The following is a 55,716-nucleotide window of genomic DNA, read 5'->3' as shown; positions in this document are numbered from 1 at the left end:
TCCGCATCGAACTCGGCGCCGGCGGTCACGAGCCCTCTCCCCGGCGAACGGGTTCAGCCGTCGGCTCGGAACCGGCCGCGGTCAACGCGGTCTCGAGCTGCAACACACGGGCGCGAAGTTCCTCCAGTTCCCTTGCCGGCCGAGCTTCGGCAGTCAGGACGTCGGCGCGCCTCGCACCAGGCGAGAAGAAGGGATCGTTCGTCCACCAGTCCATCCCCATCTCACGTGCTGTCTGCGCGGAGGCGATGAAGAGCCTGAGCCGCAGCGTGAGCAGTTCGATGTCGACGACGTTCACGGCGATGTCGCCGACGATCACCACACCCTTGTCCAGCACGCGTTCCAGCACATCGGCAAGCGAACTCGACTGACTGTCCACCTGAAACAACTCCTGCTCTTCGCTACAGATCGGTGGTGCCGCGGGTAAATCGGCGAATTCGCTCGTAGGAGACGAGTTCGCCGGCGCTGTCGACATCGACCCGGTAGGTGCCGATGACGCTCGTGGTAGCAGGTATTCGTTCCAGCTCGACGACGTCTATGAGCACGGACCAGCCTCGCTCGGCGGTCTGGCGCGCTCCTGTCACGCCGTCCGGCTGCCGGCCGGTGATCGCCGTGAAAACCTCTGTGGCAGCACGGATAGCACGAGCAGCGGTCAACGCGGACGTCGTCGGGGGAACAGCGGGCGTGGGTTCCGGAGGCGGGTTCTGCGGGAAATCCGAGGTTCCCGATGATGGCACAGTCATCGCTGGTAGGCATCCGAGGCGAGCGCGGCGGCGTTACAGCGGATCCGGCGACCGCCGGACTCCCGCGGAGTCGCGATGACAGCTGTTCACGGATCCCTGGGGAGTTCGGATCATCGCAGAGCGCCACCCGGCGCAGCTGGCGATGGGCCAACAAGATGGTTGCACTGTCAAATCGCTCAAAGTAACGAGACGATAACGCTTGCCTCCGCGGACCGGAAACCACCGTGGAGACCCACCCGGGAGTCGAACCCGGACCGTCCGGCTTTGCAAGCCGGCGCACGACCGTCGTGAAGTGGGCCGATGAACCAGTGGAAGACGAGGGGGTCGAACCCTCCCCGGCGATCGTGCAAGGATCACCTGCGCTCCGGCGCGTCTCCCGAACCGACCGAGTACCCCCACCAGGATTCGAACCTGGACTGAACGCGTTCTGAGCGCGTTGCCTCTTCCGTTGGGCTACAGGGGCAAAACAAAAAGCACCGGCGGGCGGAATCGAACCTCCGGCACGCCGATAAAAGAAACAACGAAAAAGCCGCCCGGTTCGGTTTCCCGAGGGGCGGCTCCCTGACCTGACTTTCCCGTCACGGCGGGGAGCTTGCGCCACCCAGCAGGCAGGCGAGCCACGCGCACGGCAAACATGCGAGGGTTCCCGCCGCCCGCGCCTGCGTGCTCGTCATGACTTGCTCCCGCCGAAGTTCCGAGGTGATGTCCATTCATCATGCACCCGCCCGGCACCGCCGTCAATCATTTATCTCCGGCGCATTCACCGCCGGAAACGAATCGATCGGCGGCTTTCGCGATGACCACCGCTCAGCCGGCGGCGTTCTGCATCCCCGAGGACAACAGCTCCCGCAGCGCGTCCGACAGCGACGCGAACATCGGGAGCACCGCCGCCAGTCCCGTGATCCGGAACAGCCGCGCCAGGGTGCGGCTGTTCGCCACCACGACCAGCCGCCCGCCCTCCTGGTCCGCGAGCTCCGCGGCCGCCGCCAGGGCGCGGGCGCCGGCCAGGCCGACGAACGCCACCTTCGACAGGTTCACCACCGTCGTCCCCGGTGGGGGCTCCGCCAGCTCGCGCTGCAGGATCGGCAGGGTCAGGGTGTCGATCTCGCCGGCGAAGGTCAGCACCAGCAGACCGGGGCGGTACTCCGTCCGGCGCGCCACGAGGGGCGCGGACCGGGTGGGGACCGGGAACGTGGGGGACACGGTTTCGGCAGGCCTTCCGCGCCGGCGCGGGGCCGGCGTCGCAGCGGGGTGATCAACGTCGGGATCTTGGTACCCAAACCTCCGGAACGGAAACGCCCTCTTTCACCGTGGACACCTGCCGATCGTGTCCGCACACGACCCGAACGGGCGGTTTGCCGCCCGCCCGGGCCGGGGTAGCCGGTATTCGCCAACCGAGGAGGCGCCATGGACCGGCGGTACCCGTGATGTTCAGCGAAGTCGTGGTGGTCGGGCAGATCGCCCGTGACCTGGTGCTCGAGGCCCCGGACGAGCCGGCGGAGCTGCTCGGCGGGCAGGGCGCCAACCAGGCCCTGGCGCTGAGCCAACTCGGCGTGACGGTCTCGCTGGTCGGCGTCGTCGGGCAGGACGCCGCCGGTGACGCGCTGCGTGCCCGCGCCCGGGCCGATCGGATCGGCACCACGCACGTGGTCCGCCGGCCGGGCACCGAGACGGCGGTGATCGTCGACGTCGTCGACGACGAGGGCCGCCGCCGGTACCTCGAGCACATCCCGGACGCGACCCTGGTGACCGAGACCGACGTGGTCGCCGCGGCCGCCCCGATCTCGGCCGCCGCATCCCTCATCGTCCAGCTGCGCCAGCCCGCCCCGACGGCCCTGCTGGCGGCCCGGCTCGCGCGCACGGCGGGCACGCGGGTCGTCCTGGACGGCGCTCCGGGCCGCGACGCCGCCGGCCTGCTCGCGCTCGCCGACGTCGTGCGGGCCGACGGCCACGAGGCTGAGCTGCTGACCGGGCAGCCGGTGGACGACGTCGCCAGTGCGGCCCGCGCCGCGGCGGACCTGCGGCGGCGCGGGCCCTCGGTGGTCGTGCTCGAGGTGGCCGGGCAGGGGCACCTGTTCGCCGGGCCCGGCCAGGCGTGGTTCGTGCCGCACGTCGAGACCGAGGTGGTCGACCCGGCCGGAGCCGGGGACGCACTGGTCGCGACCCTGACCGCGGCGCTGACCCGCCGCCGCCCGCTGGAGACGGCGGCCTGCCTGGCGGTCGCGGCCGCCGCGGCGACGACCGAGCACACGGGCGGGCGGCCGCACCTGTCGCGTCCCGTCCTGGACCGGCTGCAGCCGCGGCGGCTCGAGACCGTCGACGCCTGAGCGGGTCCGCCGGGGTTTACTCGTTCCGGTTCGCCGTCGCGAGCCACAGGACGCCGGCGGCGGTCAGCGCGATGCCCACGACCGTCCACCACGACCACCAGCCGAAGAACGCGACCACCAGCCCGACGGCGAGCAGCACGCCCCCGCCGGTGTCGGCGTTCCCGGCCCGTGAGAATCCCCCGGCGAGGGCCATCAGCCCATCCTCCCGTCGACGGCGGCCACGATCAGCGCGGCGCAGTTGCGCACCGCCAGGCCGCGCTCCTGCGCCATCGAGATCAGCGCCGCCTGCGCGGCCGCGCCCGTCATGCCTTGGGCCACCAGGACTTTCAGCGCCGTGGCCACGACGTCGGTGGCGGGCGGGCGCGGGGTGCGGACGGGCATCGGACGACCTCCGGCTCGGGCAGAGCGGCAACGAACGCGACCGGATACCCCGCCGCTCCCGGTTTCACACCGCTTCACTCAACCCGGCCGGGTGATATCCGTTCAACTCCCGTCGAGCCCTACCGCGGCCCCTCAGTCCCGGACGAGCCACACCGCCGCGTCCACCGGCAGCCGGCCGCCCTCGATCGGCACGCTCGCCAGCAGCACCCGCGAGCCCTCCGGCAGCTCGCACGGCTCCGCCGACAGGTTCACCACGCAGCCGAACCCCGGCTCCCGCGCGAAGGACAGCACCCCGGGAGCCGACGGCGACCACGTCAACGTCCCGTCCCCCAGTGCCGGGTGCGCCCGGCGGGCGGCGAGAGCCGCCCGGTACAGCCGGAGCATCGAACCCGGGTCGGCCGCCTGGGCCTCGGCCGTCGCCGTGCGCCAGTGGGCCGGCTGCGGCAGCCACGGGCGAGTCCCCTCGGCCGTGAACCCGAACGGCGGTGCCGTCCCCGACCACGGCAGCGGTACCCGGCAGCCGTCGCGGCCGCGGCGGGTGTGGCCGGACCGCTCCCACGTCGGGTCGGCGAGCACGGCTTCGGGCAGGTCCTCGACCTCCTCCAGGCCCAGCTCCTCGCCCTGGTAGAGGTACGCCCCGCCGGGCAGGGCGAGCATCAGCAGCAGCGCCGCCCGGGCCCGGCGCCGACCCAGCGCGAGATCGCCGCCGGGCGCGAACCGCGTCACGTGCCGGACGACGTCGTGGTTGGACAGCACCCACGTCGCGGGCGCGCCGACCGCCTCCAGCGCGGCGAGCGTCCGGTCGATCACCTCGCGCAGCGCGTCCGCGTCCCAGGCGCAGCGGAGGAAGTCGAAGTTGAACGCCGTGTGCAGCTCGTCCGGGCGCACGTACCGCGCGAGGCGGTCCGGCCGGTCGACCCACGCCTCCGCGACGAACACCCGGTCCGGGCCGAACTCCCCCGCGATCTTGCGCCACGAGCGGTAGATCTCGTGCACGCCGTCGAGGTCCCAGTGCGGGTGTGAGCTGCGGTCGGGCGGCTGCGCGATCTCCTCGTCCTCGGCGCCGAGGTCGGGGAACGCCGGGTCCTTGAGCAGGCCGTGGGCGACGTCGATGCGCACGCCGTCGACGCCGCGGGCGAACCAGAACCGCAGCAGGTCCTCGAACTCCGCGCGGACCGCCGCGTCGTCCCAGTTGAGGTCGGGCTGTTCGGGGGCGAACAGGTGCAGGTACCACTCGCCGTCGGCCACCCGCGTCCACGCCGGCCCGCCGAAGACGCTGCGCCAGTCGGTGGGCGGCAGCTCGCCGTCCGCGCCACGGCCCGGCCGGAAGTGGTACCGCGCGCGTTCGGGCCCGCCGGCGAGCGCGGCGCGGAACCACGGGTGGCGGTCGGAGGTGTGGTTCGGCACGACGTCGATGAGCAGCCGCAGGCCGGCCCGGTGCGCCTCGGCGACCAGGTCGAGCACGTCGGCGTCGGTGCCGAACAGCGGATCGGGGGTCCGGTGGTCCTCGACGTCGTAGCCGCCGTCGACCATCGGCGAGCGGTACCACGGCGTGGTCCACACCGCGTCGACGCCGAGGTCGGCCAGGTGGCCCAGGCGCGAGCGCAGGCCCGCGAGATCCCCGGTGCCGTCCCCGTCCGCGTCGGCGAAGCTGCGTACGTAAACCTCGTAGACCACGGCGTCGCGCCACCAGTTCGCGGAGTCCATGACACCCGAGTATCTACGCTGGAGCCGTGAGCGACGCGTGGAAGTGGGATCCGTCCCTCTATTCGGGCAGTGCCGGGTACTACGCGCGGGGCCGCGCCGGCTATCCCCCGCAGCTCGCCGCGGCCTTCGCGGCCGAGCTGGAGCTGGACGGATCGGGACGCCTGCTCGACGTCGGCTGCGGGCCCGGCTCGCTCACGCTGCTGCTGGCCGGCTCGTTCGACGAAGCGGTCGGGCTCGACGCCGACGCGGACATGCTCGGCGAAGCGGACCGGCTGGCCACCGAGGCGGGGATCGGGAACTGCCGCTGGGTGCACCGGCGCGCGGAGGAGCTGCCCGCCGGGCTCGGCCGGTTCCGGCTGGTCACCTTCGCGCAGTCGTTCCACTGGCTCGACCGGGAGCGGGTGGCCGCCGCGGTGCGCGGCATGCTGGCGCCCGGCGGCGCCTGCGCCCACGTCCACGCGACGACGCACGAAGGCATCGAGAGCTCAGTGCCGCACCCGGAGATCACGGAGCTGGTCCGGTCGTACCTCGGGTCGGTGCGACGCGCCGGGCAAGGCACCCTCCCGGACGGCACGGCCGGCGGCGAGACGGAGATCTACCGCGCCGCGGGGCTCCGCGGGCCGCGACGGTTCGAGGTCGCGGGCCGGGACGTCACCCGCACCGCCGACGACGTCGTCGCCGCGGTCTTCTCCCTGTCCAGCGCGGCACCGCACCTGTTCGGCGACCGCCGCGCGGAGTTCGAGGCCGACCTGCGCGCGGTGCTGCACCGGGCGAGCCCGGCCGGCACGTTCACCGAGCGGCTGCGCGAGATCGCCGTCGACCTCTGGCGGCCGTGACGTCCACTGTGGACGGCTACCAGGGGTTGTTGTCGTAACCGTCGTCGTCGGCCTCCGCCGCGCGCGACCGGCGGGCGCGGCGAGGGGCATCGTCGCGGGCCGCGTGCCGCGGTTCCGCCGCCGGCGCGAACGGCGACCCCGCCCCCGGCTCGCCGCCGAAAGCGTCCGCGTCGAAGGCCGAGGGCGGTTCCGTGGTGCCCCGGTCGGTGCTCCAGCCCGACTTCGTCTTGCGCTGCGCCATTTCGCGCACGTGCTGGACGTAGCGTTCGGCCGCCTGCACCTGCTTGGTCATGTACTCCTGGGACTGGGCCTTGATCTCCTCGCCCCGCTGCTCGCGCAGGACGCGCCGCTCGGACTGTTCGCGGACGAGGCCGTCCAGCTCGGCCTTCATCGCGTCGATCTCGCTCATGCGTGCTCCTACCAGGTCCGCGCGGACGGCGGGTCATCGTCGTCGTTGAGGGAGCCGATGATCCGGCGGCCGGGCTCACCGAGGTTGTCGAAGACGGCGCCTTCGATCCGGTAGGCCGACGACCGGCGTTCGGTGTCCCCGCCCCCGCCGCCGTGGGCACCGCCGCCCATGGCACCCATGCCGCCCATCCCGGACATCGGCTGGCCGCCGCCGGGTCCGGCGGACGCACCGGCCGGGGCGAACGCGGCCGCGGGCTGGGCCTGCGTGGCACCGACGCCGCTGTGGACGCCACCGGACATCGGCGTCTCGCCGAGACCGGACGCGCTGCCCGCACCGCCCGGGTCGAGACCGGCCGCCGAGAGGCCGGACCCGCCGTGCGAACCGCCGCCGATGCCGGCCGGCGAACCACCGCCGTGGCCGCTGCCCCCGCCGCCGTCGTGCGCCCCGGGGCCGTCACTGCCGTGCGAGGCGAGGTCGTCGAGGGTGCCGCGGTGGTTCGGCAGGTCGTCGAGCTTCTTGTCGGGGGTGTCGCCGAGGACGTCGGAGGGCTTGTCGTCCTCGCCGAGGGTGTAGGTCGTCGGGGTGCCGCTGCCGTCGTCGACGGTGACGACGGTCGGGCCGTCCGGGCCGTCGGGCCGCTCGGCGGTGATCTTGAGGTCGCCGTCCTCGATGTGGATCTTGCCGTCGGGGCCCGGGCAGTACGTGTCGTCGGTCCCTTGTGGACCGTCGGCGTCCTTGGACCAGTCGAGCTTGAAGTCCTTGGCGGCGTCGGACCCGTCGCCGACCTTGATGTCCATCTTCCCGTCGGAGTCGGGTTCGGTCATCTCGAAGGTCTTGTCACCCTGCTTGACCTTGAGGGTGTCGGGGGTGTCGTCGCCGTCCGGCTTGCCGTCGCCGTCCTTGTCGTCGCCGAGCAGGCCGTCGGGCTTGCCGTCACCATCCTTGTCCTCGCCCAGCGGGTTGTCGGGCTTGCCGTCGCCGTCCTTGTCCTCGCCGAGCAGGCTGTCCGGTTTACCGTCGCCGTCCTTGTCGGCGCCCAGCGGGTTGTCCGGCTTGCCGTCGCCGTCCTTGTCCGCACCGGGCTCGCCGGAGCCGGTGTCACCGAGACCCGCGCCGTCGCCGGAGTCCGTCTTGATTCCTTCGCCGCTGAACTCCTTCAGCGCGTCGGCCGCCTTCTGTTTCGCTTCTTCCGCGGCCTGCTCGGCGGCGGCCTTGCCGTCGTCGCCGGAACCACCCGAACCGGAGCCGCCGCCCGAACCGGAGCCCGAACCCGAGCCGCCGCCCAGACCTGACCCGGAGCCGGAGCCGGAACCAGAACCGCTGCCTTCGTCACCGCCGAGCCCACTGCCGGCGCCCGATCCGGCACCGTCACCGGACTCGGTCTGGATTCCAGGGCCGCTGAACTGGCTCAGCGCGTCCGCGGCCTTCTTCTTGGCCGCTTCGGCGGCCGCGGCCGCCTCCGCCTGGCCACTCTCGGACGGCGACGGCACCGAGGACGGCGAGGTGCCGTCAGAACCGGAACCAGAACCAGAACCGCCACCCGAGCCGAGGCCGGAACCCCCGCCCTCGCCGGAGGGCGTGGACAGATCGGGGATCGACGGCATCGAGCCGCCACCGCCTGCTCCCGACCCGGAACCCGAACCCGAGCCGCCGCCCGACCCGGACCCGCCGCCGGAGACGTCCGGGATCGACGGCACCGGACCACCGCCGCCGCCCCCGGAACCACTGCCCGAACCACTGCCGGAGCCGCCGCCGGCGCCGCTGGGCAGGTCAGTACCGGAGCCCCCGGATCCCGCCCCACCGCCGGGCACGCCGGAGCCGGAGCTGCCGTCGGGAATCGACGGCACCGGGCCGCCACCCCCGCCGGCCCCCGAGCCGCCGGAACCGGATCCCGAACCCGAGCCACCCGAACCGGAACCGGAACCCGAGCCCGAACCGGATCCGCCGGCACCCGACCCGCTGCCCGAACCCGAGCCGCCGGGGCCACCGCCCGCGCCCCCGGTGGTGCCGGGGCCACCGGGCGCACCCGTGCCGGATCCGCCCGGCATGCTCACGCCCTCGAACTCGTTCTTGACCTTGCCCATGACCTTGTCGAGCGCGTCGTACGCCTGGTCGACGAGGTCCTTGGTGTCCTTGCAGGTCTTCGCGAAGCCCTGGTAGAGCCGATCCCACATGTCGGGGTTGAACTGGTTCTGGATCCACTGCTTGGCCAGGTCCTGGCCGTGCTTCTTGATCTCGTCGCCGTCGCAGCAGCCCTGGTCGTTGAGCGTCTTGACCAGGTTGGTGCCGAAGTTGAGGTCCATCCAGCCCGCGATCTGGGCGAGGTCCTGCTCGTTGCCGTGCTCGCCGCTGGCGACCGCGATGACCTTCTGCGCCATCGTGTAGTCGGCCTTGCCGACCAGGTCGGTGTACATGCCGATGACGGCGTCGGCCTTGCCCTTGCACAGCTGGAACACCGTGGTCGCGGTGGTCAGCGTCGCTTCGCCCACGTCGCCGAGCGTCTGCGACAGCTTCGCCGCTTTCGGCTGGATCTTGTCGTTGTAGGTGTCGGACGCGGCGTCCGCGCCCGCACCGCTCCACGATTTGTACAGGCTCCCGAGCTGGGAACCGGTGTCCTCCAGCGTGCGGTCGACCGTCTCGGAGCCGGTCTTGAAGTGCGCGGCGTCCTGGACGAAGTTCGCGAAGCTGATCCCGCGCTGCTCGTCGAACGGCGCGCGGATGTCCTTGTCGAGGTCGATGGCGCGCGTGTTGCCACGGCAGTCGGCCGGGATCTTGGCCAGCAGCGACCCGAAGGTCTCGAACAGCTTCAGCGCGGGCGCGGCGGCGTCGAAGATCTCGTCGGACGTCTTCGTGCCGCTGGCGTCACCGCCGTTCTCGCCGGCCGCGGGCGGCTTCGTGTCGTTGAGCTTGGTCTTGCCGTCGTCGACGGCCTTCTTCTCCTGGTCTTCGTTGTAGGAGTTCTGGTCGCCGCTCGACTTGGCCTTGTCGTAGGCCTCGTCCACCGACTGCCCGGCGAACAGCGGGTTCGCGTTGTAAGCGCCGGCGTACTTCTCGGCTTCCTGCCGCTTCTGCTTGATGTCGTCCGGTTCCTGGTCGGCCAGGAACGGCGGCGGAGGCGGGTTCTCCCGCAGCCAGCTGCTGATCAGCGCGCTCTTCTGCCCGGCGGGGACGCTCGGGTCGTCCAGGATCGCCTTGACGTCGGACCACTTCTTCTTGTCGGCCATCAGAGCGAGCCCCCGGCGTTGGTGATGGCGCCGGACTGGTTGTCCTCGTTGGCGCTGTAGCTCGACCCGGCGGTGCCGAGGTTGGTGCCGAACGAGCCGAGCGTGGTGCTGTAGCCGGAGACCGCGGCCCACAGGGCCTGCGCGCCGGCGGTGTACTTCGCCGCGTGGGCGTTGTGCGCCCGACCGAAGCCCTCCGCGGTCACCTGCGGGGTCTCCAGGTCCGGATTGTCGTCCAGCAGGTGCTCCGCCAGGTCCCCGATGGTCTTGGACGCCGTCGACAACGCTTCCGTCGTCGCGGTGTACCCCCCGCCGCTCATTTCAGCGCCTCTCCTCAGATCCTGCAGTTCCCAGAGCTTCCGCGAGCACGTCCGCCACGGACGCCACGTCGGTGAACCGGTCGAGCTGGTCCAGATCGATCGTCACGCCGTAATAGACCTCCAGCGCCGCCAGGAGCTTGATCCGGCCCTTCGAGTCGATGCCCAGCTCTTCCAGGGGAGCGTCGGGCTCGACGAGGGCCGGGTCGAGCCGGAAGGTGTCGGAGACGACCTTCGTGACCTCGGCGCGGTGATCACCCACGGACGTCACCATAACGTGCCTTGGCCGCCGACCGGGCGACCTTGCCACTCGATGTGCGCGGAAGTCCGCCGGAAGGGACCAGATGTACCGCACGGAGGGTGAGATCGTGCTCGCGTGACACCGCGCGCAGCACCGCGCGGGTCACCTCTTTGAGATCCGCGTCAGCGTCGCGCACCCACTCCGCCACCACCATCGCACCCTCGCCGTCCTCGTCGGCGACGCCGAACGCGGCGACGCGGTCACGGCGGACCGCGGGGTGGGCCTCGCCCGCCGCCGCCTCGATGTCCTGCGGGTGGAAGTTGCGGCCGTCGACGACGATGAGGTCCTTGAGCCGGCCGGTGACGTACAGGTCGCCGCGGTGCACGACGCCGAGGTCGCCGGTGCGCAGCCAGCCGCCGAGGCCGTCGAGCGTGGCGTCGAACGCGGCCGAGTCGCCCCGGCCCCAGTACCCGGTCGCGACGTTCGAGCCGTGGATCCAGATCTCGCCGACGGCGTCCTCGGGCTGCTCGTGTCCCTCGTGGACGATCCGGACGAGCTGCCCGACCGGACGGCCGACGGACACGAGTTCCGGTCCATCGACGGTTTCGACGGCCCGGCCCTGCGCGAGGGCTTCGCGATCGAACTTCGCGCCGCGCGGTCCTTCTTCCCCCGCGCTCGCGACGTAGACGGTGGCTTCGGCGAGCCCGTACGACGGCCGGTACGCCTCGCGCCGGAAGCCGTGCGGCCCGAAGACCTCGAGGAAGCGTTCGACCGTGCGCGGGCGGACGGGTTCGGCGCCGTTGAGCGCGACCCGCACGTCCGAAAGGTCGAGATCGTCCCCGGGGCCGGCGTCGGCGGCGAGGTCGTAGGCGAAGTTCGGCGCGGCGGTGAACACCGCCGGGTAGTCCGCCATCTGCCGCAGCCACCGCCGCGGCCGGTGCACGAACTCGGCCGGGGCCATGAACACCGCGCGGCCGCCGGCGAAGACCGGCAGGCACAGCAGCTGGATCAGGCCCATGTCGTGGAAGAACGGGATCCAGCCCGCGCAGGTCGTGCCTTCGTCGACGCCGTAGGCCCGGCTGCCCTGCCAGCACGCGGCGACGATGGCCCGGTGCGGGATCACCGCACCGGCCGGCTCCCGCGTCGACCCGGACGTGTACTGCAGGTACGCCGGGCTTTCCGGCGCGACCGGCACCGGATCGGCACCCGGCCCGGTCAGCTCGTCGGCCACCAGCAGCTCGCCGGGCGCCCCGAACTCGCGGACCCGCGCCGCCGCGGCCGACGACGTCAGCCACACCCGCGCGCCGGAGTCGGCCAGGACCCCGCCGAGCCGCTCGGCCTGCGCGCGGCTGCCCGGCGGCATCAGCGGGACGGCGATCATGCCGGCCGCCAGGACGCCGAAGAACGCGAGCGGGTAGGCCAGCTCCTGCCCGGCGAGGACGGCGACCCGCTCCCCCGGCTCGGCGACCTGGCGCAGCTCGCCCGCGACCACGCTGACGCGGGCGGCGAACTCCGCCCACGTCAGCGTGTGCTCGGCGGCGTGCGTGTGGTCCTGGTGAGTGAACAGCGGGCGCGCGTCGTCCGCGCGGGCGAACAGCCGGTCCACGATCGAGGCGCGCAGCACCTCGCCGGGCACGGTCTCGGGCGGACGGGGCACGCAGCGCAACCTACTGGACGGCCCAGAGCCCGCTCAGCTCGGCCACGTCCACGACGGTGGCGGTGCGGGGGAACAGCGTGCCGGTCAGGAACTCGTGCGTCTCCCGCTCGCGGTCGGCGCAGGCGTCGCGCAGGACGACGATCCGGTAGTCGCGGTCCATCGCCTCGCGGACGGTGCTCAGCACCACGCCGCTGGTGCTGATCCCGGCGAGGACGAGCGTCGTGATCCCGCGCTTCTCCAGCTGCTGCTCGAGGTCCGTGGTGGTGAACGCGCCGACGCGGATCTTGCGCACGAGGACGTCGTCGGGCCGCGGCGCGAGCCGGGGGTGGATCTGCGTTCCCGGGGCGTCGGCGCGCATCGCCGCCCGGACCTGGTCGGAGGCCGCGAACGCGGCGAACATGCTCGTCTCGGGGATCGCGGCGAACTCGGCGTCTTCGAACGCGACGCGCACCCAGCCGACGTGGCCGCCGCGGGCGCGGACGTCGTCGACCACGCCGGCGACGCGGTCGAGCAGGGGCTCGGTGCCGGGCAGCTGCCCGACGATCCCCTCCTGGTAGTCCATCACGAGCAGCGCCGTGCGGTTCGGGTCCAGGGTGGTGTTCCGGTCAGGCATCGGTCTCGTCTTTCTCGGGTCGGGTGGTGCTTCGGGACAGGGAACGGTCGAACACGGTGAAGAGCAGGAACACGACGCCGATGCCGAGGAGCACCAGCGCGAGATCGTGCAGCCCGCCGGTGTCGGCGACCGGGCCGTAGAGGGCGCCCTGCAGCGCGGAGGAGACGATCGCGCCGAGGTAGCCGAACGTGCGCAGCAGCCCGGCCGACGCGCCGATGTCGTCGGGATTCGCCTGGCGGTACACGGAGTTCTGCAGCGCGAGGCTGTTCAGCCCCTGCGGCACCCCGGCCACGAGCGCGACGACCACGAGCAGCCAGACGGCGGCCGAGGAGTCCAGGGTCAGCAGCAGCGCGCACCCGGCGAGCTGCCCGAACGCGGCGACGGCCAGCTTGCCGCGGACCGCTTCGCGACGTCCGGTGAGCAGCGACACGAGGATCCCGGTCGCGAACAGCGGCAGGGTGGCCAGACCGGCCTCGCTGGCCGACAGGCCGCGGCCGTGTTCGAGCCATTGCGTGTAGCCGTAAAGGAAGCTGTACGCGACGACGTAGGCCAGCAGCGCCCGGCCGTAGGTGCGCAGCAGCGGGCCGTTGCGGCCGAGCAGCCGCAGGTCGATGAACGGGTCGGCGTGGGTCAGCTCGCGCACGGTGAAGGCCGCGGCACCCGCGACGGCGATCGCGAGCAGGTACCAGTCCCCCGCGCCCGGGTGCATCAGGAAGAGCAGCAGCGAGACGAGCGTGCCGGCGAAGAGCGCCATGCCGGGGAAGTCGAGGTCGAACGAGCCCTTGGACTCGGGCTTCGCCGTCTTGGGGAACCGGCGGGCGCCGAGGACGAAGGCGACCAGGGCGATGGGGATGTTGAGGGCGAAGGTCGCGCGCCAGCCGCCGACGCCGATGAGCAGGCCGCCCAGCGCCGGGCCGACGACGGAGATCGTCTGGGTCGAGATCGCCAGCACCGTGAGCACGGACGCGGGACTGTCCCGCCCGGTGCGGTCGCTCTCGTCGCGGATCAGCCGCATCGCCGCGGGGTAGCCGGCGCACGTGCCGAAGCCGAGGACGACCCGCGCGACGATCAGCCAGGCCAGGTTCGGCGCGAGGGTGCCGAGCACCCCCGCCAGCCCGACCAGCGCGGTCGCCGGGAGGAACACGCGCCGCGGGCCGTACCGGTCGATCAGCCGCCCGGCCACCGGCTGCCCGACCGCGGTGGCCAGGTACAGCGCGGAGATCAGCCACGCGGTCGCCGACGCCGGCTGCCCGAACGCGACACCGATCGGCACCAGCGCGACCGCGATGATCGTCGAGTTGACCGGGTTGAGCACCGCGCCCGAAATCAGCGGCGCGAACAGCTTCCGGTCGAACCCGTCGCGCGTCCGCTCCCGTGTCGTCATGGTTCGACGACGCGGCCGAGCAGGGCCAGCGCCTCGTTGACCACGGCCAGCTCGTCCTCGGTGAGCCGCTGCGCGAGGGCACGGGCCAGCCACTCCTGCCGCGAAGCGCGGGCGCCCTGGCCGTACGCCCGCCCCTCGGGCGTGAAGAAGATCAGCTGACGGCGGCCGTCTTCCGGGTCGTCCTCGCGGCGGACCAGGCCGAGCTTCTCCAGCGCGGCCACCGTCGCCGCCATCGACTGCGGGCGTACCCGCTCCGCGCCGGCCAGCACGCTCGCCGTGGCCGGCTCCATCTTCGCGAGCCGGGCGAGCGCCGAGGCCTGCGCGGAGGTCAGGTCGCCGACCGCCGTCGCGTCCATCATCTGCCGCCGCAACCGGCCGACGAGCACGCGCAACGTCTGCGCGGCCGCGACCGCCGCGGCGGGAACCGTTTTCGAGCCCATATCGACAGCCTAGACTTATCAGTTGACCCTGTCGAGTTTTCGGGGCGGGCGCGCGGAATTCGAGTAGGCTCCGCGGCCATGGCCTCTCCGGAAGCGCTGGTCTCCGCCCTCGCGGACCCCGCCCGTCTGCAGCTGTTCGCCCGGATCTGCGCCGGACTCCCGGCCGACGGCGCCAAGCTCGTGAAACGGCTGATCGACGCGGGGCTCGTCACCGTGGACGGCGACACCTACCGGGCCGTGCCCGAGGTGTTCCGCGAGGCGCTGGCCAAGGCGCCGAGCGACCCGCTCGACGGGCTGTTCCGCCACGGCAGGCTCGTCACCATCCCGCATTCGGGCCGGCGGCGGCAGCTGCTGCTCGCCCACCTCGCGGAGCGGTTCGAGCCGGGCCGGCTCTACACCGAGCAGGACGTGCGCGAGAAGCTGTCGATGGTCCACGACGACCACGCGACGCTGCGCCGCTACCTCGTCGACGAAGGCCTGTTGCAGCGCAGCAACGACGGCAGCGCCTACGGCCGCCCGTCGGAGGCCCGCGCCGCCGGCTGAGTCGCGGGCAGGTCGAACAGCGCCAGGACGGCGGGATCGGCGAACACCACGTTGTGCGCCACGCGTGCCTTGTCCACGGTGAACACCTGCAGGGTGTGCAGCCGGTAGACGCCGGCGTCGTCGCGGCAGTAGGCGACCAGGGCCGGCTGGCCGTTGGCGGAGGTGCGCGTCATCCGCCAGTCCGGGCCGCGCATCGCGAAGAGCCGCTCGAGGAACCGGCCGTAGCCGTCGCGGCCGAGGAACCAGAGCGGCACCGGCGGCATCTCCATCACGACGTCGTCGGTCAGCAGCTCGACCAGGCCCGCGACGTCGGCGGACTCGAACGCCCGGACGTACCGGTCGAGGACCGCTTCGACCGCTTTGTCGTCCGGCTCGGGGACCGCGTCCGCCGACAGATCGCCCAGACTCGCGCGGGCTCGCTGCAGGGCGCTGTTGACCGCCGAGGGCGTCGTCTCCAGGAAGCCGGCCACCTCCGCCGCGCTGAACTCGAGGACTTCACGCAGGATCAGCACCGCGCGCTGCTTGGGCGCCAGGGTCTGCATCGCCGCGAGCAGCGCCAGCCGCAGCGTGCCCCGGCGGGCCAGGCGCAGGCCGGGGTCGTCGAGACGCGCGTCCGGGAAGGGCTGCAGCCACGGGGTCTCGAACGACGGCGTCAGCGGCGCGTCCGGGTCTTCGCTCGGGCGGCCGAGGCCCGAGGGCAGCGGCCGCCGGGCGCGGCCGTCCAGCGCGGTGAGGCAGGCGTTGGTCGCGATCCGGTAGAGCCAGGTGCGCACCGACGCGCGGGCCGGGTCGTAGCCGCCCCACGCCTTCCAGGCGCGGACCAGCGTCTCCTGCACCAGGTCCTCGGCCTCGTGCACCGAGCCGAGCATGCGGTAGCAGTGCACCAGCAGCTCACGCCGGTGTGGCTCGGTGCTCGTCGCGAAGTCCGGCATCGCTCTCCCGTCGTCGCCGTACGGGAGATGATTCCCTACAGGTCGTCGAAGTCCTCGGGCCGGAGGCCGTCGAGCTCCGCGCGGAAGCGGGCGACCTCGGCCTCGGTGTCCAGTACGTCGGCGGCGGGGCTTTCGGCTTCCTGCTCGACCTCCAGCTGCACCGACGCGACGTCGAGCACCTCTTCGGCGACGCTGATCGGCGCACCCTGGCGCAGGCCGAGCGCGACGGCGTCGCTCGGGCGGGCCGACACGCGGGTGCCGTCCGCCAACACCAGGTCGGCGTAGAAGATCCCGTCCCGCACCTCGGTCAGTTCGACCGCCGAGACGCCCTGGCCGAACGCGGCGAGCACGTCCCCGAGCAGCTCGATGGTGCCCGGCCGCGGCTGCGCGATCTGCTCGCGCGCCCGCACGAGGGCCTCGGCCTCGCCGTACCCGATCATGATGGCCAGCCAGCGTCGGGCGCCGTCGGGTTCCCGGAGCAGCATCAACGGCGCCTCGCCGGGCACCGGGACGGCCATTCCCACCACCTCGATCGGGATCACGCTGACCACCGCACCCTCCGTGTAGGTACTTCTCCGCGCGCGAGGTACCCAGAACTACCGCGTTTCCAACGTGGTTGGGCGACGGAGTTTTTCACCCGGCTCTCCTGGACTGCGGACTGCCCCCGGAATCCTTGCCCGGCCTGGGGCGGCACTGTCACCGTCGGGGCGTGGAACCGACGATTTCGCGCAGCATCGACGTCCCGGCCGCCCCGGGCACGGTGTGGTCGTGGGTCACCGACCTGCCCCGGATGGGTGAGCTGAGCCCGGAGAACATCGGCGGCCGCTGGCTCGACGGCACCGGCCCGGCCCTGGGGGCCCGCTTCCGCGGCCGCAACGTGAACGGCACCCTGCGGTGGTGGACCCGGGTGAAGGTGGTGCGGTTCGAGGAGGGGCACCGGTTCGCGTTCGACGTGCGGACGCCGCTGGGGTCGAGGGTGTCACGGTGGGAGTACGTGCTGACGGCGAGTGCGGTGGGGTGCCGGGTGACGGAGAACTGGTACCGCAGCGGCAGCTGGGTGGTGCGGAAGTTCATGGGGCCGAAGGTGACCGGGCGGGCCGATCGGCCGGGGTACAACGTGCGGTCGATCGAGCACACGCTCGCCGCGTTGAAGGCGCGGGCGGAGGAGCAGGCCGCGGCGGCTTGAGCTGTTCCGCGGCTGGGGTTTCGGCGGGGCTCGGTGGACTGGTGCGCGACCGGCTCTCCAGCGCGGCGGACCAGGCGACCCGGCCGCCCACCGCACCCACTTGCACCGCACCCCACGTGACATACATCGCGCCGAACTGGTCAGTCTCTTGTTGAGACCCACTCCCTCCGGCTAGGTTGCTTTTTCAAACCTAGGAGGGCCATGACCGACACCGCGCCGAAGCCCGGCCTCGTGCTGGTGGTCGTCTCGACCGCGGCGTTCCTCGCCAGCCTCGACACCTTCATCGTCACGATCGCGTTCCCCGGCATCCGGGCCGCCTTCCCCGGCGACGATCTCGCCACGCTCTCGTGGGTGCTCAACGGCTACACGGTCCTGTTCGCCGCCTGCCTCGCCCCGGCCGGGCGGCTGGCCGACCGCTACGGCCGGAAGCGCCTGTTCCTCCTCGGCGTCGCCGTCTTCACGCTCGCCTCGGCCGCGTGCGCCGCCGCGCCGTCGATCCCGGTCCTCGTCGCCTTCCGCGCGGTGCAGGCGATCGGTGCCGCGCTCGTCATGCCGACGTCGCTCGCCCTGCTGCTGACCGCCTTCCCCGCGCACCGGAGGCCGATGGCGGTCGGCGTCTGGGCCTCCGTCGGCGCCGCGGCCGCCGCGCTCGGGCCGCCCGTCGGCGGGCTGCTCGTCGAAGCCTCCTGGCGCTGGGTCTTCCTGGTGAACCTGCCGATCTGCGCACTCACCCTGCTGGCCGGGCCGCGCATCCTGCGCGAGTCGCGGGACACCACCACCGGCGTCCCGGACCTGCTCGGCGCGGCCGGGCTCCTCGTCGGTGTCGGGGCGCTGGCCTACGCGCTGGTCGAAGCGCCCGACCACGGCTGGACCGCGGGGCCGGTGCTGCTCGCGTTCGCGGTCGCCGTCGTGGCGCTGGCGTGGGTGCCGCTGCGCTCGGTGCGCCACGCCGTGCCGGTGCTGGACCTGCCGGCGCTGCGCGTCCCGACGCTGTGGCTGGCGTGCGTCACGACCGGCGTGTTCGCGGCCGGGTTCGCCGCGATGCTGTTCGGCAACGTCCTGTTCCTGACGTCGGTCTGGCACGACTCGATCCTGGTGGCCGGGCTGTCACTGGCCCCGGGCCCGCTGATGGTGGTCCCGGTGTCGATCCTCGGCGGCCGGTTCGTGCACCGCTTCGGCCCGGGCCCGATCGTCGCCCTCGGCGGCGTCACGTTCGGGGCGGGCGTGCTGATCTGGTTGCTGCGCATGGGTTCGACGCCCGACTACGTGACGTCGATGCTGCCCGGCCAGCTCCTGACGGGCATCGGCGTCGGGCTGATCCTGCCGAGCCTCTCGGGCGTGGTGGGCACGGTCCTGCCGCCGGCGCGGTGGGGCGCGGGCTCGTCGATGGTCAACACGACGCGCCAGATCGGCACGGTCCTGGGGACGGCGGTGCTGATCGCGGTCTTCGCGGGAACCCCGGACCTGACGGACTTCCGGCACGGCTGGCTCCTGATCCTCGCCACCGCGGCGGCGACCGGCGCCGGCGGCCTGCTGATCGCCGCGCGCCGCCGTACCGATCACTACGTCGAGCCCCAGGCCTCGTCCAGCGCCGCGAGCCCGTCGTCGATCCTCTCCACCGGGATCGAGCCGTAACCCAGCACCAGCCCCGGCGCCGGGAACCCGCCGCACAGATCGGACAGCGTCTGCACCGCGACTCCCGCGGCCGCCGCCCGCGCGGCGATCGGCTCCAGGTCGACGTCGGCGAGCGCGCACAGGTGCAGGCCCGCCGCCGACGGAACCACCTCGAGCCGTCCGGCGAACATTCGGTCCACAGTGGACACGAGACGCTCGTGGCGCTGCGCGTACACCTTCGTCGCGCGGCGGATGTGGCGGGCGAACAACCCCTCGTCGACGAACCGGGCCAGCGCCGCCTGAGCCGGCACGTCGCCGTGCCAGTCCGACAGCTGGCGGGCGTGGCGCAGGGCATCCTGCAACGACGGCGGCGCGACTAGGAAACCCAGGCGCAGCATGGGAAGCAGCGTCTTCGAGAACGACCCGACGTACGCGACGCGCCCGCCGCGGTCCAGGCTCTGCAGCGGTTCCAGGGGCCGGTCGGAGAACCGGAACTCGCTGTCGTAGTCGTCCTCGACGACGACCGCGTCGGCGCGCTCGGCCCACGCCAGCAGCGCCGTGCGGCGGGCCAGGGACATCGGCGTCCCGAGCGGGAACTGGTGCGACGGCGTCACGTACACCAGCTTCGTCCGCGACGGCAACGCCGCCACATCGAGCCCTTCGCCGTCCACCGGGACGCCGACGACCTCGGCACCGTGGGACGCGAAGAGCAGCTTCGCCTGCCGGTAGCCGGGTTCTTCGACGGCCACGCGGTCACCCGGGGACAGCAGCACCCGGCACAGCAGGTCGAGGGCCTGCTGCGCGCCTTGCGTCACGAGCACGTCGTCCGCGTCGGCGCGCACCGAACGCGACACACCGACGTGCCGGGCGATCGCCGCGCGCAGTCCCGGGTGCCCACCAGGGTCGACGTAGTGCACGAACCCCGCCGCCTCCCGCAGTTCTCGCGCGAGTAGCCGTCGCCACGTCTCGAGCGGGAACAGCGCGGCGTCGGGGATGCCGACGCGGAAGTCGTACTCCGGCGCCTCCGCCACGGCGGCGGCCGGCGACGGCAGCGAACGCCAGATCGCTTTGGGCTGCGGCCCGCGCGCCGAGAGGGCCTTACGCGGCTTCGGCGCGGGCAGCGAACCGCTCACGTAGGTCCCGGCGCCGACGCGGCCGGTGAGGAACCCGTCGGCGGTCAGCCGGTCGTAGGCGACCGCGACGGTGTTGCGCGAGACGGCCAGGCGCCGCGCCAGTTCCCGCGTCGGCGGCAGCCGCTCCCCCGCGCGCAGCCTGCCGTCCAGCACGGCGTCGCGCAGCTGCCGGTAGATCCGGACGGACAGGTCGCCGCGCCCGGCCAGGCTGACGTGGAAGTCCATCCGACGAGCCTACATTGGCCCAATCCGATTCGTAGGAATTGGATCTGGGATCGGGCCAAGTACCGATCTAGCGTTACCGGCATGACGCTGACTGTGGACCGCCCCGCACCCGCCCGTCCCGGCCGGCTGCTGGCCGCCGCCCAGCTGGCCGGCTCGCTCGGCGACGGCGCGTTCCTGACGTGCTCGGTGCTGTTCTTCACGCGGATCGTCGGGCTCTCCCCCGCGCAGGTCGGGCTGGGTCTCACGCTCGGCTGGGCGGTGGGTTCGGTCGCGGGAGTGCCGCTCGGCCACCTCGCCGACCGCCACGGCGCCCGGGGCTCCGCGGTGCTGCTGGCGCTGGCGACGAGCGCGTCGATCCTGACGTTCCTGCTTGTCCGCACGCCGCTGCTGTTCGTCCTCGCCGCGTGCCTCTACGGCAGCTGCCAGACCGGCTTGTCCGCTGTTCGCCAGGCGCTGCTGGCGGCGCTGGCCGACCCGGAACGGCGGACGCGCATCCGGGCCCAGTTGCAGTCGGCGGGCAACGCGGGGCTCGCCGTCGGCGCCGGGCTGGGCGGGCTAGCGCTTTCGGCGGACACGGCACCGGCGTACCTGACGGTCTTCGTGCTGGACGCGCTGAGTTTCGTCGTCACCGCCGCGCTCATGGTCGCGCTCCCCTCTGTGACGACGTCGGCACCGCGCGCCGGGGAGCCGAAGCTGGCGGTGCTGCGCGACCGGCCGTACGCGCTGGTGACGCTGCTGAACGCGGTTCTGCTGCTGCGGATGCCGCTGCTGAGCGTCGCGATCCCGCTGTGGATCGTCGAGCGGACGGCCGCGCCGGGCTGGACGGTGTCCGCGCTGTTCGTGCTCAACACGGTCGTGGTGGTGCTGCTCCAGGTCCGCGTGGCCGGACGGCTGGCGAGCATCGGCGCGGCGGCGCGGATGGTGCGGCGGTCCGGGGTGCTGCTCCTCGCGTCGTGCGTGGCGTTCGCGCTGTCGGCGTCCGGGACTTCGCCGTGGGTCGCGTTCGCGGTGCTGGTGGTGGGCGCGCTGGTGCAGGTGTTCGGCGAGATGCTGCAGTCGGCGGGCACGTGGGAGATCGGCTTCGCGCTGGCACCGGCCGACAAGCAGGGGCAGTACCAGGGGTTCTTCGGAACGGGGGTGTCGGTGGCGCGCGCGGTGGGGCCGGTGCTGCTGAGCACGGTGGTGATCGGCTGGGGCCTGCCGGGGTGGCTGCTGCTGGGGGCGGTGTTCCTGGCGGCGGGATGGGTGATGGGCCCGGCGGTCCGCTGGGCCCAGTCGACGCGGGTCCCGGCCGGCGCATGCTGACCGCCGCGGTCTTGAATGAGTCATTCAGGTCCTCGGAGGTCCTGAATGACTCATTCAAGACGCCCCGGCTACGACTTCAGCTGCCGCGCGTTCAGCCCGTACTGCGCCATCTTCCGGTAAAGCGTCGCCCGGCCCATCCCGAGCTTCCCGGCCGCGTGCACCACCGTCGCCCCGGGCTCGGACAGGCACCGCACGATCTCGTCCCGCTCCATCGCCTGCAGCCGGCTCAGCCGGTGCCCCACCCCGCTGAACACCTCCGCCGGCAGATGCGCCGTATCGACCACGTCCGACCGCGAAGCCGCTTCGCGCACAACCCGCCGTAGCTGCTTCGCGTTCTCCGGCCAGTCGTAAGCCGTCAACGCCCGGGACGCCGCCGACGTGAACGTGACATCCCGGCCGCGGTCGCGCCGGGCGAAGTGGTGGGCCAGCGGGAGGACGTCGTCCGGGCGGAAGCGCAGCGCCGGGAGCTCGACCACCCGGTCCACCAGCGGCCGCAGCGCCGCCGGCACCGCACTCGCGTCCGGCGCGGTGAGCACGAACGGCGGCGGCCCCTCGCCCCGGACCTCGGTGAACCGCCGCGCCAGCTCCTCCGCCGCCCACGCCGGCAGCGCCTCCACGCCCGACACGATCACGCACGTGCCGTCCTTGGCCAGCTCGGGCGTCCACAGCGTCAGCCACGTGTCGACGTCGTCGGGCGCCGGTGGCCGCGCGTTCAACACCCGCTCGCGGGACCACAGCTCGCGTCGCGCCAACGCGGCCAGCGCCGTCTTGCCCGCGCCCGGCTCGCCGACGACCGCGACGACCCGGCCCGCCTCGAACGCCGTCCGCGCCGAATCGACCGCGGTCGTCCAGGCAGGCGACAGCCGCGCGACGTCACCCGGGGCGACGCGGTCGGCGTAGACCCGGAAGACCTCACCGCGCGGGGTCGGCCGGGCGATGCGCCCGGACGCGCGGGCCAGCATCAGCGCCGCCGTGTTGCCGGCGGCGGCTTGTGCCAGCGCCAGCAGCAGCTCCGACGACTGCTCCGACCACGTCGTGAGGTTTACGCTGCCGGCGAGCGCCCCGGTCAGCGGGTCGAGCACCGGCACCGCGGCGCAGGTGTACCCGCGCAGGTCGGTGCAGTAGTGCTCGCTCGCCCGGACCAGCGACGGCGCCCGGTCGGCGAGCGCCAGGCCGAGCCCGTTGGTCCCCGCGTTGCTCTCCGCGAAGTAGAACCCCGGCGCCAGGTGCACGCGGTCGAGCGAGCGGTTGATGGAGGCGTCCGTGCACAGCCGGCTCAGCACCAGGCCTTCGCTGTCGGTGATCATCAGGCTGATCGGCTCGTTGGCCAGCGTCGCCTGCAGGCCGCGCAGCACCTCGGTGCCGCATTCGTAGAGCAGCGAACCGGTGTCGACCGCACCCGAGAACACCGGCATGACCTCGTCCTCGGGCACGCCGTAGCGCTCGCTGCGCTGCCACGACGCCCGCAGCCGGGCCGCGTCGAACGACCGCGTGACGTGCACCTGCGGGTTTCCCACCTCGACCTCCCGGGACGCGCCGTTGCGTCGGACTCCCCCAGCCTACGTCCGCCGTCCGGGCGACGGCGGCCCGAGCTGTCTCATATCGAGACACCCGACGGGTCCCTGACCAGCCCCGACGTCCCTAGCGTCGCCTGCACCGTGCCAACCGTGGAGGAACGCATGTACAGCAAGGACGGCGAGACGTACTTCATCGTGGATGCCCACGTGGCGCTCTGGGACGCGCGCCCGGAGAACCAGCGGAACATCCACGGGAAGCAGTTCATCGACTGCTTCTACGACTACCACCGCAACCTCAGCCCCGAGTCCGAGGTGTGGCCGTACGAGGACTACCTCTACCAGGGCGGCGAGCGGCTGCTGCGCGACCTGTTCGAGAACGGGTACGTCGACCACGCGATCTTCCAGCCCGCGCACCTCGGCGCGTTCTACAACAACGGTTTCGGGCAGACTGAAGAAGCCTTCGCGCTGGCGCAGAAGCATCCGGGCAAGCTGACGTACAACCACAACTTCGACCCGCGGCTCGAACAGGCCGGGCTGGACCGGCTCAGGCGGGACGCCGAGCGCTTCGGCCTCAAGGGCGTGAAGCTCTACACCGCCGAGTGGCAGGGCGACTCCCGCGGCTACAAGCTCGACGACAAGTGGACGTACAAGTACTTCGAAGCCTGCCAGGAACTGGGCATCAAGAACATCCACGTCCACAAGGGACCGACGATCCGGCCCCTCGACCGCGACGCCTTCGACGTCGCCGACGTCGACCACGTGGCCACCGACTTCACCGACCTCAACTTCGTCGTCGAGCACTGCGGGCTGCCGCGGCTGGAGGACTTCTGCTGGATCGCGACGCAGGAGCCGAACGTCCACGCGGGACTCGCCGTCGCGATGCCGTTCATCCACACCCGGCCGAAGTACTTCGCGCAGATCATCGGCGAACTGCTGTACTGGCTCGACGAAGACCGGATCCAGTTCTCCAGCGACTACGCGATCTGGACGCCGCGCTGGCTGGTCGAGCGGTTCGTCGACTTCCAGATCCCGGAGGACCTGCCCGAGTACGCGCCGCTGACGGTCGATCAGAAGAAGAAGATCCTCGGCCTCAACGCGGCGGCGATGTACGACATCCCGGTGCCGGCCGAGCTGCAGCTCGCTCCGGTCGAGCCACAGGCCGTGTCGGTGGCCTGAGATGGACGCCCACACCGCGCTGGACGCGGTCCTCGACCCGGAGCTCGACGAGCCCATCACCGACCTCGGCTTCGTCAAGTCGCTCACCGTGGACGGCACCCGCGTGACCGTCCACTTGCGACTGCCGACGTCGTTCTGCGCGCCGAACTTCGCCTACCTCATGGCGTCGGACGCGAAGGACGCGCTGACCGCGCTTCCCTGGACGTCCGAAGTCGTGGTGGAGCTCGACGACCACCACGACTCGGACCTCATCAACGCCGGCCTCGCCGCGGACGCCGGGTACCGCGGCACGTTCGGTCACGAGGCCGACGAAGACCTCGAGGAGCTGCGGCTGACGTTCCGGCGCAAGGCGCACCAGGCGGCGATGGAGCGCGCGCTGACGGTGCTGCTGCGCGCGGACGAGCACGTCGACCTGCACGGCGTCACGCTCGCGGACCTGCCGGACGCGGTGTCCTCGCGGGCACTGCTGCGGCGTCGCGAGGCGCTCGGGCTGTCGACCGAACCGTCGGCGCCGGTGCTGGTCGACCACGACGGAACTCCTTTCCCCCGCGAGGAAATCCCGGTGCGGCTGCGGTTCGCGCGCTCGGTCCGCATCTCGATCGAAGGCAACTCCCACTTCTGCCGCGGGCTGCTCCGCACCCGCTACCCCGAGCCCACTCCGTCGATGTCCACTCCGTCGACGTCCACAGTGGAGGTTTCAGCATGAAGGCGGTCCAGGTCGTCGGGTACGACCAGCCCCTGCGGATGACCGACGTCCCCGAACCGGCGGTCACCGGCCCGTACGACGTCGTCGTGCGGATCGGCGGCGCCGGCGTCTGCCGCACCGACCTGCACATCCTCGAAGGGCAGTGGAAGGAGAAGTCCGGCGTCACGCTGCCCTACACGATCGGGCACGAGAACGCGGGCTGGGTGCACGCGGTGGGCAGCGCGGTCACGAACGTCGCCGAGGGCGACAAGGTGATCGTGCACCCGCTGATCACGTGCGGGCTCTGCCGGGCCTGCCGGTTCGGCGACGACGTCCACTGCACGCAGTCGCAGTTCCCGGGCATCGACACCGCGGGCGGCTACGCGGAGTACCTCAAGACGTCCGCGCGCAGCGTCGTGAAGATCGACAACTCGCTCGAACCGGCGGACGTCGCGGCCTTGGCGGATGCCGGACTGACGGCGTACCACGCGGCGGCGAAGGCGGCACGGCGCCTGCGTCCGGGCGACCGGTGCGTCGTCATCGGCGCGGGCGGGCTCGGGCACATCGGCATCCAGGTGCTCAAGGCGATCTCGGCGGCCGAACTGATCGTCGTCGACCGCAACCCGGACGCGGTGAAGCTGGCGGTGTCGATCGGCGCGGACCACGGCGTGGTGGCGGACGGCTCGCAGGTGCCATCGGTGCTCGACCTGACCGGCGGCGACGGCGCCGAGACGGTGATCGACTTCGTCGGCGAAGGCGGCGCGACGGCCGACGGGATCGCCATGCTGCGCCGGGCGGGCGACTACCACGTGGTCGGCTACGGCGAGAACATCGACGTCCCGACGATCGACATCATCTCGACGGAGATCAACCTGATCGGCAACCTGGTCGGTTCGTACAACGACCTGTGCGAGCTGATGGTGCTGGCGGCGCAGGGCCGCGTGAAGCTGCACACGGCGCGCTACTCGCTGGAGAACTTCCAGGACGCACTGGACGATCTCGACGCGGGTCGCATCCGTGGCCGCGCGATCCTGGTCCCCTGACCAACCCGCACCTTCACGTGAAAGTGATACGGAGTGCGCGCTCCGGGTCACTTTCACGTGAAAGTGCGTTACTGGCTCGGCGGGGCCGCCGGGGCCTGGTGCACGGAAAGATCCGGACCGGCGGCGGAGTCCGGGGCCCAGGCTCCGGAGTCCGCCGTCCACGTCTGGCCGGCGAAGCTCACCTTGTCCACGCCCAGCGCCTCCGCGCGGCCGACCAGCCAGCTCGCGTACGTCCAGCCCTGCGCCGCCGGGTGGGCTCCGCTCAGGCGAGCCGTGCCCAGCTCCGCGGTGGCTGCGGCCGCCAAGTCGGCCGGGGCGGCCAACGTCAGGTTCCGGCAGGTCAGCGCGGCCGGGAACTGGCCGTTGAAGGCCGCCGCCATCGCGCGGGACTGCGACTCCCACTGCGCGTACGCGTCCGGGACTCCGGAGCGCTGGATCTCCTGGGCCGCCTCGGTGATCGGCAGCGTCTCCCAGCCCGGCAGCTTCTCGAGCTTCTCGTAGAACGCCGTCGCCGCGTAGACCGGGTCGCGCAGCTGGGCCACCGTGCCCCAGCCCTGGCTCGGCCGCTGCTGGAACAGCCCGACCGAGTCGCGGTCACCGCCTTCGAGGTTGCGCAGCTTCGACTCCTGCAACGCCGTGGCCAGCGCGACCGTCGCCGCGTGCGGCGGCAGCCCCAGCTTGGCCCCGACGCCCGCGATCCGCGCGGCGTTGTCCATCTGCTCGGGGGTGAACGTGTACCCGTCCTGCCCGGGCACCGCCACCGTGCAGCCCGGCGTCTTGACCGGGCTGCGCGACAGCACCGCCACCACGACGACCCCCGCGGTCAGCACCACGACCGCACCCAAGAAGAGGGCCACCTTCAGGCCACACCCGCGCACCCTGCCTCGCCTTCACCCGTTCGCCCCAGTCTGTCAAAGGCAGGACGCGGCGCACCGGGTGGAGGTTCAGTGAGGCTTGTTCAGCCGTCGGCCGCCGCAGGGGTTTCGCGGTGATCAGCCGCGGGCGGGTGGCCCGCGGCGGCCTGACCAGAACAAGCCTCAGTTACCGGCGCCGAGGAAGATCGGGTTCGACATCGCGACCATGGCGTTCGGCTGGGTGGTGTTCGGGCCCCCGGACGGGCGACGCACCTCGACGCGGACCCACCCGGAGTACCGCGGGTAGGTCGTCCACGTCACCGTGGCCGCCCCCGAGTCGCCGATGGTCTCAGTGTGCTCAGGCCCCAGCTGGTCGAGGAACGTCACCGTCGTCCCCGGCACGCCGCCGACCACCGCGCTGACCGTCACCGGCGTCCCGGTGCCCACCGGCAGCCGCGACCCGATCCCCGCCGTGCGACCGCCGCCGGACACCGTGAAGTCCAGCTGGACCGCCGACGACTCCGCCAGCCACGACCGCCCCGCCTTCAGCCCCGCCAGGAGCTCCTTGCGGCGCAGCCGGTCGGCGAGGACCACCGTGTGCGGGAGCGCGACGCGCTGGTCCGGATTGTGCGCGTCGGAGTCGCCGATGGCCGGGATGAACCGGCCGCCGCGCAGCAGGCCGTCCCAGTGGATGACGCTCGCTTCGTCGTCCTGGGTCCACGGCCCGTTCCACACCTCGACGAGGTCGGCGATCTCGTACGCGAACTCGTAGGTGCAACCGAAGCAGTTGGCGAACGGGTGCGCCGCGGTGACCAGGCCGCCCGCGCGGTGCACCTGGTCGGTGAAGCGGCGGAAGTCCTGCGGATCGGCCGCCCGGTAGCGCCAGTCGATCCACGTTCCGGCGGGCAGGCCGATCGCGGGCCAGTGCCCGGACCGCGTCGTCACCTCTTCGCCGTTGAGGATCAGCAGGTCGTCGGTGGCGTACCGCCCCCACACCAGCTGCGAGCTGGACGTGTTGTGGTCGGTGGACACGATGAAGTCCAGCCCGGCCGCGCGGGCGTCGGCGACCAGCTGCTCCGGGGTGCGGCGGCCGTCGGAGTGGACGGTGTGCAGGTGGCCGTCGCCGCGGTACCAGGCGCGGCCGCGCTCGCGGGCCGGCGCGGACTCCGGCGCCGGGTCCGGCGTGAACGGCGCGGCGTCCGGCCCGAAGGTGAGCGTGATGTCCACTTTGAAGTTCAGGCCCTGCGGCGCAACGGTGTACGGCCCGAGGATGACGTGCCACCGGCCCGGCTTGATCGGGCCGGCGAGGTAGCCCGGCGTCGCTTCGGACGCACTGATCGAGAACCGGTCGCGGAAACCGCCGGACCAGCCGCGGAACCCGCGGGCGTTGCCCAGTTCGTGGCCTTCCGGGCCGAACATGCCGATGTCGCAGGCGTTCCCGCGGGTGCCGGCGGGCACCTGGGGCTTGTCGTAGGAGTAGACGACGTCGATCTGCCGCACCCCGCGCGGGACGTCGACCGGCAGGTAGTACCAGTCCGGGACGTCCGGTTTCAGGGTGCCGGTGACGGTCCGGGTCTGGCTGCCGGTGCCGCCCGGCTGGTCGGCGAACGCGACGCCGGGCAGCATCCCCACGGCCGCGCCGGCCGCCGCCACACCACTCGCGCGCAGCAGCGCGCGCCGGCTGAAGTCCCCAGAACTCATGCGTACCTCCGCATCGAACGACGACCCGACGCTAGGGGAGCAACGCGAACGCCGACAAGAACCGGCGGTGAACTCTCGGCGCGCGGCCGCGGTGTCCGGTCAGGACCTGGCGCGCCGGGCGAGGATCTTGGCGAGCGCGACGACCGTGACGGCGGCGGCCAGCCCGAGCCGCGTGACGTCGAGGGCGGGCACCCAGGTCACGGCGCCGTCCCGGAGGACGAACGCCCCGGCCGGCCGGGCGAGCACCCCGAACCCGGCGCCCTCCCGCACCGGCAGCGCGTCCGTGTCGCCCGCGCCGCCGCCCCCGCCGCCGAAGACGGCCGCGGCCGGGATCACGATCGTCCCGTCGCGCTCGACCGGATCGCCGTAGACCAGCTTCGCCGTGAACAGGTCCCGCGCGGTCGATGCCAGCTGCCCCAGTTTCATCCGGTCATCATGGCCGCAGCCCGGCGTGCGGCACACCTCGCACGTGCCGAAAGGCCCGTCCCGCCGCCTTTTTGCCCGGACCGGGTGTGAACGCGGTGTATCCGGGGCATTAACGCTCGACACCTGTGCTGCATGGGGAGTGCTCGATCCGAGGGGAGACCGCGATGACCTTCGACTTCGTCGGCCGGTGGCTGGGCAGGCACCGCGACCGCCCCGGGATCACGGTCGACCTAGCCTGCGGCGGCCGGGTGACCCTGCGCGAGATCGACGGACGGCCGGTGCTGGCGATCACGACGGCCCCGGGCCCGGACGGCCGGTGCAGCGTCGCCGCCGTCCCCCTGTCGGAGGCGGAGCGACGGGAGCTGGGCCAGGTGCTGGAGTCGGACGTGCTCCTCGCCTCCTAACCCACCCCTTATCTCCGCGCCACCGGATGTTTCCCTACTGGTTCGCGCCGTAAGCTGCGCACCGTGCTTTGTGGCAGTCCTCGCGAGAAAAGCGTCCGTGGCAGTGTGGCCCCGGTCGCTTTTTGTGGGGTTCCCACAACGCAACCGCCTTGGCATGCGCCATCGCGGACATTGGTCTACCCGGCGGTAATCCAGCAGGGTGTAGACAGGTGCAGGCGACGCCCCAGGACAGGTGCGTCGCCTTCTGTGCGTGGGTACTTGGGAGGCTCAGCCGGTGTTCAATCGTGTCGCCATCGTCAACCGCGGAGAGGCCGCGATGCGGCTCATCCACGCCGTCCGGGATCTGTCGGCGGAAACCGGTACGAAGATCGAGACGGTCGCTCTCTACACCGATGCGGACCGCACCGCCACCTTCGTCCGTGAGGCCGATCTGGCCTACGACCTCGGTCCGGCATCGGCTCGCCCGTACCTCGACCTGGCCAAGCTCGAGCAGGCCCTCGTCGAGACGAAGGCCGACGCCGCGTGGGTCGGCTGGGGCTTCGTCGCCGAGGACCCGGCCTTCGCCGAGCTGTGCGAGAAGGTCGGCATCACCTTCGTCGGGCCGAGCGCCGACGCGATGCGCAAGCTGGGCGACAAGATCGGCGCGAAGCTGATCGCCGAGGAGGTCGGTGTCCCGGTCGCGCCGTGGAGCCGCGGCGAGGTCGCCACGCTCGAAGACGCGCTGAAGGCCGGCGACCGGATCGGCTACCCGCTGATGCTCAAGGCCACCGCCGGCGGCGGCGGGCGCGGCATCCGCATGGTCGCCTCCGGCGAAGACCTCGCCGACGCCTACGAGCGCACCAGCCAGGAAGCCCTGCGCGCGTTCGGCTCCGGCGTCGTGTTCCTCGAGCGCCTGGTCACCGGCGCCCGCCACGTCGAGGTCCAGGTGATCTCCGACGGCGCGACGGCGTGGGCGCTCGGCGTCCGCGACTGCTCGGTGCAGCGGCGCAACCAGAAGATCATCGAGGAGTCGTCCTCCCCCGTCCTCGACGCGGCGCAGACCGCCGAGCTGAAGACGTCGGCCGAGCGCCTCGCGGTCGCCGTCGGCTACCGCGGCGCGTGCACCGTCGAGTTCCTCTACCACCCCGGCGAGAAGCTGTTCGCCTTCCTCGAGGTCAACACCCGCCTGCAGGTCGAGCACCCGATCACCGAGATCACCACCGGCACCGACCTGGTCAAGCTGCAGCTGCACGTCGCCGGCGGCGGCAAGCTCGAAGGCGCCCAGCCTGCCGAGCTCGGCCACGCCGTCGAAGCCCGGCTCAACGCCGAGGACCCCGACCGCGACTTCGCCCCCTCCCCCGGCCGCATCGCGCGGCTGGCGCTGCCCGCCGGGCCGGGCATCCGCGTCGACACCGGCGTCAGCGAGGGCGACACCATCCCCGCCGACTTCGACTCGATGATCGCCAAGATCATCGCCTACGGCCGCGACCGCGACGAGGCGCTCGCCCGCCTGCGCCGCGCGATGGCCGAGACCACCGTGATCATCGAGGGCGGCGCGACCAACAAGAGCTTCGTGCTCGACCTGCTCGACCAGCCCGAGGTGATCGACGCGAGCGCCGACACCGGCTGGATCGACCGCGTCCGCGCCGAAGGTCGCCTGGTCACCCACCGCCACTCCGCGGTCGCGCTCGCCGCGGCCGCCATCGAGGCCTACGAGGACGAGGAAGAGGTCTCCGTCCAGCGGCTGCTGGCCACCGCGCACGGCGGCCGCCCGCAGGTCCAGCACGAGACCGGCCGCCCGCTCGACCTCAAGCTCCGCGGCGTCGGCTACCGCGTCAGCGTCGCCCGCATCGGCCAGAAGCGCTTCCGCGTCGGCATCTCGGCCGGGACGTCGGACGTGCACCACGCCGACGTCGAGATCGACCGCTTCGACGCCCACAGCGGCCAGATCCGGGTCAACGGGCAGCGGTTCCGCCTGGTGGCGGCCACGCACGGCCCGATCCACCTCGTCGAGGTCGACGGCGTCACCCACCGCGTCAGCCGCGACGAAGGCGGCGTCGTCCGCTCCCCCGCGCCCGCGCTGGTGGTCGCGACACCCCTGTCGGTCGGCGACGAGGTCGAGGCGAACGCACCGATCCTCGTGCTGGAGAGCATGAAGATGGAGACGGTGCTGCGCGCGCCGTTCCGCGCCCGCGTCCGCGAGTGCCCGGTGTCGGTCGGCAGCCAGGTCGAGACCGGTGCCCCGCTGATGCGCCTGGAGCCGCTGGCCGACGGCGCCGAGGACGAGGTCGCCGAAGAGACCGAGACCGTCGAGATCGACCTGCCGGCCGAGGCGGCGGACGTGTCCGCGGCCGACCGCGTCGAGCGCGGCCTGCAGGACCTGCGCAGCCTGCTGCTCGGCTTCGACGTCGACCCGTCGGAGCGCAAGCGCGTCCTGTCGGCCTACGTCGCCGCGCGCACCGAGCTGGGTGGCCGGCCGGTCGAAGGCGAGCTGGAGCTGCTCACCGTCTTCGCCGACCTGTCCGAGCTGAGCCGCAACACCCCGGGCGGCGAGCTCGACACCGTGCCCAACGGCGCGGTGCACAGCCCGCGGGAGTTCTTCCACAGCTACCTGCAGAGCCTCGACGTCGAGCGCGCGGGCGTCACCGAAGGCTTCCAGGCCAAGCTGGCCAAGGTCCTCGGCCACTACGGCGTCGCCGACCTGGAGCGCACCCCGGAGCTGGAGTCCGCGGTCTTCCGGATCTTCCTGGCGCAGCAGCGGACTTCGGCCGACGTCGCCGTCGTCTCGGAGCTGCTGCGGCTGTGGCTGGCCGGGGCACAGCCGGCGGAGTCGTTGAGCGACCGTGCCGGGCTGACCCTGGAGCACCTGGTCGAAGCCACGCAGGTGCGCTTCCCCGCGGTGTCCGACCTGGCCCGCGGTGTGGTGTTCCGCTGGTTCGCCCAGCCGCTGCTGCGCCGCCACCGCGCCGAGGTGTACGCCGCCGTCCGCACCGAGCTGCGCTACCTCGACCAGCACCCGGACGCCGCGGACCGCGCCGAGCGGATCCAGGCCATGATCACCGGCTCGCAGCCGCTGGTCCGGCTGATCGGGCAGCGGATCGGCCGCCCCGGCCGCGACCACGCGCCGCTGCTGGAGGTGCTGACCCGCCGCTACTACGGCAACCGCCGGCTGACGGGCGTCACCGTGCGCGACATCGCCGGCTGCCGGCTGCTGACCGCCGAGCTCAACACCCCGGACGGCGTGCTGCCGCTGGTCACCACCGCCGTCGACTTCGCCGCCCTGCCGGACGCCGTCCGCGCGGTCGGCGAAGTGGCCACCGAAGGCGTGGTCGCCGACCTGTACCTGCGCTGGGAGGACCAGCCGGACGTCGACGCGACCGCGGAGCGGCTCGGCGCGCTGCTGGCCGAGCACCCGCTGCCGGCGAGCGTGCAGCGCGTCGTGCTCACCGTGGCCGGCACCGGCGGCGCGGTGATGCACCACCACTTCACGTTCCGGCGAGACGGCGCGGGCTTCACCGAAGACCGGCTGATCCGCGGCCTGCACCCGCAGATCGCGCAGCGCCTGCAGCTGCAGCGGCTGCACGAGTTCGACCTCACCCGGCTGCCGTCGGCGGACGAGGAGATCTACCTCTTCAAGGCCGTCGCGAAGAGCAACCCGGCCGACGAGCGGCTGATCGCGATGGGCCAGGTCCGCGACCTGACGCCGCTGCGCGAGGCCGACGGCCGGCTGGTCGCGCTGCCCGCGCTCGAGGACGCGGTCACCGCCTGCCTCGACGCGATCCGCAACATCCAGGCGCAGCGGCCGCAGAACAAGCGGTTCGACACCAACCGGATCATGATGTACGTCTGGCCGCAGACGGACCTGACCACCGATGAGCTGAACACGCTCGTCCAGCGCATCCTGCCGACGTCGGTCGGTGCCGGGCTGGAGGAGGTCCAGTTCCTGGCCCGCCGGCGCACCGACGCGGGCAAGCTGGCCGAGCTCGCCGTCCGGATCACCTTCGACCCGGGTCACGGCGCGCGGCTGCACGTCGGGCCGGCCTCGACCGAGCCGGTTCAGCCGCTGGACGACTACCGCCTGAAGGTGCTGCGCGCGGCGCGGCGCGGAACCGTCTACCCGTACGAGCTGACCGGGCTGCTCGCCGGGCCGGCCGGCACGTTCACCGAGCACGACTTCGACGGTGCCGGTGCGCTGGTGCCGGTCGACCGGCCGAAGGGCAAGAACACCGCGGCGATCGTCGCGGGCGTCGTCACGACCCTCACCGAGCGGCACCCCGAGGGCGTCACCCGCGTCGTGCTGATCGGCGACCCGACGAAGTCCCTCGGCGCGCTGTCGGAGCCGGAGTGCTCGCGCGTCATCGCGGCGCTCGACCTGGCCGAGCGCATGCAGGCACCGCTGGAGTGGTTCGCGCTGTCGTCCGGTGCGCGGATCTCGATGTCCTCGGGCACCGAGAACATGGACTGGGTCGCCGCGGCGCTCAAGCGGATCGTCACGTTCACCCAGGACGGCGGCGAGATCAACATCGTGGTCAACGGGATCAACGTCGGCGCCCAGCCGTACTGGAACGCCGAAGCCACGATGCTCATGCACACCAAGGGCATTCTCGTGATGACGCCGGACTCGGCGATGGTGCTCACCGGCAAGCAGGCACTCGACTTCTCCGGTGGCGTGTCGGCCGAGGACAACTTCGGCATCGGCGGCTACGACCGCGTCATGGGCCCCAACGGCCAGGCGCAGTACTGGGCGCCGAACCTGCCCGCCGCCCGCGAAGTGCTGATGTCGCACTACGACCACACCTACGTCGTCCCGGGTGAGGCCGGGCCGCGGAAGGTGGGCACGAACGACCCGGTCGACCGCGACGTCTCGCCGTTCCCGCACGCGATCGTCGACAGCGACTTCCGGACCGTCGGGGAGATCTTCTCCGCCGAGCACAACCCGGACCGCAAGAAGCCGTTCGACATCCGCACGGTGATGCGCGCGCTGTCGGACCAGGACCACCCGGTGCTGGAACGCTGGGCGGGCATGGCCGACGCCGACACGGCCGCGGTGCAGGACGTGCACATCGGCGGCCGCCCGGTCTGCCTGGTCGGCATCGAGTCGCGGTCGGTGCCGCGCCGCGGCTTCCCACCCACCGACGGGCCGGACACCTACACCGCGGGGACGCTGTTCCCGCGGTCGTCGAAGAAGACGGCGCGGGCGATCAACGCGGCGTCGGGCAACCGGCCGCTGGTCGTGCTGGCGAATCTCTCCGGGTTCGACGGTTCACCCGAGTCGCTGCGCAAGCTCCAGCTGGAGTACGGCGCGGAGATCGGCCGGGCGATCGTCAACTTCGAGGGCCCGATCGTGTTCACCGTGATCTCGCGCTACCACGGCGGCGCGTTCGTCGTGTTCTCCAAGGCACTCAACCCGAACATGACGGTGCTGGCCCTGGAAGGCTCGTTCGCCTCGGTGCTGGGCGGCGCCCCGGCGGCGGCGGTCGTGTTCGCCGGCGAGGTCGCCAAGCGCACGGCCAACGACCCGCGGGTGACCGAGCTCCAGACCCAGGTCGCGGCGGCCGGCGCCGCCGAGCGGGCCGCGCTCAGCGCCAAGCTCGCGGAGACCCAGTCGTCGGTCCGCGCGGAGAAGGTCAGCGAGATCGCGGCGGAGTTCGACAAGGTGCACAGCATCCAGCGCGCTGTCGAGGTCGGCTCGGTGGACGCGATCATCAGCACGGCCGAGCTGCGGCCGCGGATCATCGAGGCCATCGAGCACGGGCTGAAGGAGTAGCGGCCCGGGGCCGGTCACCGAGGGGGCCGGCCCCGGCTCGTCACGGCACCAGGTACCGGGTCAGCAGGCTCGCGCCGTCGGTCAGGACCGTGGCCAGCTCCAGCTCGAGCGGGTCGAACGCGCCGCCCACCGCGGCGCGGTCCGCCGTCCCGGCCACGAGGTAGGGCGCGACGGTCAGCCGGAACTCGTCGACCAGGCCCGCCTCGGCCAGCGACGCGAACAGCCTCGGCCCGCCTTCGCAGTCGATCCGCCGGTGCCCGCGCTCGGTGAGGGCGGCCACGGCGACGTCGAGCGCCACCGCGTCCTCGCCCGCGACGACGACGTCGGCCCCCGCGGCCTGCCAGGCGTCGCGCAGGTCCGCCGGCGCCCGCTCGCAGGTGAGGACGATCGTCGGCACCGCGGCCCGGGTGAGCACCGGCGCGTCCGGCGGCAGGCTGCGGCCCGTGGTGACGACGGCGATCGGCGGAACCGGCGCCAGCCCGTTGCGGCGGCGGCGCTCGGCCGTCGCGGCGTCCGGGTGGACGCCGTCGAACTCCTCGATCACCGCGGTCCCCGCCCCGAGCAGGACGACGTCGGCCAGGTCGCTGCCCAGCTTGAAGACGACCCGGTCGGGCGCCGTGGACAGCGGCTGGGACCGGCCGCCCACGGTGATCGCGCCGTCGGTGCTCGACACGAAGTTGACGACCAGCCACTTCGCGACGTCCGGGAAGCGGTAGAGGGCTTCGAGGTCGTCCGGCCCGATCTCGCGGGTGCGCTCCGGGGGCCAGATCTGCCGGATCACAGCCACCGCACCGCGTTCTTGGGCGGGCGGGTGCCGACGATGCTCGCGATCATCTCGGTCACGTGCCGCGTCTCGCGGACCTGGTGCGCCCGGAACATCGCGGCGCCCTGCGCGGCCGCGTGCGCGGTGGCGGCGAGGGTGCCGGTGACCCGGTCGCCCATGGCGACGTCGAGCGTCTCGCCGACCACGCCCTTGTTGGACAGCGCCATCAGCACCGGCCAGCCGGTGGCGACCAGCTTGTCGACGTTCCGCAGGATCTCCAGGGACTGGTAGGTGTTCTTCGAGAAGTCGATGCAGGGATCGATCATCACGCCCTCGCGGGGGACGCCCTTCGCGACCGCCCGTTCGGCGAGCTCGGCGGTGTCCTTGACGACCGACGCGACCACGTCGTCGTACTGCGGTTTCACCGGGTCGGTGCGCGGGTCGAGGCCGTCGACGTGCGCGCAGATGTACCCGGCGCCGTGCTCCGCGGCGACGTCGAGGATCTCCGGCTCGTAGGCCGCCCAGTTGTCGTTGATCAGGTCCGCGCCGGCCCGGCACACCGCGTCGGCGACCTCGGCGCGATAGGTGTCGACACTGATCACGACGTCCGGGAAGTGCTCGCGGGCCCACTCCACGGTCGGCACCACGCGGGCGATCTCCTCGGCGACCGTGACCTCGGGCCCCGGGCTGGCGGGCACGCCGCCGATGTCGATCACCGCCGCGCCGTCCTCGATCGCCTGGCCGATGGCCGCCTGCGCGCGCTCCTCCAGGTACGTCACCCCGTTGTCGTAGAACGAGTCCGGGGTGCGGTTGACGATCGCCATCACCAGCGCGTGATCGCTGGTGAGGCGTTTGCCCCGGAAGACGAGTTCGTGGATCGGCAAGCGACACCCCCGGACGAAGAGCGGATCGGACCACTCCGAGCATAGTGAGCGCGGCGCCGCGGGGCGGGGTGCGACCGGTTTCGCGACTTTCGGGGGTATGGCGGGTTTGTCCCGGACCGACACACTGTGCGTGCCGGTCCGGTGACCGAGAGCCCCGGGCCGGAAGTCCATCCGTGCGGCCGTGAGGAGATCCCCCGATGGCGTCAAGGTCCCTGTCCCGGCTCGCCCTGGCGGCAACCGGGGTTGTGCTGTCCGCGCTGCTCGGCGGCACCGCGGCCGCGCAGCCCGCCGCCGACACCCCCGTGTTCTGGCGCGTCCCGGCGACCGCCGCCCAGGCGCACGCCCTCGAGAACGCCGGGTTCGACGTCGAGGAAGGGGACGCCGGAGCCGCCTACGTCGTCGGCGGCCAGGCCGTCGCGAACCGGCTGCGAGCACTGGGCTACCGGCCTTCGTTCTTCGACACCGTCTACAAGGAACTCCCGGCGCAGGCGAACTCCCTGGCGGCGGACACCTTCTACGGCGGGTACCGCACCGTCACCGCGCACGAGAATCACCTCACCGCGGTCGCCGCCGCGCACCCCGACCTGGCGACGAAGTACACGATCGGCCAGTCGTGGAAGAAGACCAAGGGCCAGGGCGGCCACGACATCCAGGCCATCTGCCTCACCAAGAAGCAGACCGGCGACTGCACGCTCTCGACGTCGTCACCGAAGCCGAAGTTCTTCATCATGGCCCAGATCCACGCGCGCGAGCTCTCGACCGGCGAGCTGGCCTGGCGCTGGATCGACTACCTCGCCGACGGCTACGCCACCGACGCCACCGCGAAGTCCATTTTGGACACGACCGAGGTGTGGGTGGTGCCGATCTCGAACCCGGACGGCGTCGACATCGTCGCCTCGGGTGGCAACTCGCCGAAGCTGCAGCGCAAGAACGCGGACAACACCCGCGGGAGCTGCACCGGCACGAACATCGGCATCGACCTCAATCGCAACTCGACGTTCAAGTGGGGCGGCGACTCCAATTCGGCGTGCGCCGAGACCTACCAGGGCGTGAGCGCCGGGTCCGAGCCCGAGACGCAGGCGCTGGAGAAGCTGGCCCGCGCGATCTTCCCGGACCAGCGCGGCACCGGCAACAACGACCCGGCGCCGACGACGGCCAAGGGCACGATGATCACGTTGCACAGCTACGGCAACGACATCATCATCCCGTGGGGCTTCACCCAGGCCACCTCGCCGAACGACACGCAGTACCGCAAGCTCGGCGCGAAGTACGCGGCGTCGAACGGTTACCTCGTCGGCACCAACGAGGAGACCGTCGGCTACGACACGAGCGGCACCACCGACGACTTCACCTACGGCGAGCTCGGCGTCGCCAGCGTGACGTTCGAGGTCGGCGGCTCGAGCGGCACGTGCGGCGGTTTCCTCCCGCGCTACACCTGCGTCGACAGCACGTTCTGGCCGAAGAACAAGGGCGCGTTCATCACCGCCGCCAAGGCCGCGGCGGCGCCGTACCAGCAGTGAGTCAGGGCCGGCAGGCGTAGATGCAGTTCTGCGGACGCGGGGATTCGAGCACGTCGACGTGCCCGAACCCCGCGTCCGCCAGCATGTCCCGCGCGGTTTCGGTGCCCCACATCGCACCGAGCGCGGCACCGCCCTCGGCCAGCGACGTCGTCGTGCAGTACATCAGGCTGATCGAGTAGCAGAGCGCCGCCAGCGGGTTGCCGACGTTCTTCGCGACGTCGCTGGAGAAGTTCGTGTCCACCATGAAGAAGAGGCCGTCTTCAGGCAGCGCGCCGCGGGTCCGGCGCAGCACGACATCCGGCCGGTCCTGGTCGTGGACGGCGTCGAAGGCGGTGATGACGTCGAATTCGCCGGCCAGTTCGGCGGCGTCCCCGACGGCGAACTCGGCGTTCGGCAGTCCCTTCGCGGTCTCCCTCGCCTGCTCGACGACGTTCGCGTTGATGTCGAGCCCGGTGAACCTCGACGCGGGGAAAGCACGCGCGGCGACGGCGACGGCGTTCCCGGTACCGCAGCCGAGGTCGAGCACGCGCACGCCGTCGGTCAGTCTCTGTTTCAGGCCCGGGACCGCTCCGAAGAAGCCGTCGACGAGGTGTTCGCGGTAGACGTGCTTCCAGCTGTCGCCGGTCTTGGCGCCGAGGGTTTCGAGGTAGGGCCCGTACGCGGACCGCGGGACGCCGCCGCCTTCGGCGAAGCTGCGTTCGAGGTCGGGCAGGATGCCGGTGAAGGCGCTCAGCGTCAGCAGCGACGGCATGAGGTTCGCCGACGTCTCGCCGAGCAGGAACTTCGCGTGCTCGGGCGGGAAGGTGTACTCGCCGGCGTCGAGGGTGAAGATGCCCCCGGTGACCATGGCGCCGAGCCATTCCCGGACGTACCGTTCACGCAGCCCGGCGCGTTCGGCAAGCCCAGCGCTGGTGGCAGGCCCTTCCGCGGCGGCGGCGAAGAGCCCGGTGCGGTGGCCGACGCCGATGAGCATGGTGAGCGCGCTGCCGGTCATGGTCGCGGTGAGGTGCGCCGCGAAGTCCTTTTCCTCCATGGGGCCTGAGCTTACCCCGTCGGGCGGACCGTCCGATGTGGACGGACTGCCCGGCAGGCGGCGGCCGGGGCGGGACGGCGCGGGAAGAGCAGGGCGGGGCGGCACGGCACGAGGCGGCGGGCGGCGCGGGGGCAGGGCGGCGCGGCGCGGGCGGCGCAATGCCAGGGCGGGGCGGGGCGGGCGGTGCAATGCCAGGGCGGGGCGGGGCGGGGCCGATGCGGGGGCGGGCGGCGCGGGGCCGGGCCCGGGGCCGGGCCGGGCCGGGCCCCTGGGCGGGCCTGGGCGGGGCCGGGCGCGGCGCGGGGCGGGGCGGGGCGGGGCGACGGGGCGGCATTCCGCGCCGCGGGTGGCTGTTGCCCCACGCCGGCGCTGCGAATGAGTCATTCGCAGCGCCGGCGTGGTCGGCGCGGGTCAGTCCTCGTCTTCGAGGCCGGCGTCGGCGAGCACCGCGTAGACGCTGCGCCGGGCGTCGGCGAGGATCTTCTTCACCTCGGCCACCTGGGCTTCGGTACCGCTGTAGCCGACCTGGGCGGCGGCGCCGGACAGCTCGCCGAGCGCGTGCCAGAGCGCGGCGAAGCGGTCGGCGCCGGGCTCGTCCTCGGGAGTCCCGTCATCCCAGAGGGCGGCGAACTCGGCTTCCCGCCCGGCAACGTGCTCCCGACCGGCATCGGTGAGCTCGGCAACGCGACGGCCGCCGGTCTCGGACGTGCGGACCAAGCCCTCGTCCTCGAGCTGCTGCAGGATCGGGTAGACGGAGCCGGGACTGGGCCGCCACCGCTCATTGGTGCGGCGCCGGATCTCCTGCATCAGCTGGTAGCCGTGCATGGGCTCTTCGGCGAGCAGCGCCAGCACGGCCGGCCGCACCGGCCGCGCCTGCGCCCGCCCACGGAACTCCCGCACGCGCTGGAACGGCCCGGCCCCGCCACCCCAGCCACCGGGCCCGCCGAAGGAACCGGGGCCCCCGGGGAAACCCGGACCACCGGGGAAGCCGGGAAACCCGGGCCCACCCGGCGCACCGGGCGGCTGAGGTGGGTGCGGCGGGTGAGGTGGGAACCCGCCGCGCGCCAGCTCAGGACCGACATCCCAGTCTTCGTGGCCGGGGTTGCCGTGGCCGGGGTGATCGCCGGGCTCGTGACCCAAGTGGCCGCCGGGGCCGCCCGGAAAACCGTGGCCCGGGTGGCCGAGGCCGCCGTGGTCGGATGGCCCGGAGTGCCCCGGCAGGCCGTGGCCCGGGTGGCCGAAGCCGCCGTGGTCGGGCGGCCCGGATTGCCCCGGCAGGCCGTGGCCCGGGTGACCCGGACCGCCGCGATCACCTGCGCCCTCGCCGTGATCCGAGCCCCCGGGATGGCCGCGACCACCCGGCCCCTCCCCCTGGCCCGCCCGACCGAGCCCCGGGTGCCCGAAGCCGCCGTGGACGTGGTGACCCCCGAACCCACCGCCGCCGCCGAAACCGCCGAACATGCGTCCCGCTCCCGCGCTCATCTCCATGACCGTCTCCTCCACTCGCCGTATCGCCGACACTACGACGATATATCGCCGTCCGATCGACGGCAACCCACTCCCCCACGCCGACAGCGAACCGAGGAAGCCAAGCCGGACCTCAAGCCCCGGACTTGACCGCCAGCGTCAGCAGCTCCGCCGCCGGGCCCGACAACCGGCGCCCCGCCGGCCACACCGCGCGCAGTACCCGGCCGAGCTCGACGCCGGCCACCGCGATCGGGACCAGCCGGCGGCCCGCCACCTCGCGCACCACGTCCAGCTCGCTGATCACCGCCGGACCGGCGCCGGCGATCACCGCGTTGCGCACCGCCGACGCCGATCCCAGCTCCAGCAACGGCTTCACCACCGACGCCCCGGCCCGGCGCAACGCCGCCTCGACCGTCTCGCGCGTCCCCGACCCCGGCTCCCGCACCACCAGCGGCGTCGCCGCCAGCTCGGCCGCCGTCAGCGGACGACGGCGGCGGGCCCACGGGTGCCCGGCCGGGACCACCACGACGAGCCGGTCCGTCGCGACCCGCCGGGTGGACAGGCCCGGCCACGGCCCCGGCGACTCGACGAACCCGAGGTCCACCCGGCCGCCCTTGACCAGGTCGGCCACGTGCTCGGAGTTCACCACCTCGAGCCCGACGTAGGTGTCCGGCCCGGTCCGCTTCACCTCGCCGATCCACGCGGGCACGAAGTGCTCGGCCAGCGTCATGCTCGCCGCGACCCGCAGCTGAGCGCCCCGCTGGGTCCGCAGCGCCTCCGCGCCCGTGCGCAGTCCGTCCACTTCGGCCAGCACGCGGTGCGCCCAGCCCGCGATCACCCGGCCGTCCGGGGTCAGCGCCGAGCCGCGCCGGGTCCGGTCCACGAGGGACAGTCCCAATTGTCTCTCCAAAGTGGACAGGCGTTTGCTCGCCGACGGCTGGGCGATGCCGAGGGCCCCGGCCGCCTGGCCGATGCTGCCGAGGTCGTCGACGAGCACCAGCAGGCGCAGCGAGTCCAGATCCGGTCCGGTCATAGCCCCAGTCTATGACCTCCCCGCGAACCGGCGGCTACCCGAACGCCCCGGCAGGAGCGACGCTGGACGCATGGCACTGACGGCAGCGAAAACCTCCGGCCTCGCGATCACGGGGCTCGGCGTCGCCGCGGCGTACGCGCTGAGCTCGGTGTGGCCGGTGGCGGGCGCGCTGACCGTCGCCGTCGTGCTGGGCATCGCCGCCGGGAGCACCCCGCTGCTCACCGAAGAACACCGGAAAGCCGTCGCCCGGATCACGAAACGCCTGCTGCGCGCCGGTGTCGTCCTGCTCGGCCTGCAGCTCGCCATCCCCACCGTCCTCGCCCTCGGCCCCGGCACGCTCGCCGCGGTGGTGCTGACGGTCGCCGTCACCTTCCTCGGCACGCTCGGCCTCGGCGAGCTCACCGGGGTGCCGCGCGGCCTCGCCTTGCTGGTCGCCACCGGCTTCTCCATCTGCGGCGCCTCGGCGATCGCCGCCATGGAGGGTGTGGTCGAGCGCGACGACGAAGACGTCGCGACCGCCGTCGCGCTCGTCACCTGCTACGGCAGCCTCGCCCTCGGCGTGCTCCCCCTGCTCGCCCACGCCCTCGGCTTGGACGCGACCAGGACCGGCACCTGGGCCGGGATCTCGGTGCACGAAGTCGCGCAGGTCGTCGCGGCGGCCGGGCCGGCGGGTGCCGCCGCGGTCGCGGTCGCGATCGTCGTCAAGCTGAGCCGGGTCGTCCTGCTGGCGCCGGTGGTCGCGATCGTCGGCGCCACCGAACGCACCCGCCGCGGCGGGCACGCGCCGCTCGTACCGCTGTTCGTCCTCGGCTTCCTCGCGATGGTCGCCGTCCGCAGCACCGGGCTCGTTCCGCAGTTCGCGCTCGACGTCGCGAAGACCGCGTCGACGCTCCTGCTCGCCGGCGCGCTGTTCGGCCTCGGCTGCGCGGTCCGGCTCGGACCGCTGCTGCGCGGTGGTGGCCGGGCGCTGCTGCTGGGTCTCCTGTCCACGCTTCTCGTGCTGGGGACCGGGTTCGGCGCGCTGGCCGCGTTCACCTGACGTTTTCCTCCCGGCCAGGTGTACGTCGTTATACGCCGGGTTGTACGGGTCTTGTACGGGCCGCGTCGACGCTACCGCCGAGACGTAGGACGTAGAACGAATCCGTAGGAGAACCCGTGAAGATCACCCGGATCGCCAGAGGCCTGCTGGCCGGGCTGCTGGGGTGCGCCGCCTTCGCCGTCCCGGCCGTCGTCGGCACCGCCACCGCGCAAGCCGACGTAGCCAGCACGCTGGTGTTCAACAAAAACACCGAGGGCCACGACTGTTACCGCATCCCCACCATCGTCAAGGCCAACGACGGCGCGCTGCTCGCGTTCGCCGAGGGCCGCAACGGCGGCGCCACCGTCTGCAACGACCTCGGCGCCATCGACCTCGTCATGAAGCGCTCCACCGACGGCGGCAAGACCTGGAGCGCGCTGCAAACGGTCATCAAGGCGAACGGCGACACGAAGGGGAACCCGGCGCCGATCGTCATCCCGGGCAGCAACCGGGTCGTGCTGCTCTCGACCATGCAGTGCTACACCAACCCCGACTGCGGCCGGGTCCCGCGCGTGTCCATCAGCGAGGACAACGGGAAGACGTGGGGCGCGCCGAAGGTGCTGACCACGGAGCTGGGCTTCGCGTCCGCGCCGAGCTGGCTGGCCACCGGGCCGTCGCACGGGATCGTGCTGACCCGCGGCGCCCACCAGGGCCGGCTGGTCGCCGGCATGAGCTACTCGAACATCGGCGCGCTGGTCTACAGCGACGACAACGGCACCACCTGGCACCTCGGCGCCACCGACAAGCCGGCCGCGAGCACGATGAACCCGCAGGAGATCAGCGTCACCGAGCTCAACGACGGCCGGGTCTACGCTGCCGCGCGCAACCAGGCGAACGACGGCGACAAGTGCCTGCTGGACGGGACGCACAACCGGGCCTTCGCGATCAGCTCGGACGGCGGCGCGACCTTCAGCTCGAAGTTCGCCTTCGCCACCGACCTCGTCGCCCCGACCGTGGAAGGCTCGACGGCCCGGATGAGCGCCACCGACACCGGCGGCAAGTACAACCGGATCCTGTTCGCCGCACCGTCCACTTGCGACCGTCGCAAGGAGCTGCGGGTGCACTCGTCGTTCGACGAGGGCGCCAACTGGACGGGCACCGCGGGCAGCCTGCTCGTGTGGGGCCAGGACGCCGCGTACTCCGACATGGTGCAGTTGTCCCAGTCCTCGGCCGGCGTGCTGTTCGAGGCGGGGCCGGAGTTCCACGCCAACGACACGATCCGCTACGCCACGATCACCGACACCGCGCTCGGCGCCCCCGCCTGCGGTGGCGGCTACAGCGTGATCGACTCGAAGCCGCTCGGCACGGCCGGCACGGTCTACCTGTCCTACAACGCGGCCAACGGCCAGAACTGCGTCGCGACGATGAAGAGCGCGGCCACCGGGACGGCCACGGCGACCTCGGCTTACCTGGAGGTCAAGGGCTCGACGCGGCAGACCGACTCCGGCTCGTTCTCCTGGTTCGCCGGCCCGGTCAAGGCGGCCGCGGCGGACAAGTGCGTGAAGTGGGGCGGCGCCACCGGCGGTGCGTCCTTCGACAGCGAGTTCGAGCACTGCAGCTGACCCCCGTGGGTGGGACCCGCCCCCTGGCCGGGTCCCACCCACCTCCCTCCCCCCTGACGGCGTGGCCGTCAGAAGCCCGTGCAGCTGGCCACCGCGAACTCCCCGGTCGCGGTGGCCGTCTTGACCTCTTTGCCGTCCACGACGACCTTGCAGGTCACCGAGCCGCCGTCCTCGCCGGTGGTCACGGTGAACGCGCCGACGAACAAGCCGGTGGCTTCGACGGTCTTCGTCCACGGCACCGTCGCGCCGGTCTCGCTCTTGACCGAACCCGCCCGGTCGAAGGTGCTGTAGTCGACGTCGGCGGTCTTCGAGTCCCCGGTCACCGAGTAGGTGATGGTGTGGTGCTGGGTGACCTGCTCGTTCACGTCGCTGATGGCCTTCCCGATCACCACCACCCACAGGATGCTCACGACCAGGCCGAGGATCGACACGACGACGCCGGCGATCGAAAGCCCTTTGTTCGTGGCCTTCCCGGCGCGCACCCGGGCGACGCCGACCGCGGAGAGGATCAACCCCAGCACCACCAGCGGCCAGGCGACCACGCCGACGAACGGGATCGGCGAGAACACCAGCCCGACCAGGCCGAGCACGAAACCCGCCGTGCCGAGGCCGTTGCGCGGCGGCGCGGCCTGCGGAGCCGGGTACTGCTGGATCGGGGTGTAGTCGGTCATCGGGGATTTCCTTTCGCCTTTGCTTGACGGCGAGCAGGAAACCAGCGGCACGGCCGTCCGCGCGTCGTCCGCGAGCCTCGACCCCGTACGACGAAAGTCGTCACCGCCGTTCCCGCGAACCGGCGGAACGGCTGAGGCGGCCGCCCGTACTCTTTCCCCATGGGACGGTCCGTGCTGGGCGTGGTGTGCACCGTGCTCGCGGTCGCCGCGAGCCTGGTGAGCGGGATCGGGAACCTGGCGCTGGAGATCAGCGTGGCCGGCAGCGACGACCTCGACCCGACCGTGGGGGCGATCCTCGGCTGGCTCCTCGGGATCGGCGCGGCGGTCATGCTCGTCTGGCGGCACCAGTGGCCCCTGGTCGTCACCGGGATCGCGATCGTGCCCCCGCTCCTGCTGCGCGCGGATTCGCTGGCCGCGCTGATCGCCCTCGCCGCGCTCACGACGTACTTCACCGGCTGGTGGCGCTGGAGCGCGGCGACGCTCGTGTTCGCCGCGACCGGGCTGGCGGTGTGGCGCGACGTCGGCCGGGACGCGGATCTGTCCCTCTCCGAAGCCTGGATCTCGACCGAAACGACCGGTGCGATGCTGACCGGCGTCATCCTCACCGCGGCCGTGTACACGGCGATCCCGCTGACCGTGGGGATCGTCCGGCACAGCCTGGCCGAGACGCGGCGGCGGAGCGTGGAGCAGGCGGCCCTGCGCGACCAGGTGGCGCGCCGCGAAGAGCAGGCGCGGATCGCCCGTGAGATGCACGACGTCCTGGGACACCGGTTGTCGCTGCTCTCGCTGCAGGCGGGTGCGCTGGAGGTCACCAGCGGCACCACCCCGGACGCGGCGGAGGCGGCCAAGACCGTGCGGACGACCGCCCGGCAGTCGCTCGACGACCTGCGCCAGGTGATCGGTGTGCTGCGCGGCTCGGGGTTCGCCGACCGGCCGTCCGGCGGGCCCGCGGAGCCACCCCAGCCGACGCTCGCCGACATCCCCGACCTGGTCACCGGCGCCCGGCAGGCCGGGCTCGCCGTCAACCTCACCGTCCTGCTCGACCAGGCGGCCACGGCGCCGCCCCCGCTCGGCACGGCTGCCTACCGGATCCTCCAGGAGGCGCTCACCAACGTCCTGCGGCACGCACCGGGAGCGCCCGCGGAGGTGTCGGTACGCGGTGCTCCGGGCGCCGGGCTGCTGATCGAGGTCGTCAACGCGCTGCCGCCGCAGCCGGTGCCCTCGCCCGGTTCCGGCACCGGCCTCACCGGTGTCAACGAGCGGATCTCGCTGCTCGGCGGCACGCTCGCGGCGGGCCGGGCCGACGAGCGGACGTTCGTGCTGCGGGCCTCGCTCCCGTGGGTGGCGGCCGCGCCCTAGGCTGGGCGGGTGAGCGTGCGCGTACTGCTCGTCGACGACGACCCGCTGGTCCGCACCGGGCTGTCCATGATCCTCGGCAGCACCCCCGACCTCGAAGTGGTGGCGCAGGCCGGTGACGGCGACGAAGCCGTCCAGCAGGTCGCGCGGCACGCGCCGGACGTCGTGATCATGGACATCCGGATGCGCCGGATGAACGGGCTCGCCGCGACGGCGGCGGTGCTCGCCCAGCCGCGGGCGCCGAAGGTGCTGATCCTGACGACGTTCGACCTCGACGAGTACGTCTTCGAGGCGCTCGCCGCCGGCGCGAGCGGGTTCCTGCTCAAGGAAGGCTCACCGCAGGAGATCATCGAGGCCGTCCGGGTGGTGGCCAACGGCGACGCGATGCTGTCGCCGCGCACGACGAAGCAGCTGATCGGCCAGTTCGTGGCGGCGCGGGCCAACCCGCGGCGGACGCGGGCCCAGGCGAAGCTGGAGCTGCTCAGCAACCGCGAACGCGAGATCGTCACGGCCGTCGCCCGGGGCAAGCCGAACGCGGACATCGCGGCGGAGCTGTTCCTGAGCGAGGCGACGGTGAAGACGCACATCACCCGCACGTTCGCGAAGCTCGACGTGAGCAACCGGGTCCAGCTGACGATCTTCGCCTACGAAGCGGAACTCGTCACACCGTGAACACCACTGTTGCGCTCGGGGCCCCGCGAGCGATGTAACCAGTATGGTCTGGCCCGAAGACGACGCACGGCACCGCGAGGTGCTGGCGGCGCTGCACGCATGGGCCCGCGAAATCGACGCCGTGCCCTACCCTCCCGGCCTGGACATCGACGCGTTGCTGGCCCGCCACTACGAAAGCCTCCACGAAGAGCCGGAGATGGCGCTGGTGGTCACGACGACCGCCGAGGTCAGCGTCCTGGCCGTCCGCGGCGAGCTCGACCTCACCGGGAGCAGGCGGCTGCGGTCCCGGCTCGCCGACGAGGTCGGCCTGGGACCGCGGGCCCTCGTCCTGGACCTGACCGGCGCGGCCCACTGTTCGGCCCGCGGCCTGGCACTGCTCCTCGAAGCGACCGGAGAAGCACGCGCCGCGGGCGTCCCGTTCGCGATCGCCGGGTGCGTGCGGGTGGTGCGCCGGGCGATCGACGCGCTGGGGATGGACCAGGCGTTGCAGCTGCACGCCACGACGGCCGAGGCGGTCGAGTGGCTCGGGCTCGTGGAACGGCTGAAGGCACTACGCTGACTTCGTGCCGGCCGAAGTGATCATCCTCAACGGCGGCTCCAGTTCCGGGAAGACCACGCTCGCCCGCGCGCTGCAAGCGGTCCTGCCCGGTGCGTGGCTCACGTTCGGCACCGACACCCTGGTCGACGCGATGCCCGGGGCCGGGACGGACATCGAGATCGGCACCGACGGCGAAGTGACCGTCGGCGAGGCGTTCCGGTCCATCGAGGCGGCGTGGATCGCCGGGCTCGCGGCCATGGTCCGCGCCGGCGCGCGGCTCGTCGTGGACGAGGTCTTCCTCGGCGGCGCCGCGTCCCAGCGGCGGTGGCTCACCGCGTTCGACGGCCTCGACGTGCTCTGGGTCGGCGTCCGGTGCGACGCCGCGGTGGCCGAGGCGCGCGAACGCGCCCGCGGCGATCGGATCATCGGGATGGCCGCGCGCCAAGCGGACCTCGTGCACCGCGGCGTGCGGTACGACCTCGAAGTCGACACGACGCACGACGAGCCGATGACGTGCGCGAAGGTCGTCGCCGCCCGCGTCCGGTGAGCTACTTCGAGCCGGCCGGTGCCGTCGCCACCGCCGACTCGCCGAACCGGATCCCCTTGGCCTCCTTGCCGATCGCGGTGAGCACGGCGACCGCGATCAGGCCGGGCACGACCGTCCACAAGAGAGCGGAGGTGTACCCGTGGGACTCCGCGATCGCCTGCTGGATCGGCAGGTTCAGCGCCGCCAGCAGGTTGCCGAGCTGGTAGGTCACGCCCGGGTAGAAGCCGCGGATCGCATCCGGCGACATCTCCGTGAGGTGCGCCGGGATCACGCCCCACGCGCCCTGCACCATGATCTGCATCAGGAACGAGCCCAGCGCCAGCATTCCGGCGCCGTGGTCGAACGCGAAGATCGGGATCACCGGCAGGCCCAGCACCGCGGCCGTCACGATGGTCCGGCGGCGGCCCAGGCGTTCCGACAGCGTGCCGAACGTCAGGCCGCCGATGATCGCGCCGACGTTGTACAGCACCGCGATCCACGTGCTCGCCGTCGCGCTGAGGCCGGCCCCGCCGTTGTCGTGGGCCTTGAGGAAGCTCGGGTAGACGTCCTGGGTGCCGTGGCTCATCCAGTTGAACGCCGTCATCAGCAGGATCAGGTAGCCGAACCGGCGGATCACCTTCGGGTTCAGCAGGACGTCCTTGACCGACGTCCGCGTCACCTTCAGCTTCTCCCGCGTGGTCTCCCAGACCTCGGACTCGCGCACCCGCGCGCGGATCAGCAGGGTGATCAGGGCCGGGAAGATGCTCAGCACGAAGATCCAGCGCCACTCGAGTTCGAGGGCCGAGTGGAACAGCAGGTACGCGAGCGCCGCGAGCAGGTACCCGATCGAATAGCCGACCTGCAGCAGGCCGGAGAAGAACCCGCGCCGCGCGACCGGGATCTTCTCCATCGCCAGCGCCGCGCCCAGGCCCCATTCGCCGCCCATGCCGACGCCGTAGACGAACCGCAGGATCAGCAGCACGGTGAAGTTCGGGGCGAACGCGCACAGCAGGCCGGCCACCGAGTACAGCAGGACGTCGGCGATCAGCGGGATCCGCCGGCCGACGCGGTCGGCCCACAGGCCGAACAGCAGGGCGCCGACCGGGCGCATCACCAGGGTCGCCGTGGTGATGAACGCCAGCTGCGTCGCCGTGGCGCCGAACGACTTGTCCTTCGCGATGTCCGCCAGGACGAACACGACGAGGAAGTAGTCGAACGAGTCCATGCTCCAGCCGAGCAGCGCCGCGAGGAACGCGTTGCGCTGGTCGGATGTAAGCGCTTTCTTGCCTGCTTCGGGCCCCGCCTGCCGATCCGTCACGTTTGCCCCGTCCCGTCGGTTCTTCACCGGAAGACCTCAGGGCTGGTCTAGCACTCACCGCCCCGCGTGGGCAAGGGTTTCAGAGCGGAACGCGGGTGCGGACGCGGCGGCCGACGTCGCGGGCCCACGCCTTGATCCGGTCCCAGTCGCGGAAGTCGCCCGCGCGCTGCCCCGACGCCATCAGCCGCGGGATCAGGCCGCGCACGCACGCCGGGTCGAGCCTGCCGCCGAAGGTGGCGGTGCGCTCCGCGTCGATGCGCGCGGCGAGCAGCGCCACGTTCGCCGGCAGGCTGACCTGCTGGCCGGCCGCACCCGGGCCGCACGGTCCGCTGTGGAACAGCCACACCGGACGCTCGGCGAGCGCCGCCGCGTTGCGTTCCAGCAACCGGACGGCCTCGGGCCGCCACCGGTGGTAGTACAGGGCACTGCCGACGACGACCGCGGCGTAGTGACCGACGTGCGCGACGTCGGCGGCGTCGCGCACGTCCACGCTCAGGCCGGCTTCGCCGAGCTCGGCGGCGATGACCTCGGCGATCTGCCGGGTTCCGCCGTGGCGCCCGGCGTAGGCGACGAGGACTGCGGTCATGCGTCCCATTGTCGGCCTTGCCGCGCCGCACTGCGGCGCGGGCCGGGCACGATCCGCCGAACGGGCGCTTCCACGTTGCTCTCCGTGGTTCCCGGCCCGCCCGGCTTACTCAGTCCGGGGACAGGAAGGCCGGCCGCTGCTCGGGATCCGGCGGGTCGTAGTAGCGGTGGAAGACGGGGGTCTGACCACCGGACAGCGGCGGGACGATCCAGCTCCAGTCGGCCGGGCACCGGCGGCCGGACTGCTCCTCGCGGTCGAGGTGGGTCAGGAACCGCCGTGACTCGGTGTGGTGGTCGGCCATCGTCACGCCGGCCGCGTCGAAGGAGTGCTGCACCGCGAGCGTCAGCTCGACCAGCGCCCGGTCGCGCCAGAGCGTGCGTTCGGACGCGATGTCCAGGCCCATCAGCTCGGCGATGACCGGCAGCAGGTCGTAGCGCTGCTCGTCGGCGAGGTTCCGGGCGCCGATCTCGGAGCCGACGTACCAGCCGTTGAACGGCGCGGCCGGGTAGGTGACGCCGCCGATCTCCAGGGGCATGTTGCTGATGGCCGGCACGGCGTGCCAGCGCAGCCCGAGCCCGGCGAACCACCGGTGGTCGGGATGGGTCAGCGGGACCTCCAGGACGGCGTCCGCCGGCAGCGTGAACAGCTGCGGATCGCCGGGGGCCGCCTCGACCAGCAGCGGGAGGACGTCGAAGGACCCTCTCCGCTCCGGCGGCCGCCACCCGAGTCTGCGCACCTGCTCGGTGAACTCGGCGTAGCGCGGGTCGCCGAGGACCGAACCGTCCTCGAAGCGGTACCCGGCGTACCGGATCAGCTGCTCGTTGTGGATGCGCGGGCCGGGCGCGGCGGGCGTGTCCGGGGCGAACACCGTGATCGTCGGCCGGATCCGGCCGCCGCGGGTGGCCTGGCGCAGGTGGGCGACGCACTCGCCGGCGATCGCGGCGGGGTCGGTGACCCGGCGCCGGTCGCGGATCCGGAGACTGTGCCAGTACAACCGGCCGATGCAGCGAGCCGAGTTGCGCCACGCGACGCGCGCGCCGTAGGCCAGCTCGGCCGCGGTGTGCCGGTAGGTGCCCGTTTCGGCGATTTCCGCGCGGACCTCCGCCAGCCGCGTCTCGAAGCGATCACCTTCTTCGGCGGCGCCTTCGGCGAACATCCGGTCCAGGAATTCTTCCGCTTCCGCGGAATTGACGCTCTGCTCCTCCGAGACGCGCTGGTAGATCGGCAGCGTGGGCGTCACCCGCTCGGGTGTAACCGTCACGACGTTACCCCACTCTCCGAAATCGCGATCTGCATCCCGACCGAAAGGTTCACCGTTCCTCCGATGGTCGCCGACAACGGGACCGGCCGGAAGTCGCTGCGACAGCAGCACCTCCGGCCAGGCCGGGGAGAGTACCCCACGTTCTCGCGCACGCAATCCACCGGACGTGAACGACGCCCCGGCCTATCCGCAATTTCCGCTCCCGCCAGCGGAAACGCTGCGAAAATAACTGCTACCAAGCGTTATTCGGACATGCCTCTGCGCATTTTCCGTCAATCGATCACAGTGGACAGTGAGCTCGTCGTGATCCTTTCTCACCGGATCTTGTTCGTCTTTTCGAGGGTATTCGGCGAACGGACTAGTCCGGCGGCACTCCCCCGTGTATCAGCACGCCCGCGCGCGACGTAGAGTCGTTTCGTGCGCAAGATCCCCGTGGTCCTCGTCGCCGGGTTCCTCGGCGCGGGCAAGACGACGCTGCTCAACCACCTGCTCGCCAACCGCGAGGGCGCCCGGGTCGGCGTCGTGGTCAACGACTTCGGCAGCGTCAACGTCGACGCGCTGGCCGTCGCCGGCCAGGTCGACACGATGGTCTCGCTCGGCAACGGCTGCCTGTGCTGCGCGGTCGACGCGAGCGGGCTGGACGCCATGCTGGGGCGGCTTTCCTCGGCCGAGGCGGGGATCGACGTCATCGTCGTCGAGGCCAGCGGCATCGCCGAGCCACGCGACCTGATCCGGCTGATGATCGCCAGCGAGAACCCGGACATCCGCTACGGCGGGCTCGCGGAGGTCGTGGACGCCGCCGAGTTCGAAGCCGCGCGGGAGCGTCACCCCGAGCTGGCCGACCACCTGCGGCTGGCCGACCTGGTGGTGCTCAACAAGGCCGACCGGGCGTCCGCCGAGGCGCTGGCCAAGGTCACCGCGACCGTCGAGGAGCTGGCGCCGGGCCGTCCGCTGCTGGTCACCTCGCGGGGGCGCGTCGATCCGCGGCTGTTCTTCGACCCGCAGCCCCGCGGCGAGCGCGTCGGCCAGCTGTCCTTCGACGACCTGCGCGAAGACGACCACTCGCAGCACCTGCACGCACGGTACGAGTCGGTGACGTTCACCGCCGAGACGCCGCTAGCCCCGAAGGCGTTCGTCGACTTCCTCGAGCGCCGCCCGGCCGGGCTCTACCGGATGAAGGGCCAGGCGGACTTCGCCGCCGACACCCGCTTCCACCTGCACACGGTCGGCGGGTTCGTGCAGCTCGAGCGGTCGGCGTGGCCGTCCGGCGCGCCCCGGCGCACGGAGCTGGTGCTGATCGGCGCGGGCCTCGACACCGACGCGGTGCTGGCCGACCTGCGTGCCTGCGTGGCGCCCGACCCGTCGACGGTCGACGAGCGCGGGCTGATGTACATCACCCGGTACCTGCCGGCCTGACGGCGAGCCGCCACGCCGAAGACCGGCAAATGCGCCCGGGTTCCGCGGGCCGCGACGGAGACTGGCGGCCATGACGACCACCGCGGTGAGCGCACCACGCTGGTACCGGGTCGGCGTGCTGCCCGAAGAAGTGCCGTTGGCGCACCTGATGACCCGCTCCGGCGACCTCCGCTACCGCCGTTCGGCGTGCGGCTCGAAGGAGTCCCGCAGCTGGAAGCCGGTGGACCTGACGACCTCGGAGGTGGCGCCCTGCCCGGCGTGCGTGGCGACGCTGCCGGCACCACCGGCGGGTCTCCGCGTCGCCCTCGGCGACGACCTGGGCCAGATGTCGCTCGACCTGGAGCTTTAGCCGAGGGCCGGCGTCACGCCGTCGAACCGCTGACCGGGAGCGCGTCGAGGCGGGCGACGTCCTGCGCGATGACGGTCAGCGCGACGGCACCGGCGTTTCTCCTCGAGCCGTGACGCGTGCAGCGGCCGAGAGGGCCGCCCAAGAACCCTCGGCCGGCCGGCGCGACACCGACCTGGGGTGGCCCGCCGCAGCCAGGCACCCGCCGCCCAGCCCAAGATCGGCCCGCACGGGTGTCCGCCCGCGAGCCACCCGCGCCGCTGCTACCCCAGGACCTTCTCGTAACAAACCGAATCCGGGTCGGCCTCGTACGGCGGGAAGTTCGGCACCCGCCGGTACCCCGCCCGCTCGTACAGCCGCATCGCCGCCGGCTGGCGCACCCCCGTCTCCAGCCTCAGCCGCACCCCGCCGATGCCGCGGGCCAGCCGCTCGGACTCCGCCACCAGCTCCGCCGACACCCCTGTCCCCCGCGCGTCCGGCGCCACGAACATCCGTTTCAGCTCGTACACGCCCGGCCCGACCGGTTCCACCGCGCAGCACCCGATCGCCCGCGAACCCTCGCGCGCCAGCAGGTAGCGGCTCGCCGGGGCCAGCGGCCGGGGCCGGGTGTCCGGCGGCAGGTCGTAGACCACGACCAGCTCGGCCGTCATCGCCGTCATCAGCGCGAGCAGGAACCCGTCGTCGGCCGGGCACTCGGCGACCGTCGCCACCTCACGCCTTCTTCGCCCGGCTCGGCGCGACCCGGGGCGGCTCGTTCGGCATCTTCGGGTACACCGGCGGCCACGGCGCGTCCATCAGCCCGTTCGCCATGTCCGCCTCGGACATCTCGAGCAGCGGCTCGATCGACTGCGGCCGCTCCCCCGCCCCGGCCCACGGGTCGCCGCGCTCGGCGACCCGGGCCGGCACCGTGCTCAGTGTGAACGCGTCGGGCTCGACGCCATCCAGCTCGTCCCACCCGATCGGCGTCGACACCTGGCCGCCCACCCGCGGCCGCACGCACCAGGTGCCGAACACGGTCTTGTGCGGCGCGTTCTGGTTGAAGTCGACGAACACGCGCGAACCGCGTTCCTCTTTCCACCACTGCGCCGTGATCTTCGCCGGGTGCCGCCGCTCCAGAGCCCGTGCCAGCGCGACCGCCGCGGCCCGCACCTGGAAGCCGTCCCAGCGCGGTTCGAGCATCACGTACAGGTGCAACCCGCGCGAACCGGACGTCTTCAGGTGGCCTTCGATGCCGTGCTCGGCCAGGAACTCCCTGGTCAGCACCGCGGCCTCGCGCAACTCGTCGAACCCGATCCCGGGCGACGGGTCGAGGTCGACGCGCAGCTCGTCGGTCACCTCGGGCGTGTCGGCCAGGTACGGCCAGACGTGGAAGCCGAGGCAGCCCAGGTTCACCGCCCACAGGATGTGGGCCAGGTCCTTCGCGACCAGCGCGTCACTCGTCGTGCCATTCGGCGTCGAGACGACCGTGGTGTTCAGCCACGGCGGCGCGCCCTTCGGCACGCGCTTCTGGAACCAGTTCTTGCCGCCGGCGCCGTCCGGATAGCGCTCCAGCAGCAGCGGACGGCCGCCGAGCCGCGCCAGCAACGGCCCGGAGATCGCCCGGTAGTACTCCACGAGGTCGAGCTTCGTCTCCCCGTGTTCGGGGAAGTAGACCTTGTCCGGGCTGGTGATCTTGACCTCGACGCCGTCGACGTCGAGCAGCATCGCCTCGCTCATCTCGCCTCCCCGAACAGCTTCGCGAGCTCGGCGGGCGGCGCCTCGTCGAGCTGGGCGTACGTGCACGACTCCGGTGTGCGGTCCGGCCGGAACCGGACCAGCCGCCCGCCGTGGCGGAACCGGCCGCCCTGCAGGTGCTCGTAGCGCACCTCCGCCACCCACTCGGTTCGCAGGGGCTCCCAGGTCAGCTCCTTCTGCGGCGCCCACCGGCTGTTCGCGCCCGGCCGGCGCCCCGGCTCCGGCTCGTACTCGGCCCACGACCGCCACGGGTGGTTCTCGAGCGCGTTCTCGCGCAGCGGCGCCAGCTCCTCGACCAGCTCGGCCCGCCGTGCCTTCGTGAAGCTGCTGGCGACGCCGACGTGGTGCAGCACGCCTTCGTCGTCGAACAGGCCCAGCAGCAGCGAGCCGACGCCCACACCGTCCTTGTGCCAGCGGAACCCGGTGACGACGCAGTCGGCCGTGCGCTCGTGCTTGACCTTCAGCATGACGCGCTTGTCCTGCTCGTACGGCAGGTCGGCGGGCTTGGCCATGACGCCGTCGAAGCCCGCGCCCTCGAACCGGGTGAACCAGTCCTCGGCCTGGGCGGGGTCCTCGCTCAGCGGGGTCAGGTGGACGCGCTGCAGGCCCTCGGCCGCGGTCGAGAGAACGCTCTCCAGCTGCTTGCGCCGCTCGCGGAACGGCTCCCCGGTGAGGTCGTTGTCGCCGAGGGCGAGCAGGTCGAAGGCGATGAAGCTGGCCGGCGTCTCCTCGGCGAGCTTGCGCACGCGCGAAGCCGCCGGGTGCAGCCGCAACTGCAGCACCTCGAAGTCGAGCCCCTGCGGCGTGACCAGCACGATCTCACCGTCCACGACGCAGCGGGGCGGCAGTGCGGCGGCCAGCAGCTCCACCAGCTCCGGGAAGTACCGGGTCAGCGGGCGGTCGTTGCGGGAGCCGAGCTCGATCTCGTCGCCGTCGCGGAACACGATGCAGCGGAAGCCGTCCCACTTGGGCTCGTAGAGCAGCCCCGGGGTGCGGGGCACCTCGTGCACGGCTTTCGCGAGCATCGGCCGCACGGGCGGCATCACGGGCAGGTCCACGCCGGCGATCCTAATTGACCCCACCGACATTTCTCGGCGTGATACACACTGTCGGTGACCACCGAACGTCCCGAACCGCCGCTGGTCGGGGGCGAGCGCGAAATGCTGCGCACGTTCCTCGACTTCCACCG

At 72.4% G+C, this 55,716-nt stretch carries 56 protein-coding genes and 2 tRNA genes (2 of these 58 only partly in view); 22 read left to right on the top strand and 36 right to left on the bottom strand.

Translation table 11 applies throughout. From position 1 onward, the window contains the following. The 6 genes from QQ657_RS30430 to QQ657_RS30405 form a co-directional block, all read right to left on the bottom strand. Positions 1–29, bottom strand: the 5' end (the start) of a protein-coding gene (locus QQ657_RS30430) for a GvpL/GvpF family gas vesicle protein (protein ID WP_284745694.1). Its footprint begins 934 nt before the window's first position; 29 of the gene's 963 nt are visible here — the first part of the coding sequence; it begins with the start codon at positions 27–29; the stop codon falls past the left edge of the window. Continuing rightward, entirely contained in the window at positions 26–376 is a 351-nt protein-coding gene (locus tag QQ657_RS30425; RefSeq protein WP_284745693.1) for a gas vesicle protein, read from the bottom strand. Before QQ657_RS30425 ends, QQ657_RS30430 begins: the two co-directional genes overlap by 4 nt. Positions 377–398: 22 nt before the next feature. Beyond that, on the bottom strand, positions 399–653 hold the full coding sequence (gene gvpO, locus QQ657_RS30420) for a gas vesicle protein GvpO (RefSeq protein ID WP_434056794.1): 255 nt from the start codon (positions 651–653) through the stop codon (positions 399–401). A gap of 312 nt (positions 654–965) precedes the next feature. Continuing rightward, a tRNA-Cys gene (locus QQ657_RS30415) sits at positions 966–1,039 on the bottom strand. A gap of 91 nt (positions 1,040–1,130) precedes the next feature. Next, positions 1,131–1,203: transfer RNA gene (locus tag QQ657_RS30410), tRNA-Leu, on the bottom strand. A 344-nt stretch (positions 1,204–1,547) separates the two neighbouring features. After that, positions 1,548–1,943, bottom strand: coding sequence for an anti-sigma factor antagonist (locus tag QQ657_RS30405; RefSeq protein ID WP_284745691.1), 396 nt, complete (start codon positions 1,941–1,943; stop codon positions 1,548–1,550). A gap of 224 nt (positions 1,944–2,167) precedes the next feature. Between QQ657_RS30405 and QQ657_RS30400 the strand changes: the two genes are divergently transcribed. Further along, positions 2,168–3,067 carry a PfkB family carbohydrate kinase gene (locus QQ657_RS30400; protein ID WP_284745690.1) on the top strand — a complete coding sequence of 300 codons (900 nt, stop codon included), beginning with the start codon at positions 2,168–2,170 and terminating at the stop codon, positions 3,065–3,067. Positions 3,068–3,083: 16 nt separating this feature from the next. Here QQ657_RS30400 and QQ657_RS30395 read toward each other — a convergent pair whose 3' ends face one another. From QQ657_RS30395 to QQ657_RS30385, 3 genes are all read right to left on the bottom strand, one after another. Further along, entirely contained in the window at positions 3,084–3,260 is a 177-nt protein-coding gene (locus QQ657_RS30395; protein ID WP_284745689.1) for a hypothetical protein, read from the bottom strand. Beyond that, positions 3,260–3,448, bottom strand: coding sequence for a hypothetical protein (locus tag QQ657_RS30390; RefSeq protein WP_284745688.1), 189 nt, complete (start codon positions 3,446–3,448; stop codon positions 3,260–3,262). Before QQ657_RS30390 ends, QQ657_RS30395 begins: the two co-directional genes overlap by 1 nt. A 132-nt stretch (positions 3,449–3,580) precedes the next feature. After that, positions 3,581–5,155 (bottom strand): glycoside hydrolase family 13 protein, encoded by a 1,575-nt coding sequence (locus QQ657_RS30385; protein ID WP_284745687.1) that lies wholly within the window; start codon positions 5,153–5,155, stop codon positions 3,581–3,583. 26 nt (positions 5,156–5,181) lie between these two features. Here QQ657_RS30385 and QQ657_RS30380 point away from each other — a divergent pair, with 26 nt between their 5' ends. Further along, entirely contained in the window at positions 5,182–5,991 is an 810-nt protein-coding gene (locus QQ657_RS30380) for a class I SAM-dependent methyltransferase (protein ID WP_284745686.1), read from the top strand. Between the two features lie 16 nt (positions 5,992–6,007). Here QQ657_RS30380 and QQ657_RS30375 read toward each other — a convergent pair whose 3' ends face one another. Genes QQ657_RS30375 through QQ657_RS30340 form a run of 8 tightly spaced genes read right to left on the bottom strand, consistent with a single transcriptional unit; the run spans position 6,008 to position 14,273 of the window. Next, positions 6,008–6,400 (bottom strand): hypothetical protein, encoded by a 393-nt coding sequence (locus QQ657_RS30375; protein WP_284745685.1) that lies wholly within the window; start codon positions 6,398–6,400, stop codon positions 6,008–6,010. A gap of 8 nt (positions 6,401–6,408) precedes the next feature. Further along, positions 6,409–9,624 carry a WXG100 family type VII secretion target gene (locus QQ657_RS30370; RefSeq protein WP_284745684.1) on the bottom strand — a complete coding sequence of 1,072 codons (3,216 nt, stop codon included), beginning with the start codon at positions 9,622–9,624 and terminating at the stop codon, positions 6,409–6,411. After that, positions 9,624–9,941 (bottom strand): hypothetical protein, encoded by a 318-nt coding sequence (locus QQ657_RS30365; RefSeq protein WP_284745683.1) that lies wholly within the window; start codon positions 9,939–9,941, stop codon positions 9,624–9,626. The genes QQ657_RS30370 and QQ657_RS30365 overlap by 1 nt, the downstream gene beginning before the upstream one ends. A gap of 1 nt (position 9,942) precedes the next feature. After that, complete coding sequence (locus QQ657_RS30360) at positions 9,943–10,200, bottom strand: acyl carrier protein (RefSeq protein WP_284745682.1); 258 nt, start codon at positions 10,198–10,200, stop codon at positions 9,943–9,945. Then, positions 10,193–11,836: a fatty acyl-AMP ligase gene (locus QQ657_RS30355; protein ID WP_284745681.1), complete on the bottom strand. Its 1,644-nt coding sequence runs from the start codon at positions 11,834–11,836 to the stop codon at positions 10,193–10,195. Before QQ657_RS30355 ends, QQ657_RS30360 begins: the two co-directional genes overlap by 8 nt. A 10-nt stretch (positions 11,837–11,846) precedes the next feature. Next, positions 11,847–12,449, bottom strand: coding sequence for a cysteine hydrolase family protein (locus QQ657_RS30350; protein ID WP_284745680.1), 603 nt, complete (start codon positions 12,447–12,449; stop codon positions 11,847–11,849). Continuing rightward, positions 12,442–13,833 (bottom strand): MFS transporter, encoded by a 1,392-nt coding sequence (locus tag QQ657_RS30345; protein WP_284745679.1) that lies wholly within the window; start codon positions 13,831–13,833, stop codon positions 12,442–12,444. Before QQ657_RS30345 ends, QQ657_RS30350 begins: the two co-directional genes overlap by 8 nt. Then, complete coding sequence (locus tag QQ657_RS30340; protein WP_284745678.1) at positions 13,830–14,273, bottom strand: MarR family winged helix-turn-helix transcriptional regulator; 444 nt, start codon at positions 14,271–14,273, stop codon at positions 13,830–13,832. The genes QQ657_RS30345 and QQ657_RS30340 overlap by 4 nt, the downstream gene beginning before the upstream one ends. A 78-nt stretch (positions 14,274–14,351) precedes the next feature. Here QQ657_RS30340 and QQ657_RS30335 point away from each other — a divergent pair, with 78 nt between their 5' ends. Continuing rightward, complete coding sequence (locus QQ657_RS30335) at positions 14,352–14,816, top strand: DUF2087 domain-containing protein (protein WP_284745677.1); 465 nt, start codon at positions 14,352–14,354, stop codon at positions 14,814–14,816. Here QQ657_RS30335 and QQ657_RS30330 read toward each other — a convergent pair. Beyond that, on the bottom strand, positions 14,780–15,748 hold the full coding sequence (locus tag QQ657_RS30330) for a sigma-70 family RNA polymerase sigma factor (protein WP_284745676.1): 969 nt from the start codon (positions 15,746–15,748) through the stop codon (positions 14,780–14,782). The two genes, QQ657_RS30335 and QQ657_RS30330, sit on opposite strands and share 37 nt — an antisense overlap. Positions 15,749–15,783: 35 nt before the next feature. Next, positions 15,784–16,299, bottom strand: a complete 516-nt coding sequence (locus QQ657_RS30325; protein ID WP_284745675.1) for a bifunctional nuclease family protein — start codon at positions 16,297–16,299, stop codon at positions 15,784–15,786. 158 nt (positions 16,300–16,457) lie between these two features. On the opposite strand from QQ657_RS30325, the gene QQ657_RS30320 reads away from it, so the two are divergent. Then, the gene (locus QQ657_RS30320) at positions 16,458–16,934 is read left to right on the top strand and encodes an SRPBCC family protein (RefSeq protein WP_284745674.1); all 477 of its coding nucleotides are present in this window, start codon (positions 16,458–16,460) and stop codon (positions 16,932–16,934) included. Between the two features lie 201 nt (positions 16,935–17,135). Then, a complete protein-coding gene (locus QQ657_RS30315) occupies positions 17,136–18,569 on the top strand; it encodes an MFS transporter (RefSeq protein ID WP_284745673.1) in 1,434 nt (477 codons plus the stop codon). On the opposite strand, the gene pdxR is transcribed toward QQ657_RS30315, so the two are convergent. Next, positions 18,497–19,906, bottom strand: coding sequence for a MocR-like pyridoxine biosynthesis transcription factor PdxR (pdxR, locus tag QQ657_RS30310; protein WP_284745672.1), 1,410 nt, complete (start codon positions 19,904–19,906; stop codon positions 18,497–18,499). The two genes, QQ657_RS30315 and pdxR, sit on opposite strands and share 73 nt — an antisense overlap. Positions 19,907–19,987: 81 nt before the next feature. On the opposite strand from pdxR, the gene QQ657_RS30305 reads away from it, so the two are divergent. Further along, positions 19,988–21,211 carry an MFS transporter gene (locus QQ657_RS30305; RefSeq protein WP_284745671.1) on the top strand — a complete coding sequence of 408 codons (1,224 nt, stop codon included), beginning with the start codon at positions 19,988–19,990 and terminating at the stop codon, positions 21,209–21,211. A gap of 68 nt (positions 21,212–21,279) precedes the next feature. On the opposite strand, the gene QQ657_RS30300 is transcribed toward QQ657_RS30305, so the two are convergent. Further along, a complete protein-coding gene (locus QQ657_RS30300; protein WP_284745670.1) occupies positions 21,280–22,728 on the bottom strand; it encodes an AAA-type ATPase lid domain-containing protein in 1,449 nt (482 codons plus the stop codon). Between the two features lie 162 nt (positions 22,729–22,890). Between QQ657_RS30300 and QQ657_RS30295 the strand changes: the two genes are divergently transcribed. Genes QQ657_RS30295 through QQ657_RS30285 form a run of 3 tightly spaced genes read left to right on the top strand, consistent with a single transcriptional unit; the run spans position 22,891 to position 25,632 of the window. Further along, positions 22,891–23,904, top strand: a complete 1,014-nt coding sequence (locus QQ657_RS30295; protein ID WP_284745709.1) for an amidohydrolase family protein — start codon at positions 22,891–22,893, stop codon at positions 23,902–23,904. A 1-nt stretch (position 23,905) separates the two neighbouring features. Then, positions 23,906–24,610, top strand: coding sequence for an iron-sulfur cluster assembly protein (locus QQ657_RS30290; RefSeq protein WP_284745669.1), 705 nt, complete (start codon positions 23,906–23,908; stop codon positions 24,608–24,610). After that, positions 24,607–25,632, top strand: coding sequence for an NAD(P)-dependent alcohol dehydrogenase (locus QQ657_RS30285; protein WP_284745668.1), 1,026 nt, complete (start codon positions 24,607–24,609; stop codon positions 25,630–25,632). Before QQ657_RS30290 ends, QQ657_RS30285 begins: the two co-directional genes overlap by 4 nt. A gap of 68 nt (positions 25,633–25,700) precedes the next feature. Here QQ657_RS30285 and QQ657_RS30280 read toward each other — a convergent pair whose 3' ends face one another. From QQ657_RS30280 to QQ657_RS30270, 3 genes are all read right to left on the bottom strand, one after another. Then, positions 25,701–26,489 carry a hypothetical protein gene (locus QQ657_RS30280; RefSeq protein ID WP_284745667.1) on the bottom strand — a complete coding sequence of 263 codons (789 nt, stop codon included), beginning with the start codon at positions 26,487–26,489 and terminating at the stop codon, positions 25,701–25,703. Positions 26,490–26,669: 180 nt separating this feature from the next. Next, positions 26,670–28,187, bottom strand: a complete 1,518-nt coding sequence (locus tag QQ657_RS30275; protein WP_284745666.1) for a CehA/McbA family metallohydrolase — start codon at positions 28,185–28,187, stop codon at positions 26,670–26,672. A 99-nt stretch (positions 28,188–28,286) separates the two neighbouring features. Then, positions 28,287–28,613 (bottom strand): hypothetical protein, encoded by a 327-nt coding sequence (locus QQ657_RS30270; RefSeq protein WP_284745665.1) that lies wholly within the window; start codon positions 28,611–28,613, stop codon positions 28,287–28,289. 164 nt (positions 28,614–28,777) lie between these two features. Between QQ657_RS30270 and QQ657_RS30265 the strand changes: the two genes are divergently transcribed. Both QQ657_RS30265 and QQ657_RS30260 read left to right on the top strand, forming a co-directional pair. Further along, positions 28,778–29,017 carry a hypothetical protein gene (locus QQ657_RS30265; RefSeq protein WP_284745664.1) on the top strand — a complete coding sequence of 80 codons (240 nt, stop codon included), beginning with the start codon at positions 28,778–28,780 and terminating at the stop codon, positions 29,015–29,017. Positions 29,018–29,291: 274 nt separating this feature from the next. Beyond that, complete coding sequence (locus tag QQ657_RS30260) at positions 29,292–34,763, top strand: ATP-binding protein (protein ID WP_284745663.1); 5,472 nt, start codon at positions 29,292–29,294, stop codon at positions 34,761–34,763. Between the two features lie 40 nt (positions 34,764–34,803). Here the strand turns inward: QQ657_RS30260 and QQ657_RS30255 are convergent, their stop codons facing one another. Both QQ657_RS30255 and folP read right to left on the bottom strand, forming a co-directional pair. Beyond that, positions 34,804–35,544, bottom strand: coding sequence for a dihydrofolate reductase family protein (locus tag QQ657_RS30255; protein WP_284745708.1), 741 nt, complete (start codon positions 35,542–35,544; stop codon positions 34,804–34,806). Continuing rightward, positions 35,541–36,404: a dihydropteroate synthase gene (gene folP, locus QQ657_RS30250; RefSeq protein WP_284745707.1), complete on the bottom strand. Its 864-nt coding sequence runs from the start codon at positions 36,402–36,404 to the stop codon at positions 35,541–35,543. Before folP ends, QQ657_RS30255 begins: the two co-directional genes overlap by 4 nt. 203 nt (positions 36,405–36,607) lie before the next feature. Between folP and QQ657_RS30245 the strand changes: the two genes are divergently transcribed. Continuing rightward, positions 36,608–37,930, top strand: a complete 1,323-nt coding sequence (locus QQ657_RS30245) for a M14 family zinc carboxypeptidase (RefSeq protein WP_284745662.1) — start codon at positions 36,608–36,610, stop codon at positions 37,928–37,930. Position 37,931: 1 nt separating this feature from the next. Here the strand turns inward: QQ657_RS30245 and QQ657_RS30240 are convergent, their stop codons facing one another. After that, positions 37,932–38,963, bottom strand: a complete 1,032-nt coding sequence (locus QQ657_RS30240) for a class I SAM-dependent methyltransferase (RefSeq protein WP_284745661.1) — start codon at positions 38,961–38,963, stop codon at positions 37,932–37,934. A gap of 411 nt (positions 38,964–39,374) precedes the next feature. Beyond that, positions 39,375–39,863: a PadR family transcriptional regulator gene (locus QQ657_RS30235; protein WP_284745660.1), complete on the bottom strand. Its 489-nt coding sequence runs from the start codon at positions 39,861–39,863 to the stop codon at positions 39,375–39,377. Positions 39,864–40,004: 141 nt separating this feature from the next. Between QQ657_RS30235 and QQ657_RS30230 the strand changes: the two genes are divergently transcribed. After that, the gene (locus QQ657_RS30230) at positions 40,005–40,580 is read left to right on the top strand and encodes a hypothetical protein (RefSeq protein ID WP_284745659.1); all 576 of its coding nucleotides are present in this window, start codon (positions 40,005–40,007) and stop codon (positions 40,578–40,580) included. On the opposite strand, the gene QQ657_RS30225 is transcribed toward QQ657_RS30230, so the two are convergent. After that, the gene (locus QQ657_RS30225) at positions 40,564–41,463 is read right to left on the bottom strand and encodes a LysR family transcriptional regulator (RefSeq protein ID WP_284745658.1); all 900 of its coding nucleotides are present in this window, start codon (positions 41,461–41,463) and stop codon (positions 40,564–40,566) included. The genes QQ657_RS30230 and QQ657_RS30225 overlap by 17 nt on opposite strands. Positions 41,464–41,533: 70 nt before the next feature. Between QQ657_RS30225 and QQ657_RS30220 the strand changes: the two genes are divergently transcribed. After that, positions 41,534–42,502, top strand: coding sequence for a YeiH family protein (locus QQ657_RS30220; RefSeq protein WP_284745657.1), 969 nt, complete (start codon positions 41,534–41,536; stop codon positions 42,500–42,502). Positions 42,503–42,618: 116 nt separating this feature from the next. Next, entirely contained in the window at positions 42,619–44,103 is a 1,485-nt protein-coding gene (locus QQ657_RS30215) for a sialidase family protein (protein ID WP_284745656.1), read from the top strand. Positions 44,104–44,171: 68 nt separating this feature from the next. Here the strand turns inward: QQ657_RS30215 and QQ657_RS30210 are convergent, their stop codons facing one another. Next, positions 44,172–44,774, bottom strand: coding sequence for an MmpS family transport accessory protein (locus QQ657_RS30210; RefSeq protein WP_284745655.1), 603 nt, complete (start codon positions 44,772–44,774; stop codon positions 44,172–44,174). A 159-nt stretch (positions 44,775–44,933) separates the two neighbouring features. On the opposite strand from QQ657_RS30210, the gene QQ657_RS30205 reads away from it, so the two are divergent. The 4 genes from QQ657_RS30205 to cpt are packed head-to-tail and all read left to right on the top strand — an operon-like array spanning position 44,934 to position 47,887. Continuing rightward, positions 44,934–46,133, top strand: a complete 1,200-nt coding sequence (locus QQ657_RS30205; RefSeq protein ID WP_284745654.1) for a sensor histidine kinase — start codon at positions 44,934–44,936, stop codon at positions 46,131–46,133. A gap of 9 nt (positions 46,134–46,142) precedes the next feature. Next, positions 46,143–46,802, top strand: a complete 660-nt coding sequence (locus tag QQ657_RS30200) for a response regulator transcription factor (RefSeq protein WP_284745653.1) — start codon at positions 46,143–46,145, stop codon at positions 46,800–46,802. Positions 46,803–46,845: 43 nt separating this feature from the next. After that, on the top strand, positions 46,846–47,361 hold the full coding sequence (locus QQ657_RS30195) for an STAS domain-containing protein (protein WP_284745652.1): 516 nt from the start codon (positions 46,846–46,848) through the stop codon (positions 47,359–47,361). A 4-nt stretch (positions 47,362–47,365) separates the two neighbouring features. After that, on the top strand, positions 47,366–47,887 hold the full coding sequence (gene cpt, locus QQ657_RS30190) for a chloramphenicol phosphotransferase CPT (RefSeq protein ID WP_284745651.1): 522 nt from the start codon (positions 47,366–47,368) through the stop codon (positions 47,885–47,887). Position 47,888: 1 nt separating this feature from the next. Here cpt and QQ657_RS30185 read toward each other — a convergent pair whose 3' ends face one another. The 3 genes from QQ657_RS30185 to QQ657_RS30175 form a co-directional block, all read right to left on the bottom strand. Further along, on the bottom strand, positions 47,889–49,184 hold the full coding sequence (locus QQ657_RS30185) for an MFS transporter (RefSeq protein ID WP_284745650.1): 1,296 nt from the start codon (positions 49,182–49,184) through the stop codon (positions 47,889–47,891). A 79-nt stretch (positions 49,185–49,263) separates the two neighbouring features. Then, positions 49,264–49,770 carry a flavodoxin domain-containing protein gene (locus tag QQ657_RS30180; protein ID WP_284745649.1) on the bottom strand — a complete coding sequence of 169 codons (507 nt, stop codon included), beginning with the start codon at positions 49,768–49,770 and terminating at the stop codon, positions 49,264–49,266. Positions 49,771–49,879: 109 nt separating this feature from the next. Further along, on the bottom strand, positions 49,880–51,010 hold the full coding sequence (locus QQ657_RS30175; protein ID WP_434056795.1) for a nitric oxide synthase oxygenase: 1,131 nt from the start codon (positions 51,008–51,010) through the stop codon (positions 49,880–49,882). Between the two features lie 438 nt (positions 51,011–51,448). Here QQ657_RS30175 and QQ657_RS30170 point away from each other — a divergent pair, with 438 nt between their 5' ends. Together QQ657_RS30170 and QQ657_RS30165 are read left to right on the top strand one after the other, a co-directional pair. Beyond that, positions 51,449–52,447, top strand: a complete 999-nt coding sequence (locus tag QQ657_RS30170; protein ID WP_284745647.1) for a CobW family GTP-binding protein — start codon at positions 51,449–51,451, stop codon at positions 52,445–52,447. A 70-nt stretch (positions 52,448–52,517) separates the two neighbouring features. Next, positions 52,518–52,796: a hypothetical protein gene (locus QQ657_RS30165; RefSeq protein WP_284745646.1), complete on the top strand. Its 279-nt coding sequence runs from the start codon at positions 52,518–52,520 to the stop codon at positions 52,794–52,796. 260 nt (positions 52,797–53,056) lie between these two features. On the opposite strand, the gene QQ657_RS30160 is transcribed toward QQ657_RS30165, so the two are convergent. The 3 genes from QQ657_RS30160 to QQ657_RS30150 are packed head-to-tail and all read right to left on the bottom strand — an operon-like array spanning position 53,057 to position 55,585. Further along, positions 53,057–53,503, bottom strand: coding sequence for a GNAT family N-acetyltransferase (locus QQ657_RS30160; RefSeq protein ID WP_284745645.1), 447 nt, complete (start codon positions 53,501–53,503; stop codon positions 53,057–53,059). A 1-nt stretch (position 53,504) separates the two neighbouring features. Beyond that, positions 53,505–54,509, bottom strand: a complete 1,005-nt coding sequence (gene ligD, locus QQ657_RS30155; RefSeq protein ID WP_284745644.1) for a non-homologous end-joining DNA ligase — start codon at positions 54,507–54,509, stop codon at positions 53,505–53,507. Further along, positions 54,506–55,585: an ATP-dependent DNA ligase gene (locus tag QQ657_RS30150; protein WP_284745643.1), complete on the bottom strand. Its 1,080-nt coding sequence runs from the start codon at positions 55,583–55,585 to the stop codon at positions 54,506–54,508. The genes ligD and QQ657_RS30150 overlap by 4 nt, the downstream gene beginning before the upstream one ends. 54 nt (positions 55,586–55,639) lie before the next feature. Here QQ657_RS30150 and QQ657_RS30145 point away from each other — a divergent pair, with 54 nt between their 5' ends. Beyond that, positions 55,640–55,716 carry the start of a DinB family protein gene (locus QQ657_RS30145; RefSeq protein WP_284745642.1) on the top strand. The gene runs 430 nt beyond the window's last position, so 77 of the gene's 507 nt are visible here — the first part of the coding sequence; its start codon is at positions 55,640–55,642; the stop codon falls past the right edge of the window.

It is taken from the genome of Amycolatopsis ponsaeliensis, assembly GCF_030182635.1.
GTDB lineage: Bacteria > Actinomycetota > Actinomycetes > Mycobacteriales > Pseudonocardiaceae > Amycolatopsis > Amycolatopsis ponsaeliensis.
Note: the sequence above shows the minus strand (reverse complement) of the source record. Positions and strands in the feature narration are given on the sequence as shown.

Excerpts from the sequence above, each read along its gene's own strand:
- QQ657_RS30330 (WP_284745676.1), bottom strand. The coding sequence starts at position 15,748 with ATGCCGGACTTCGCGACGAGCACCGAGCCACACCGGCGTGAGCTGCTG.
- QQ657_RS30275 (WP_284745666.1), bottom strand. The coding sequence starts at position 28,187 with ATGAGTTCTGGGGACTTCAGCCGGCGCGCGCTGCTGCGCGCGAGTGGT.
- QQ657_RS30205 (WP_284745654.1), top strand. The coding sequence starts at position 44,934 with ATGGGACGGTCCGTGCTGGGCGTGGTGTGCACCGTGCTCGCGGTCGCC.
- QQ657_RS30370 (WP_284745684.1), bottom strand. The coding sequence starts at position 9,624 with ATGGCCGACAAGAAGAAGTGGTCCGACGTCAAGGCGATCCTGGACGAC.
- QQ657_RS30340 (WP_284745678.1), bottom strand. The coding sequence starts at position 14,273 with ATGGGCTCGAAAACGGTTCCCGCCGCGGCGGTCGCGGCCGCGCAGACG.
- ligD (WP_284745644.1), bottom strand. The coding sequence starts at position 54,509 with ATGAGCGAGGCGATGCTGCTCGACGTCGACGGCGTCGAGGTCAAGATC.
- QQ657_RS30305 (WP_284745671.1), top strand. The coding sequence starts at position 19,988 with ATGACGCTGACTGTGGACCGCCCCGCACCCGCCCGTCCCGGCCGGCTG.
- QQ657_RS30335 (WP_284745677.1), top strand. The coding sequence starts at position 14,352 with ATGGCCTCTCCGGAAGCGCTGGTCTCCGCCCTCGCGGACCCCGCCCGT.
- QQ657_RS30265 (WP_284745664.1), top strand. The coding sequence starts at position 28,778 with ATGACCTTCGACTTCGTCGGCCGGTGGCTGGGCAGGCACCGCGACCGC.
- QQ657_RS30315 (WP_284745673.1), top strand. The coding sequence starts at position 17,136 with ATGACCGACACCGCGCCGAAGCCCGGCCTCGTGCTGGTGGTCGTCTCG.
- QQ657_RS30400 (WP_284745690.1), top strand. The coding sequence starts at position 2,168 with ATGTTCAGCGAAGTCGTGGTGGTCGGGCAGATCGCCCGTGACCTGGTG.
- QQ657_RS30375 (WP_284745685.1), bottom strand. The coding sequence starts at position 6,400 with ATGAGCGAGATCGACGCGATGAAGGCCGAGCTGGACGGCCTCGTCCGC.
- QQ657_RS30345 (WP_284745679.1), bottom strand. The coding sequence starts at position 13,833 with ATGACGACACGGGAGCGGACGCGCGACGGGTTCGACCGGAAGCTGTTC.
- QQ657_RS30365 (WP_284745683.1), bottom strand. The coding sequence starts at position 9,941 with ATGAGCGGCGGGGGGTACACCGCGACGACGGAAGCGTTGTCGACGGCG.
- QQ657_RS30240 (WP_284745661.1), bottom strand. The coding sequence starts at position 38,963 with ATGGAGGAAAAGGACTTCGCGGCGCACCTCACCGCGACCATGACCGGC.
- QQ657_RS30270 (WP_284745665.1), bottom strand. The coding sequence starts at position 28,613 with ATGAAACTGGGGCAGCTGGCATCGACCGCGCGGGACCTGTTCACGGCG.
- QQ657_RS30295 (WP_284745709.1), top strand. The coding sequence starts at position 22,891 with ATGTACAGCAAGGACGGCGAGACGTACTTCATCGTGGATGCCCACGTG.
- pdxR (WP_284745672.1), bottom strand. The coding sequence starts at position 19,906 with ATGGACTTCCACGTCAGCCTGGCCGGGCGCGGCGACCTGTCCGTCCGG.
- QQ657_RS30350 (WP_284745680.1), bottom strand. The coding sequence starts at position 12,449 with ATGCCTGACCGGAACACCACCCTGGACCCGAACCGCACGGCGCTGCTC.
- QQ657_RS30225 (WP_284745658.1), bottom strand. The coding sequence starts at position 41,463 with ATGACCGGACCGGATCTGGACTCGCTGCGCCTGCTGGTGCTCGTCGAC.
- QQ657_RS30195 (WP_284745652.1), top strand. The coding sequence starts at position 46,846 with ATGGTCTGGCCCGAAGACGACGCACGGCACCGCGAGGTGCTGGCGGCG.
- QQ657_RS30390 (WP_284745688.1), bottom strand. The coding sequence starts at position 3,448 with ATGCCCGTCCGCACCCCGCGCCCGCCCGCCACCGACGTCGTGGCCACG.
- QQ657_RS30165 (WP_284745646.1), top strand. The coding sequence starts at position 52,518 with ATGACGACCACCGCGGTGAGCGCACCACGCTGGTACCGGGTCGGCGTG.
- QQ657_RS30290 (WP_284745669.1), top strand. The coding sequence starts at position 23,906 with ATGGACGCCCACACCGCGCTGGACGCGGTCCTCGACCCGGAGCTCGAC.
- QQ657_RS30385 (WP_284745687.1), bottom strand. The coding sequence starts at position 5,155 with ATGGACTCCGCGAACTGGTGGCGCGACGCCGTGGTCTACGAGGTTTAC.
- QQ657_RS30245 (WP_284745662.1), top strand. The coding sequence starts at position 36,608 with ATGGCGTCAAGGTCCCTGTCCCGGCTCGCCCTGGCGGCAACCGGGGTT.
- QQ657_RS30180 (WP_284745649.1), bottom strand. The coding sequence starts at position 49,770 with ATGACCGCAGTCCTCGTCGCCTACGCCGGGCGCCACGGCGGAACCCGG.
- QQ657_RS30210 (WP_284745655.1), bottom strand. The coding sequence starts at position 44,774 with ATGACCGACTACACCCCGATCCAGCAGTACCCGGCTCCGCAGGCCGCG.
- QQ657_RS30285 (WP_284745668.1), top strand. The coding sequence starts at position 24,607 with ATGAAGGCGGTCCAGGTCGTCGGGTACGACCAGCCCCTGCGGATGACC.
- QQ657_RS30395 (WP_284745689.1), bottom strand. The coding sequence starts at position 3,260 with ATGGCCCTCGCCGGGGGATTCTCACGGGCCGGGAACGCCGACACCGGC.
- QQ657_RS30220 (WP_284745657.1), top strand. The coding sequence starts at position 41,534 with ATGGCACTGACGGCAGCGAAAACCTCCGGCCTCGCGATCACGGGGCTC.